Annotated in this window: 55 protein-coding genes and 2 pseudogenes (2 of these 57 running past the window's edge); 40 read left to right on the plus strand and 17 right to left on the minus strand. The window is 51.3% G+C overall.

Annotation, left to right across the window (positions count from 1 at the left end):
- The 18 genes from MKY58_RS08310 to spoVM all read left to right on the plus strand — a co-directional run.
- Positions 1-188: the end of a calcium-translocating P-type ATPase, SERCA-type gene (locus tag MKY58_RS08310; protein ID WP_339324175.1), read on the plus strand. It extends 2,599 nt beyond the left edge of the window; 188 of the gene's 2,787 nt are visible here — the last part of the coding sequence; the start codon falls outside the window, past its left edge; the stop codon is at positions 186-188.
- A gap of 79 nt (positions 189-267) precedes the next feature.
- Positions 268-1,104 carry a diaminopimelate epimerase gene (gene dapF, locus MKY58_RS08315; RefSeq protein ID WP_339324176.1) on the plus strand — a complete coding sequence of 279 codons (837 nt, stop codon included), beginning with the start codon at positions 268-270 and terminating at the stop codon, positions 1,102-1,104.
- Positions 1,105-1,316: 212 nt separating this feature from the next.
- Entirely contained in the window at positions 1,317-3,188 is a 1,872-nt protein-coding gene (locus MKY58_RS08320) for a bifunctional homocysteine S-methyltransferase/methylenetetrahydrofolate reductase (protein ID WP_339324177.1), read from the plus strand.
- A 38-nt stretch (positions 3,189-3,226) separates the two neighbouring features.
- Positions 3,227-4,123: a YicC/YloC family endoribonuclease gene (locus MKY58_RS08325; RefSeq protein WP_036707681.1), complete on the plus strand. Its 897-nt coding sequence runs from the start codon at positions 3,227-3,229 to the stop codon at positions 4,121-4,123.
- A gap of 58 nt (positions 4,124-4,181) precedes the next feature.
- Complete coding sequence (locus tag MKY58_RS08330; protein ID WP_036707683.1) at positions 4,182-4,442, plus strand: DUF370 domain-containing protein; 261 nt, start codon at positions 4,182-4,184, stop codon at positions 4,440-4,442.
- 16 nt (positions 4,443-4,458) lie between these two features.
- Positions 4,459-5,031, plus strand: a complete 573-nt coding sequence (gmk, locus tag MKY58_RS08335; protein WP_036707686.1) for a guanylate kinase — start codon at positions 4,459-4,461, stop codon at positions 5,029-5,031.
- 53 nt (positions 5,032-5,084) lie between these two features.
- A complete protein-coding gene (rpoZ, locus tag MKY58_RS08340) occupies positions 5,085-5,312 on the plus strand; it encodes a DNA-directed RNA polymerase subunit omega (RefSeq protein ID WP_036707689.1) in 228 nt (75 codons plus the stop codon).
- A gap of 274 nt (positions 5,313-5,586) precedes the next feature.
- A complete protein-coding gene (coaBC, locus tag MKY58_RS08345) occupies positions 5,587-6,810 on the plus strand; it encodes a bifunctional phosphopantothenoylcysteine decarboxylase/phosphopantothenate--cysteine ligase CoaBC (protein ID WP_339324178.1) in 1,224 nt (407 codons plus the stop codon).
- Positions 6,807-9,350: a primosomal protein N' gene (priA, locus tag MKY58_RS08350; protein WP_339324179.1), complete on the plus strand. Its 2,544-nt coding sequence runs from the start codon at positions 6,807-6,809 to the stop codon at positions 9,348-9,350. The genes coaBC and priA overlap by 4 nt, the downstream gene beginning before the upstream one ends.
- 84 nt (positions 9,351-9,434) lie before the next feature.
- A complete protein-coding gene (gene def / locus MKY58_RS08355) occupies positions 9,435-9,917 on the plus strand; it encodes a peptide deformylase (protein ID WP_339324180.1) in 483 nt (160 codons plus the stop codon).
- A 6-nt stretch (positions 9,918-9,923) separates the two neighbouring features.
- On the plus strand, positions 9,924-10,856 hold the full coding sequence (gene fmt, locus MKY58_RS08360; RefSeq protein ID WP_339324181.1) for a methionyl-tRNA formyltransferase: 933 nt from the start codon (positions 9,924-9,926) through the stop codon (positions 10,854-10,856).
- A complete protein-coding gene (rsmB, locus tag MKY58_RS08365) occupies positions 10,853-12,226 on the plus strand; it encodes a 16S rRNA (cytosine(967)-C(5))-methyltransferase RsmB (protein ID WP_339324182.1) in 1,374 nt (457 codons plus the stop codon). Before fmt ends, rsmB begins: the two co-directional genes overlap by 4 nt.
- 156 nt (positions 12,227-12,382) lie before the next feature.
- The gene (gene rlmN / locus MKY58_RS08370) at positions 12,383-13,423 is read left to right on the plus strand and encodes a 23S rRNA (adenine(2503)-C(2))-methyltransferase RlmN (protein WP_036707690.1); all 1,041 of its coding nucleotides are present in this window, start codon (positions 12,383-12,385) and stop codon (positions 13,421-13,423) included.
- A 7-nt stretch (positions 13,424-13,430) separates the two neighbouring features.
- Positions 13,431-14,210: a Stp1/IreP family PP2C-type Ser/Thr phosphatase gene (locus MKY58_RS08375; RefSeq protein ID WP_339324183.1), complete on the plus strand. Its 780-nt coding sequence runs from the start codon at positions 13,431-13,433 to the stop codon at positions 14,208-14,210.
- On the plus strand, positions 14,207-16,375 hold the full coding sequence (gene pknB / locus MKY58_RS08380; protein ID WP_339324184.1) for a Stk1 family PASTA domain-containing Ser/Thr kinase: 2,169 nt from the start codon (positions 14,207-14,209) through the stop codon (positions 16,373-16,375). The genes MKY58_RS08375 and pknB overlap by 4 nt, the downstream gene beginning before the upstream one ends.
- Positions 16,376-16,423: 48 nt before the next feature.
- A complete protein-coding gene (gene rsgA / locus MKY58_RS08385; protein ID WP_339324185.1) occupies positions 16,424-17,338 on the plus strand; it encodes a ribosome small subunit-dependent GTPase A in 915 nt (304 codons plus the stop codon).
- A gap of 5 nt (positions 17,339-17,343) precedes the next feature.
- Positions 17,344-18,006, plus strand: a complete 663-nt coding sequence (rpe, locus tag MKY58_RS08390; RefSeq protein WP_339324186.1) for a ribulose-phosphate 3-epimerase — start codon at positions 17,344-17,346, stop codon at positions 18,004-18,006.
- A gap of 171 nt (positions 18,007-18,177) precedes the next feature.
- A complete protein-coding gene (gene spoVM, locus MKY58_RS08395; protein WP_036707696.1) occupies positions 18,178-18,258 on the plus strand; it encodes a stage V sporulation protein SpoVM in 81 nt (26 codons plus the stop codon).
- 336 nt (positions 18,259-18,594) lie between these two features.
- On the opposite strand, the gene rpmB is transcribed toward spoVM, so the two are convergent.
- A complete protein-coding gene (rpmB, locus tag MKY58_RS08400) occupies positions 18,595-18,783 on the minus strand; it encodes a 50S ribosomal protein L28 (protein ID WP_081992147.1) in 189 nt (62 codons plus the stop codon).
- Between the two features lie 284 nt (positions 18,784-19,067).
- Between rpmB and MKY58_RS08405 the strand changes: the two genes are divergently transcribed.
- The 5 genes from MKY58_RS08405 (at position 19,068) to MKY58_RS08425 (ending at position 24,832) form a co-directional block, all read left to right on the plus strand.
- Positions 19,068-20,867, plus strand: coding sequence for a DAK2 domain-containing protein (locus tag MKY58_RS08405; RefSeq protein ID WP_212947034.1), 1,800 nt, complete (start codon positions 19,068-19,070; stop codon positions 20,865-20,867).
- A gap of 53 nt (positions 20,868-20,920) precedes the next feature.
- Complete coding sequence (locus tag MKY58_RS08410; protein WP_339324187.1) at positions 20,921-21,778, plus strand: DegV family protein; 858 nt, start codon at positions 20,921-20,923, stop codon at positions 21,776-21,778.
- Between the two features lie 15 nt (positions 21,779-21,793).
- Positions 21,794-23,845, plus strand: coding sequence for an ATP-dependent DNA helicase RecG (gene recG / locus MKY58_RS08415; RefSeq protein ID WP_212947029.1), 2,052 nt, complete (start codon positions 21,794-21,796; stop codon positions 23,843-23,845).
- A 66-nt stretch (positions 23,846-23,911) separates the two neighbouring features.
- Positions 23,912-24,199, plus strand: a complete 288-nt coding sequence (locus MKY58_RS08420; RefSeq protein ID WP_036707702.1) for a stage VI sporulation protein F — start codon at positions 23,912-23,914, stop codon at positions 24,197-24,199.
- A gap of 231 nt (positions 24,200-24,430) precedes the next feature.
- Positions 24,431-24,832: a cupredoxin domain-containing protein gene (locus MKY58_RS08425; RefSeq protein ID WP_212947027.1), complete on the plus strand. Its 402-nt coding sequence runs from the start codon at positions 24,431-24,433 to the stop codon at positions 24,830-24,832.
- A 105-nt stretch (positions 24,833-24,937) separates the two neighbouring features.
- Here the strand turns inward: MKY58_RS08425 and MKY58_RS08430 are convergent, their stop codons facing one another.
- The 3 genes from MKY58_RS08430 to MKY58_RS08440 all read right to left on the minus strand — a co-directional run bounded on the left by MKY58_RS08430 (position 24,938) and on the right by MKY58_RS08440 (position 26,492).
- Entirely contained in the window at positions 24,938-25,612 is a 675-nt protein-coding gene (locus MKY58_RS08430; protein WP_339324188.1) for an SOS response-associated peptidase, read from the minus strand.
- An 89-nt stretch (positions 25,613-25,701) separates the two neighbouring features.
- On the minus strand, positions 25,702-26,052 hold the full coding sequence (locus MKY58_RS08435) for a YolD-like family protein (protein WP_212947023.1): 351 nt from the start codon (positions 26,050-26,052) through the stop codon (positions 25,702-25,704).
- Positions 26,049-26,492: a hypothetical protein gene (locus MKY58_RS08440; RefSeq protein ID WP_339324189.1), complete on the minus strand. Its 444-nt coding sequence runs from the start codon at positions 26,490-26,492 to the stop codon at positions 26,049-26,051. The genes MKY58_RS08435 and MKY58_RS08440 overlap by 4 nt, the downstream gene beginning before the upstream one ends.
- A gap of 186 nt (positions 26,493-26,678) precedes the next feature.
- Here MKY58_RS08440 and MKY58_RS08445 point away from each other — a divergent pair, with 186 nt between their 5' ends.
- From MKY58_RS08445 to MKY58_RS08460, 4 genes are read left to right on the plus strand one after another with little or no spacing between them, the layout of a single operon-like run.
- The gene (locus MKY58_RS08445; RefSeq protein ID WP_339324190.1) at positions 26,679-27,938 is read left to right on the plus strand and encodes a hypothetical protein; all 1,260 of its coding nucleotides are present in this window, start codon (positions 26,679-26,681) and stop codon (positions 27,936-27,938) included.
- A 20-nt stretch (positions 27,939-27,958) separates the two neighbouring features.
- Positions 27,959-30,451, plus strand: a complete 2,493-nt coding sequence (locus tag MKY58_RS08450) for a helix-turn-helix domain-containing protein (protein WP_339324191.1) — start codon at positions 27,959-27,961, stop codon at positions 30,449-30,451.
- Complete coding sequence (locus MKY58_RS08455; RefSeq protein WP_339324192.1) at positions 30,451-32,082, plus strand: integrase; 1,632 nt, start codon at positions 30,451-30,453, stop codon at positions 32,080-32,082. The genes MKY58_RS08450 and MKY58_RS08455 overlap by 1 nt, the downstream gene beginning before the upstream one ends.
- Positions 32,079-32,663, plus strand: a complete 585-nt coding sequence (locus tag MKY58_RS08460; protein ID WP_339324193.1) for a hypothetical protein — start codon at positions 32,079-32,081, stop codon at positions 32,661-32,663. Before MKY58_RS08455 ends, MKY58_RS08460 begins: the two co-directional genes overlap by 4 nt.
- Positions 32,664-33,397: 734 nt before the next feature.
- Here the strand turns inward: MKY58_RS08460 and MKY58_RS08465 are convergent.
- Positions 33,398-33,667 carry a hypothetical protein gene (locus tag MKY58_RS08465; RefSeq protein WP_197186636.1) on the minus strand — a complete coding sequence of 90 codons (270 nt, stop codon included), beginning with the start codon at positions 33,665-33,667 and terminating at the stop codon, positions 33,398-33,400.
- Positions 33,668-33,959: 292 nt separating this feature from the next.
- Between MKY58_RS08465 and MKY58_RS08470 the strand changes: the two are divergent.
- The 3 genes and pseudogenes from MKY58_RS08470 to MKY58_RS08480 form a co-directional block, all read left to right on the plus strand.
- Positions 33,960-34,223: pseudogene (locus tag MKY58_RS08470) on the plus strand (transposase); the annotation flags it as partial.
- 75 nt (positions 34,224-34,298) lie between these two features.
- Positions 34,299-34,688, plus strand: coding sequence for a hypothetical protein (locus MKY58_RS08475; RefSeq protein WP_197186637.1), 390 nt, complete (start codon positions 34,299-34,301; stop codon positions 34,686-34,688).
- Between the two features lie 5 nt (positions 34,689-34,693).
- Positions 34,694-34,894 carry a hypothetical protein gene (locus MKY58_RS08480; RefSeq protein WP_019537540.1) on the plus strand — a complete coding sequence of 67 codons (201 nt, stop codon included), beginning with the start codon at positions 34,694-34,696 and terminating at the stop codon, positions 34,892-34,894.
- Positions 34,895-35,027: 133 nt separating this feature from the next.
- Here the strand turns inward: MKY58_RS08480 and MKY58_RS08485 are convergent, their stop codons facing one another.
- The 3 genes from MKY58_RS08485 to MKY58_RS08495 all read right to left on the minus strand — a co-directional run bounded on the left by MKY58_RS08485 (position 35,028) and on the right by MKY58_RS08495 (position 37,615).
- A complete protein-coding gene (locus tag MKY58_RS08485; RefSeq protein WP_197186638.1) occupies positions 35,028-35,822 on the minus strand; it encodes an arsenite methyltransferase in 795 nt (264 codons plus the stop codon).
- A gap of 224 nt (positions 35,823-36,046) precedes the next feature.
- Positions 36,047-37,111 carry an NAD(P)-binding domain-containing protein gene (locus tag MKY58_RS08490; RefSeq protein WP_197186639.1) on the minus strand — a complete coding sequence of 355 codons (1,065 nt, stop codon included), beginning with the start codon at positions 37,109-37,111 and terminating at the stop codon, positions 36,047-36,049.
- 51 nt (positions 37,112-37,162) lie between these two features.
- Positions 37,163-37,615, minus strand: coding sequence for a MarR family winged helix-turn-helix transcriptional regulator (locus tag MKY58_RS08495; protein WP_019537536.1), 453 nt, complete (start codon positions 37,613-37,615; stop codon positions 37,163-37,165).
- A 174-nt stretch (positions 37,616-37,789) separates the two neighbouring features.
- On the opposite strand from MKY58_RS08495, the gene MKY58_RS08500 reads away from it, so the two are divergent.
- The 3 genes from MKY58_RS08500 to arsC are packed head-to-tail and all read left to right on the plus strand — an operon-like array spanning position 37,790 to position 39,634.
- Entirely contained in the window at positions 37,790-38,113 is a 324-nt protein-coding gene (locus tag MKY58_RS08500; protein WP_197186700.1) for a metalloregulator ArsR/SmtB family transcription factor, read from the plus strand.
- A gap of 16 nt (positions 38,114-38,129) precedes the next feature.
- Complete coding sequence (gene arsB, locus MKY58_RS08505) at positions 38,130-39,185, plus strand: ACR3 family arsenite efflux transporter (RefSeq protein WP_197186640.1); 1,056 nt, start codon at positions 38,130-38,132, stop codon at positions 39,183-39,185.
- Between the two features lie 20 nt (positions 39,186-39,205).
- Complete coding sequence (gene arsC / locus MKY58_RS08510; protein ID WP_009225278.1) at positions 39,206-39,634, plus strand: arsenate reductase (thioredoxin); 429 nt, start codon at positions 39,206-39,208, stop codon at positions 39,632-39,634.
- Between the two features lie 317 nt (positions 39,635-39,951).
- Here arsC and MKY58_RS08515 read toward each other — a convergent pair whose 3' ends face one another.
- The 7 genes and pseudogenes from MKY58_RS08515 to MKY58_RS08545 all read right to left on the minus strand — a co-directional run.
- Positions 39,952-40,335: a class I SAM-dependent methyltransferase gene (locus MKY58_RS08515; RefSeq protein ID WP_309520839.1), complete on the minus strand. Its 384-nt coding sequence runs from the start codon at positions 40,333-40,335 to the stop codon at positions 39,952-39,954.
- Positions 40,336-40,431: 96 nt separating this feature from the next.
- The gene (locus MKY58_RS08520; protein WP_309479942.1) at positions 40,432-42,570 is read right to left on the minus strand and encodes a heavy metal translocating P-type ATPase; all 2,139 of its coding nucleotides are present in this window, start codon (positions 42,568-42,570) and stop codon (positions 40,432-40,434) included.
- On the minus strand, positions 42,560-42,937 hold the full coding sequence (locus MKY58_RS08525) for a metalloregulator ArsR/SmtB family transcription factor (protein WP_009225274.1): 378 nt from the start codon (positions 42,935-42,937) through the stop codon (positions 42,560-42,562). The genes MKY58_RS08520 and MKY58_RS08525 overlap by 11 nt, the downstream gene beginning before the upstream one ends.
- 245 nt (positions 42,938-43,182) lie before the next feature.
- Positions 43,183-43,518: a YolD-like family protein gene (locus MKY58_RS08530; RefSeq protein ID WP_309478738.1), complete on the minus strand. Its 336-nt coding sequence runs from the start codon at positions 43,516-43,518 to the stop codon at positions 43,183-43,185.
- Positions 43,515-44,759: a DNA polymerase IV gene (locus MKY58_RS08535; protein ID WP_339324194.1), complete on the minus strand. Its 1,245-nt coding sequence runs from the start codon at positions 44,757-44,759 to the stop codon at positions 43,515-43,517. The genes MKY58_RS08530 and MKY58_RS08535 overlap by 4 nt, the downstream gene beginning before the upstream one ends.
- A complete protein-coding gene (locus MKY58_RS08540) occupies positions 44,756-45,133 on the minus strand; it encodes a hypothetical protein (protein WP_339324195.1) in 378 nt (125 codons plus the stop codon). The genes MKY58_RS08535 and MKY58_RS08540 overlap by 4 nt, the downstream gene beginning before the upstream one ends.
- Positions 45,134-45,289: 156 nt before the next feature.
- A pseudogene (locus tag MKY58_RS08545) lies at positions 45,290-46,138 on the minus strand (DNA polymerase IV); the annotation flags it as partial.
- Between the two features lie 742 nt (positions 46,139-46,880).
- On the opposite strand from MKY58_RS08545, the gene MKY58_RS08550 reads away from it, so the two are divergent.
- The 6 genes from MKY58_RS08550 to MKY58_RS08575 all read left to right on the plus strand — a co-directional run bounded on the left by MKY58_RS08550 (position 46,881) and on the right by MKY58_RS08575 (position 55,025).
- Entirely contained in the window at positions 46,881-49,037 is a 2,157-nt protein-coding gene (locus tag MKY58_RS08550; protein WP_339325087.1) for a hypothetical protein, read from the plus strand.
- Positions 49,038-49,153: 116 nt separating this feature from the next.
- Positions 49,154-50,350, plus strand: coding sequence for a HEAT repeat domain-containing protein (locus MKY58_RS08555; protein WP_339324196.1), 1,197 nt, complete (start codon positions 49,154-49,156; stop codon positions 50,348-50,350).
- A 43-nt stretch (positions 50,351-50,393) separates the two neighbouring features.
- A complete protein-coding gene (locus MKY58_RS08560; protein ID WP_339325088.1) occupies positions 50,394-51,770 on the plus strand; it encodes a glycosyltransferase in 1,377 nt (458 codons plus the stop codon).
- A gap of 61 nt (positions 51,771-51,831) precedes the next feature.
- A complete protein-coding gene (locus MKY58_RS08565) occupies positions 51,832-52,635 on the plus strand; it encodes a response regulator (protein ID WP_339324197.1) in 804 nt (267 codons plus the stop codon).
- A 93-nt stretch (positions 52,636-52,728) separates the two neighbouring features.
- Positions 52,729-54,090, plus strand: a complete 1,362-nt coding sequence (locus MKY58_RS08570; protein ID WP_339324198.1) for a nucleotide sugar dehydrogenase — start codon at positions 52,729-52,731, stop codon at positions 54,088-54,090.
- Between the two features lie 17 nt (positions 54,091-54,107).
- Positions 54,108-55,025 carry a hypothetical protein gene (locus MKY58_RS08575; protein ID WP_339324199.1) on the plus strand — a complete coding sequence of 306 codons (918 nt, stop codon included), beginning with the start codon at positions 54,108-54,110 and terminating at the stop codon, positions 55,023-55,025.
- Between the two features lie 68 nt (positions 55,026-55,093).
- On the opposite strand, the gene MKY58_RS08580 is transcribed toward MKY58_RS08575, so the two are convergent.
- Positions 55,094-55,516 (minus strand): MarR family winged helix-turn-helix transcriptional regulator, encoded by a 423-nt coding sequence (locus tag MKY58_RS08580; protein ID WP_036707713.1) that lies wholly within the window; start codon positions 55,514-55,516, stop codon positions 55,094-55,096.
- Between the two features lie 147 nt (positions 55,517-55,663).
- Here MKY58_RS08580 and MKY58_RS08585 point away from each other — a divergent pair, with 147 nt between their 5' ends.
- Positions 55,664-57,133: an MFS transporter gene (locus MKY58_RS08585; protein WP_339324200.1), complete on the plus strand. Its 1,470-nt coding sequence runs from the start codon at positions 55,664-55,666 to the stop codon at positions 57,131-57,133.
- A 243-nt stretch (positions 57,134-57,376) separates the two neighbouring features.
- On the opposite strand, the gene MKY58_RS08590 is transcribed toward MKY58_RS08585, so the two are convergent.
- Positions 57,377-57,671 carry the 3' portion of a hypothetical protein gene (locus MKY58_RS08590; RefSeq protein WP_212947015.1) on the minus strand. It continues 89 nt past the right edge of the window, so 295 of the gene's 384 nt are visible here — the last part of the coding sequence; its start codon lies off the right edge, out of view; it ends in the stop codon at positions 57,377-57,379.

Below are 57,671 nucleotides of genomic sequence, written 5' to 3' on the forward strand. Positions count from 1 at the left end.
TCGGCGTCATGTACATCGAAGCGCTGCAGCCGATTTTCAAAACGGTTCCGCTCGGGTTCCGCGAATGGTCCATCTCGATCGTGGCCGCAGGCATCCCGACCTTCCTGATGGGCGCAGGCAGCGTATGGGGCGGCCGGCGCTCGAAACGCAGACGTTTCGTGGCGAAAAGTACAAATATTTCGGCATAAAGTTTATACAATTCCGCCATGCCTTAAGCTATGCTTAGGAGCAGTAAAACAAGCAAAACTTAAGGAGTGGCACCATCCGATGGAATTTACGAAAATGCATGGTCTTGGCAATGACTTTATTGTGATATACGGCGAGCAGGCTCTTCCGGGCAATGCGGCGGAGCTTGCCGTCAAGTGGTGCGACCGCTATTTCGGGATCGGAGCCGACGGGCTCGTCTACATCCTGCCGTCCGAGCGCGCCGATTACCGGATGAGAATCATCAATTCGGACGGAAGCGAGGCGGAGCAATGCGGCAACGCGATCCGCTGCGTGGCCAAATACGTGTACGACCACGGGTACGTCCAAAGGGAAGAAATTACGATCGAAACGCTCGGGGCGGGCGTGCAAAAGGTCGTCATCCAGGCGGAGAACGGCAAGGCCGCCACGGTAACCGTGGACATGGGCGAGCCGGTGCTGGCGGGGCTGCAGATCCCGACCACGATCGACTCGACGCCGGTGGTGGACGTGCCGCTGAAGGCGGACGGGGAGACCTTCCGGTTTACGGCCGTGTCGATGGGCAATCCGCACTGCGTGATTTACGTCGAGGATGCGGTCCGTTTCGATCTCCATGCCTGGGGGCCGAAGCTGGAAGTCCATCCGTATTTCCCGAAAAAAGTGAACGTCGAATTTGCGACCGTAGTGGACCGGAAAACGATCGACATGCGCGTTTGGGAGCGGGGAGCGGGTCCTACCCTTGCCTGCGGCACGGGAGCTTGCGCGACGCTCGTTTCTTCGGTGCTGAACGGGAAGACGGACCGCGAGGCGGAAGTGCGGTTGAAAGGCGGAAGCCTCTTCATCAAGTGGAATGAGGAGGACAACCGGATCTATATGACGGGTCCTGCCGCGTTCGTATTTACGGGCGAAGTCTCGGCCTGATGCCGAAAACGATAGCCGAAAGCTTGCCGGAGCCCCGGGATGGGAGCCGCCGGCAAGCTTTTTTCTTTTGAGGGCGCATCGATCGGATGCGAAAGCAGCTTGCGTCCCGGCTTCAAGCGCCGTCCTCTTTTTTTGAATTCCCTGCGAACCAGTGGGAATTTGAAGGCATTTGTGATACATTAGATGAAAAATACGGGTTGGGGGAATAGTTGATGAAGCCGGATTTGCGAGTGGCATTGGACGATAAGGTGCTTGTCGGGGATGGGGCGATGGGCACGTTTCTATATCAAATGGGTTTTCCTGTGGGGATTTCATACGAGGAGCTGAACTTAACCTCTCCGGAGGTGATCCGGGACGTTCACCGGCGCTACGCTCAGGCGGGCGCGCAGGTGTTGGAGTCCAATACGTTTTCGGCCAATTACGATAAACTGTCCAAATACGGCCTGGAATCGAAGGTCAGCGAAATCAACCGGGCGGGCGTGCGGATTGCGCGCGAAGCGGCCGGCCCGGGCGGCTACGTCGTCGGGGCCGTCGGATCCATCCGCGGCGGCAAGCGGACGAATATTTCAAGCGGCGAACTCAAAAAGTATTTCGAGCAGCAGCTGCAGGCGCTCCTCGCCGAAGGCGTGGACGGCGTCATGCTCGAAACGTTCTACGACGTGGAGGAATTGGTGCTTGCCTTATCCATCACGCGCCGTTTAACCGACGTTCCCGTCATTTGCCAGTTTGCGGTCGAGGACGTCGCCAGAACCTTGGACGGATACTCGATGCCCGACGCTTTCCGGATCGTGCAGTCGGAAGGCGCCGACATCATCGGCTTTAACTGCCGCACCGGGCCGAACGGGATTCTGAGCGCGATCAAGGCGCTTGACGGCCGGCTCCCGGCGCCGGTGTCGGTTTACCCGAATGCGGGCGTCGCCGATTACGTGGACGGGGAATACCGCTACGGGGCGGGACCGGAATATTTCGGCCAGATGGCCGTCCAGTTTGCCGATTTGGGCGCCCGCATCATCGGCGGATGCTGCGGCACGACGCCGGCCCATATCGAAGCGATCGCCAAGGCGCTCGCGGAATACGTGCCGCAGCCGGCCGTGTACGAGCCTATTCCCGAGCCGGAGGCCCCGCTGACCGTTCGCGAACCGGAACCGGAAACTCCTTCGGGCAGCCGGGAACCGAACCTGGTCGAATTGGCCAAGCAGCGCCACACGGTCATCGTCGAGCTTGATCCGCCGCGCGATCTGGACATTTCGAAATTCATGAAAGGCGCGCACCGGCTGAAAGAGGCCGGAGCCGATGCGCTTACGCTCGCGGACAATTCGCTTGCCGTGACGCGCATGAGCAACATGGCGCTCGGCCATCTCGTTCAGGTTGAAACCGGGCTGCGCCCGCTTGTCCACATCGCTTGCCGCGACCGCAACCTGATCGGAACCCAGTCGCACATGATGGGGTTCGACGCCCTTGGCATCGACCATGTCCTGGCCGTGACCGGAGACCCTGCCCGCTTCGGGGATTTGCCCGGCTCCAGTTCGGTATACGACTTAACGTCGTTCGAAATCATCCGGATGATCAAGCAGTTGAACGAAGGCATCGCCTTCTCCGGCAAACCGCTGAAGCAAAAAGCGAAGTTCGTCGTAGGCGCCGCGTTTAATCCGCACGGCAAGCATCTGGACAAAGCGGTGGCCCGGCTCGAACGGAAAATCGCCGCAGGCGCGGACTATATCATGACCCAGCCGGTGTACGATCCGGAGCTGATCCGGGCGGTAGGCGAAGCGACGAAACATCTGGATACGCCGATCTTTATGGGAATCATGCCGCTGGCGAGCGGAAGAAACGCGGAATATTTGCACAACGAAGTGCCCGGCATTCAGCTTTCGGACGATGTCCGCAGCCGGATGGCCGGACTTGAAGGGGAAGAAGGCAGGGCGATGGGCGTTCAAATCGCGAAGGAGCTTCTCGACGTCGCGATGGATCATTTCAACGGAATCTATTTGATGACTCCGTTCATGTTGTATGAAATGAGCGCCCAGCTGATCGAGCACGTATGGGCAAGATCCGGCCGCCAATTGTCCCCCTTGTTTCGTTGATCGTAATCAATTACAATAGTGTAATGGATGTGGTGCCGATGTCTTTTAGCATGACCGGATACGGTCGATCTGCCCTTCAGCATGGAGGGCATAAAGTGGTATTTGAAGTGAAGTCCGTCAATCACCGCTACTGCGAAGTCGTGCTTCGTCTGCCGCGTGAGTGGACTTGCTTCGAGGACGCTTTGCGGAGAACGGTGCAGCAATACGTCAAGCGCGGGCGCGTCGATGTGTTCGTCACGAAGGAAGAGGGCGACGATCATGCTCCGCATGCCTTGCTTAACGAACATGCCGTGAAGATGTACTTGAAGGCGGCGCAGGATCTTTCACAGCGTTACGGCCTCGACGGCGAACTGACTGTGAAGGATTTGTTGTCTCTGCCCGACGTTTGGATATCGCCCGAGCACGGAGCCTCGCCGGGAGAACCCGACGTGGACGAGTGGGGGCCGGTTCTCGAAAAGGGACTGCGGGCCGCTTTGGAAGGACTTGCGGCGATGCGAAGCATGGAAGGCAAACATTTGGCGGCGGACGTGGAGCAGCGCTTAAGCAAGCTTCAGGCCCTGCACGCCGAAATGCTGCAGCTGGCGCCTACAGTAGTCGAGGATTACCGCAATAAGCTCAAACAAAGGCTGTCTGATCTTAATGACGGTTCGTTTGCCTTTGATGAACATAAATTTGGCATGGAAATTGCAATTTTCGCAGACCGTTCCAATATAGACGAGGAATTGATACGTCTGCAGAGCCATTTTGAGCAATGCAAGGGTTTGCTTCGTGCGGATGAACCGGTCGGAAGAAAACTGGATTTTCTGATTCAGGAAATGAACAGGGAAGTCAATACGATTGGATCGAAGGCCAATCATCTGACTCTGGTAAACCGTGTTGTCGAAATGAAGGCGGAGCTGGAAAAAATTCGCGAACAATTGGCCAATATAGAATAAAAGGCGCTTTCGACATAAAACAGACAAGAGTCAAATGTATAGGGGGAAGAACCTGATTATGGCAATCAAACTCATTAACATCGGCTTCGGGAATATTGTATCGGCTAACCGAATCATTTCCATTGTAAGCCCTGAATCAGCACCCATTAAACGAATCATTCAGGAAGCGAGAGACCGTCATATGTTGATCGACGCGACATACGGACGCCGGACCCGTGCCGTAATCATTACGGACAGCGATCATGTCATCCTGTCCGCCGTACAGCCCGAAACGGTGGCTCACCGTCTGTCCAGCAAAGACGACGATCATGACGAATAACGAGTTGGGGAGTATTATGTCAAAAGGATTATTGTTTGTATTGTCCGGACCATCCGGAGTTGGAAAAGGAACCGTCTGTACCGCCTTGAGAGGCAAACTTCCGGAACTTGTGTACTCCGTTTCGGCCACGACCCGGAGCCCGCGGCTCGGCGAGGAAGACGGAGTGAATTATTTTTTCAAAACCCGCGAGCAGTTTATGAATATGATGCAAAACAACGAGCTGCTGGAATATGCTGAATACGTAGGGAACTATTACGGCACTCCGCGCGATTTCGTGGAAAAAACGCTCGAGAGCGGCAAGGACATTATTTTGGAGATCGAGGTGCAGGGCGCGCTGCAGGTGAAAGAGAAATTCCCCCAAGGCGTCTTTATTTTCCTGCTGCCGCCGTCCCTGGACGAGTTGAAAGACCGCATCGTGGGCCGCGGCACGGAGAACCAGGCGACGATCGACCACCGGATGTCGGTGGCGGTTGACGAAATCGGCCTGATGGAGCATTATGACTATGCCGTCGTCAATGACGAGATCGATTCCGCGTGCAAGCGAATAGAATCCATTATCGTAGCCGAACATTGTAAGGTGAAGCGGTAGGGACTAACGGCTTGCAACATATTTTACTTTGGACAAAAAGAGGTGGCAGTAACGTGTTGTATCCTTCGATTGATGAAATGATGAACAAGGTCGACAGCAAGTATTCGCTGGTGGTCGCTGCATCGAGACGCGCCAGACAGCTGCGCGAGGGAGAAAAAACCGAACTGAAAAACCCGCGCTCCCATAAGTTCGTGGGCGTGGCGCTTGAGGAAATCTACAACGACCTGATCAAGATCGTGCCTGAGCCCGAAGCCGAAAAGGACGAAATCAAAAAACCTTAAGGCCCAAGGGACGCATGGAACGAAGTCGGCCTTCAGCGGTTGCTTCAATTCAATCTATAACCGAAGGGGGAGACGGCATGTTCTCCTGACCTTCGCGTCCATAGACACGGGAACGAATACAACCGCAAGGTTGTATTTTTTTTAAGAACCCTCATGAGCGGTCTTCATACAACTGCAATTGGAACCCCGCAAAGGATAGGAACAAGATTGGCATACAGTCTCCGCTTTGTGGGGATGTTTTTTCTCTATTCCGAAGCGAAAGAAGGCGGTTAACATGTTAAACGGAAAAACGATCGTGCTGGGCGTTACCGGCGGGATTGCGGCTTATAAGGCGGCAAGCCTGTGCAGCAAGCTGGTCCAAAAAGGAGCGGACGTGCATGTCATCATGACATCCTCGGCCAAGCAATTCATCACGGAGCTGACGCTGCAAAGCTTGTCCAAAAACGCGGTGTTCAGCGATACGTTCGACGAAAGGGATCCGGCGGTCGTATCGCACATCCGTTTGGCGGATGCGGCCGATCTGGTGCTGATCGCACCGGCAACGGCCAACATGATCGGCAAGATGGCCCACGGTCTGGCGGACGACATGCTGTCGACGACGCTTCTCGCGACGACTGCACCGGTCATGCTTGCGCCGGCAATGAATGTACATATGTACGGGCATCCTGCCGTTCAGGAAAACATGAAAACGTTGGAGCGGCGGGGCGTCATGATGATCGAACCCGGGGAAGGGCTGCTTGCCTGCGGTTACGTGGGCAAAGGGCGGATGGAAGAGCCGGAAAGCATCGTGGCCGTGGTGGAGAAATATTTTGCGGACAAGGAGCAGGCCGGGCCCGGTCTTTTGCAGGGGAAAAAGGTCGTCGTGACTTCAGGGGGGACGATCGAACGCATTGACCCCGTCCGTTATATCACCAACGATTCCTCGGGAAAAATGGGATTTGCGATCGCCGAGGCCGCGCGCGCGATGGGAGCCGACGTGCGTTTGATCTACGGGCGGACCGACGTGGCGCCTCCGGCGGGGATCGATGCCGAGCACGTCCAGTCTGCGGAAGAGATGTACCAGGCCGTGCTGAAGCATTTTCCGGATAGCGACCTGATCATCAAAGCCGCCGCGGTGGCGGACTATCGTCCGGCGGTAGCGGCGAGCAGCAAAATCAAGAAAAAAGGCGACACGATGACGCTGGAGCTCGTTAAAACGGTAGACATTCTGGAAACGCTCGGCAAAAGCAAAACCCATCAGTTTTTGATCGGGTTTGCCGCGGAAACCCATGACGTCGAAGCGTATGCCAAGGATAAGCTGCGCCGGAAACATTGCGACCTGATCGTCGCCAATGACGTGACGGCGGAAGGGGCGGGCTTCCGTTCGGATACCAACATCGTGCAGGTGTTTGACGCGGACGGGTTGGTCGAAAAGATGCCCGTCATGACCAAAAACGAAGTGGCGCGGAGGCTGCTCGCGATTGCGGCCGAGCGGATGAGTGAAGCGGGGAACCGATGATGCTTCCGCAAGTGGCAAAAGTCATCGTCGATGTGCCGGTGAAGGATACGGACCGTCCGTTCGACTATTTGATTCCGGAATCGATGCGGTCGTGGCTTGAAATCGGGAGCCGGGTCGGGGTTCCGTTCGGCCACAGAACGGTTCAGGGGTTCGTGGTCGATCTGCAGGATCGGCCTTCGCCCGGCGGAATGCGCCTGAAAAACATCCAGGAGGTTCTGGACGTCGTGCCTCCGTTATCTCCCGAACTCGTCAAGCTTGCGGAATGGATGAGCCAAAAATACGCCTGCCGTTTCATTACCGCGCTTCAGGTCATGGTGCCGACGGCGCTGAAGGGCAAGGCGGAGCGGTACATCTCGCTCGGGGATCCGGAAGGGCAGCCGGAGGAAGAGGACGAGTATTCGCTGGTGCGTGTCGTCGCCGAACCGACGGAAGAAGCAAAAACGATCATGGCCTACGTCGCGCAAAAGGGAGAGGTGCCGGCCCAGCAGCTCAGCCGCATATTCCCGGGTAGCGCCGAAACGATCAAATCGCTGCTGCGAAAAGGAATTTTGCAGGAGAATCAGAGCATCAAGGACAAGCTGCAAAAGAAAATGCTCAAAGCGGTCGACCTCGCCGTCGATCCGGACGAGGCGTTGGCGGCGCTCCCGCAATTTCCGGCCAAGGCGCAGCGGCAGCGGGAAGTGCTGCAGTTTATTCTCGAGATGAAGGAACTGCTCCCCCTTCCGCTTAAAGAGGTGCTTAAGGCGCTTCAGGTCTCGGCGGCCACCGTCAAGGGGCTTGCGGACAAGGGGTTCGTTGCGATCGAGGAGATGGAGGTGTTCCGCGACCCGTATCGCGGACGCCGCTTCAAGCCGACGGAACCGCTTCGCCTGAACGACGAGCAGCAGCATGCGTATGACCGGATCGTCGACTCGCTGGATGCACGGCGCCATGGGGTTTTCCTTTTGCACGGCGTCACCGGCAGCGGCAAAACCGAAATTTATTTGCAGACGATCCAGCACTGCATCGAACAGGACCGGCAGGCCATCGTCCTTGTCCCCGAAATTTCGTTGACGCCCCAAATGGTGGAACGGTTCAAGGGGCGCTTCGGCGACCAGGTCGCAGTCATGCACAGCCGCCTCTCCGGCGGCGAGCGTTACGACGAGTGGCGGAAAATACGCGAGGGCAAAGTCAAGGTAGCGATCGGGGCGCGTTCCGCCATTTTTGCGCCGTTCGACCGGATCGGACTGATCATTATGGACGAAGAGCATGAGACGTCTTACAAGCAGGAGGAAAGCCCCAAATACCACGCGCGGGACGTCGCGGTCAAAAGGGCCCGGCAATATGGGGCGGCCGTCGTGTTGGGATCGGCGACGCCATCGCTTGAAAGTTATCATGCCGCCCGGTCCCAGGCGAACGACGAGTTTGCGCCCATGCTGCTGGAAATGAAGCGGCGGGCGCTCGGCAACGAACTGCCGGCGGTGCAAATCGTCGACATGCGGGAAGAGCTGAAGGAGGGCAACCGCTCCATGTTCAGCCGCTCCCTGCATCAGGCGATCGAAACCCGGCTCCAGCGCGGGGAGCAGATTGTGCTGCTCCTCAACCGGCGCGGCTATTCGACCTTCGTCATGTGCCGCAGCTGCGGTTACGTGGCGGGTTGTCCCGAATGCGACATATCCCTTACCTACCATCAAAAATCGAATAATCTCCGCTGCCATTACTGCGGTTACGCGGAGCCCGCGCCGTCCGTCTGCCCGGAATGCGGAAGCGAACACATCCGTTATTTCGGGACCGGCACGCAGCGGGTCGAAGAGGAACTGGCCAAACTGTTCCCCGGCATCCGGGTCATTCGGATGGACGTCGACACGACGACGGAAAAAGGATCGCACGAAAAGCTGCTGAAGCAGTTCCGCGACAAAAAAGCGGACGTCCTGCTCGGCACCCAAATGGTCGCGAAAGGGCTGGATTTTCCGGACGTGACGCTCGTTGGCGTCATTACCGCGGATTCGGCGCTCAACCTTCCCGATTTCCGGGCGGGGGAAAAAACGTTCCAGCTGCTGACGCAAGTCGCGGGAAGGGCGGGAAGGCATCAGCTGAAAGGGGAGGTGCTGATCCAGTCCTACACGCCGGACCATTATTCGATCATCCATGCCAGCGGCCATGATTATCTGGCTTTCGTCAGGGATGAGCTGAAGCACCGCCGCAACCTGCATTATCCGCCGTATTGCCGGCTGATCCTGATCACGCTGACGCATGAGCAGCTGCCGCTTTTGGTGCGCATGGCGGAAAACATGGTATCCGTGCTTCAGGGAAAAGCAAGGCAGCGCGGCTGGTTCGGCAGCTTGGACCGGCTGACCGCCGACGCGTTTGACGTGCTGGGACCGGTGGCTTCCCCCATTCCGAGGATAAAAAATAGATACAGGTTTCAATGTATGGTAAAATGGCGTGGGAATATCGATGCCGTCGGCCTCGTCCGCGAATCGGCCGAGCAGCTGGAAGAGACGGCGCATAACCAGCAGCTGCAGATCAGCATTGACGTAGACCCGCAAATGCTGATGTAATCTGCGCGGCATGCGTTGAAAGCGAAATGAAAACCATTAGGATTACAAGATCCGTACATGAATAAGCATAAGGAAGGTGTCATCATGGCAATCCGCATTATCGTAAAAGAACCCGATGCCGTACTCCATAAAACGGCAAAAGAAGTAAAAGAGATCACCCCGAACGTAAAAAAACTATTAAACGATATGGCCGATACGATGTACGACGCGGAAGGCGTAGGCCTTGCGGCGCCGCAGGTGGGCATTCTGAAACGCCTGATCGTCGTGGACGTGGGCGACGAACACGGTTTGATCAAGATGGTCAATCCGGTCATCGTCGAGAAGGAAGGCGAGCAATTCGGACCGGAGGGCTGCCTGAGCATTCCGGGCTACAACGGCGACGTTCGCCGCGCCGAGAAGGTAACGGTCAAAGGGCTGGACGAAAACGGCAACGAGATCACGATTACGGGCACGGGGCTTTTATCCCGCTGCTTCCAGCATGAGATCGACCATCTGGATGGCGTTTTGTTTACGGACATCGCTGAAAAAGTGTACGAATACGTGCCTGAACGTTCCGGAAGGGAGTAATGCTTCATGAATATCGTATTCATGGGGACGCCGGCTTTTGCCGTTCCCAGCCTGCGAATGCTGCTTAGCGAGGGATACAACGTCGTGGCCGTGGTCACCCAGCCGGATCGGCCCCAGGGGCGCAAAAAAGTGCTGACGCCTACGCCGGTCAAGGAAGTCGCTTTGGAACACGGCATTCCCGTGCTGCAGCCCCAGCGCATGCGCAGCCCCGAAGCGGTCGCGGAGCTTGCGGCCTACAAGCCGGATTTGATCGTTACGGCCGCGTACGGACAAATCCTCCCGAAAAGCGTGCTGGATCTTCCGGCGAACGGCTGCGTGAACGTGCACGGATCGCTTCTTCCCAAATACCGGGGAGGGGCTCCGATCCAGCGCTGCATCATCAACGGCGAAACCGAAACGGGAATCACGCTGATGTATATGGCCGAAGGCCTCGATACCGGGGACATGATTGCCCAGGTCAAAGTGGTGATCGACGAGGAGGACACGTCCGGAACGTTGTTCGAGAAGCTCAGCCTTGCGGGCGCGGAGCTGCTCAAAGAACAAATGCCGCGCCTCTCAAACGGCCGCGTCGAAGCCGAAAAGCAGGACGAGAGTCTCGCGACGTACGCGCCGAATTTGAAGCGCGAAGACGAAAAAATCGATTGGAGCGCCTCCACGCGCGATATATACAACCAAATCCGCGGGCTGGTGCCTTTTTCCGGCGGCTTTGCCTTGTGGAACGGCGAGGTGTTTAAGGTGTGGGCTTCCCGGAAGGCCGACAAGGCGTCGAAGGACGCCGCTCCGGGAACGGTTCTGCAGCTTGCCGAGCAGGGGATCGAGGTTAAAACCGGAGACGGCTCCCTGTGGCTGACCCGGGTGCAGCCAAGCGGCAAAAAGCAGATGGATGCGGCAGAATTCGCGCGCGGCAAAACGATGGCGCCGGGGACGGTGTTGACGTGAGTGCAGGAAAACGTCAGGGCAAGCCCGCCGCTTCGGCGCGGGAGGTTGCCCTCGATGTGCTGACGCGGGTCGAAGAAAACAAAGCCTACAGCAATTTGCAGCTGAATTCGGCCCTGCAGCGGGCTTCTTTGCCGCGCGAGGATGCAGGGCTGGCGACGGAGCTGGTCTACGGGACGATTTCCCGTCTGAATACGCTGGACTATTTTTTGGAACGGTTCGTCACGAAAGGCATCCAGAAGCTGCAGCCATGGGTCCGGAATTTGCTCCGGCTGAGCTTGTACCAGCTGATGTACCTGGACCGCATTCCTCCCCACGCCGCCGTTAACGAGGCGGTCAATTTGGCCAAGCGCCGGGGACATCAAGGAATATCCGGCATGGTGAACGGGGTGCTTCGCAGCGTCCTGCGCAGCAAAGACCAGCTGGTCCTGCCAAGCGGCCTGCCGCCGGCGGAGCGCATTGCGCTTGAACATTCCCATCCGCTGTGGCTGGTGGAACGTTGGATCGAAGAATACGGGGAAAGCGCCGCCGAAGCCATATGCCGCGCGAACAACGAACCGCCCGCGGTAAGCGTGCGGGTGAACACGACCATGGTCAGCCGCGAAGGCATGCTGGCCGAGCTGGAACAAGCGGGCGTAAAAGCCGCTCCATCGGCCCTTTCCCCGGAAGGCATCTTGGTCTACGGCGGCGGCAACATGGCCCTGACGGACTGGTACCGGGACGGCCAAATTTCGATCCAGGACGAAAGCTCGATGCTGGTCGCCGGCGCCGTCGCTCCCGAACCGGGGATGCGGGTGCTCGATTGCTGCGCCGCTCCGGGCGGAAAAACGGCCCATATGGCCGAGCTGATGAAGGACCGGGGCGAAATCGTGGCCAATGAGCTGCATGAGCATAAGCGGAAGCTGATCGAAGCCCAGGCGGAAAGGCTCGGTTTAGGAAGCATCCAGGCGGTGACGGGCGATGCGCTCGAGCTGGCCCGTCGTTATCCCGCGGATTCCTTCGACCGGATTTTGCTTGATGCCCCTTGCTCGGGACTTGGCGTCATCCGGCGCAAGCCCGATTTGAAGTGGACCAAAACCCCGGACGATATCGGCGAAATCGCCGCCCTGCAGCGGAAGCTGCTAGATTCGGTTTCCTCCCTGCTGCGCGTCGGAGGCATCATGGTATACAGCACCTGCACGATCGGACGGGAAGAGAACGAACAAGTGGTCCGCCATTTTTTGGACACCCATCCGGGGTTCGGGCTGCCGGAGGATTCCGGCGGGACTTGGGGCAAGCTGCATTCGGACGCCGAAGGGGCGGGCGTGCAGATCATGCCTCAGGATTACGGCAGCGACGGTTTTTATATCGCCAGAATCCGGAGATTCTTTTAAACCGTAAAATCGCAAGGTATAAAGAGATGGTACAGCCTATTGATCCCGCTCGGCCTAAGCTTGGCGGGTTTCTCTTTTACCGCTACTTTTATTTGTGTTAAAATAGGAAGAATGAGAAACAATATGCATATGAATGATAAAGACAGGTGTGGTGAAATGAAGCCTTTTATATACGATTTGAACCTGGACGACCTCCAGGAATGGGCCAAGGAAAACGGCGAACCCGCGTTTCGCGCCGGCCAGATTTTTGATTGGCTTTACGTGAAAAGGGTGAATAACTTTCAGGAAATGACCAATTTGTCCAAGGAGCTTCGCGCGAAGCTGGAGGATCAGTTCGAATTCGTGACGCTCAAGGAAATTACCAAGCTGGAGTCCAAGGACGGAACGGTCAAGTTCCTGTTCGGCCTTCACGACGACCATGCGATCGAGACGGTCATCATGAAGCATAACTACGGCAACAGCATTTGCGTGACGACCCAGGTCGGCTGCCGCATCGGCTGCACGTTTTGCGCTTCGACCTTGGGCGGTCTCAAGCGGAACCTGACGGCCGGCGAAATCGTCGCCCAGGTGGTTCAGGCCCAAAAAATACTGGACGAAAAAGGCGAACGCGTCAGCAGCATCGTCATTATGGGCTCCGGGGAGCCGTTCGAAAACTACGAGGCCACGATGAAGTTCCTTCGGATCATGATCCACGAAAAAGGGCTGAACATCGGCCAGCGCCATATCACGGTGTCGACGAGCGGCATCGTGCCGAACATTTACAAGTTCGCGAATGAGGATACCCAGATCAATCTGGCCATTTCCATCCATGCTCCGAACGACATGCTGCGCTCCAAGCTGATGCCGGTCAACCGCCGGTATCCTTTCGAGGACGTCATGGAGGCGCTGCGGTATTACCTCGCGAAGACCGGCCGCCGCATCACGTTCGAATACGCCCTGATCGGCGGCGTCAACGACCAGCCGGAGCATGCGGCCGAGCTGGCGAGCGTGCTGAAGGACATGCTGTGCCACGTGAACCTGATTCCGGTCAACCACGTGCCTGAACGCAAGTACGTCCGTACCTCGCGCAACGACATTTTCAAGTTTCAAAGAGTACTCGCGGAAAACGGGGTCAATGTAACGATCAGACGGGAGCAAGGCCACGATATCGCGGCTGCATGCGGACAACTGCGTGCGAAGCATATGGAGTTGAGGTGAGTGAAACTTGATTAAAACAGTTCATGCCAGTAACATAGGCCGCGTCCGATCGGTAAACGAGGACTCGGTCTGGATTGGCCACCTTTCGCAAGGGTATACGATCGGCATCGTCGCCGACGGGATGGGCGGGCATCAGGCCGGAGACACGGCAAGCCGCCTTGCCGTCGACACGATTGCGGAGGATTTGTCGACGCTGGAAAAAGGGATGTCTGAAGAAGGTTTGAGCGCGGCCGTCAGCGACGCGATCCTGCATGCCAACGACGTCATTTACAATGAAGCATCCAAAAATGAAAAATATCACAATATGGGTACGACCGTCGAGGTGCTGCTGCTCCAGGAGCGTTCCGGCGTCATCGGGCATATCGGCGACAGCAGAGCCTACAAAATTGTAAATGGCGAAGCCATTCAGATTACGGAAGACCATACGCTTGTCAATGAACTGTATAAAAGCGGCCAGATCAGCCTTGAGGAAATGAAAACCCATCCGCGCCGCAACGTCATCATGCGCGCTTTGGGCACCGATCCCGAGGTGTCCGTCGATCTGTATCCTGTCACGCTGTCTGCCGGAGAGGTGCTCCTTCTGTGCAGCGACGGGCTCAGCAGCCTGGTAAGCGGCGAACATATCGCCCAGATTTCAGGCATGCAGAACGTTTCGCTGGAAGAACGGGCGGACCGTCTCCTGCAGCTGGCACTTCTCGCCGGAGGCGATGACAACATTACCGTCGCCCTGTTTGAACTTCAACAAGATGAAGTCTCCGGGCAAAGCATAAAGGAGTGGGATTCATGATCGGACACGAATTGGGCGGCCGTTATGAAATTATTGAACGTATCGGCGGCGGCGGGATGGCCCTGGTCTACAAAGCCCATGATTTGCTATTGGGCCGCAACGTTGCCGTCAAAGTGTTGCGCCAGCAGTTTGTGCACGATGAGGAGTTTATCCGCCGGTTCCGCCGCGAGGCGCAGTCGGCCGCTTCCTTGTCCCATCCTAACGTGGTCAGCATTTACGACGTGGGGCAGGAAAACGAAATCCATTACATTGTCATGGAATACGTCGAAGGCCATAATCTCAACGAAATCATCAAGGAACGCGCGCCTTTGCAGGTGGAAGAGGCCGTCCGGATTGCGTCCCAAATTTGCGATGCGCTGGATCATGCCCACCAGAACCAGATCATTCACCGGGACATCAAACCGCATAACATCTTGATCGGCCGGAACGGCAGGGTCAAAGTGACGGATTTCGGGATCGCCCGCGCGGTCACGTCGACGACGATTACCCAAACCGGTTCGGTCGTCGGTTCCGTGCATTATTTCTCACCGGAGCATGCCAAAGGCGTGACGACGGGAGAGAAATCGGATTTATACTCTTTAGGCATCGTACTTTATCAAATGCTGACGGCTCGGCTTCCGTTTCTGGGAGAAAGCCCGATCAGCGTGGCGCTTAAACATTTGCAGGAGGAGTTCGAGGAGCCGCGCGAAGTGAATCCCCTCATTCCGCAAAGCGTCGAAAACATCATTCTCAAATCGATGCGCAAAAATCCGCAGGAGCGGTACCAGAGCGCCAAGGAAATGCTGCATGACCTGGATACCTGCCTCTCCCCGGAGCGCAGGAACGAGGAAAAGCTCGACTTTTCGGACGTGGACGACGAGGATCGTACCCGCGTCATTCCGGCGATCAAACCGCAGCATATCGGTCCGACCCCGGTGAGGTCGAGGCAGGTTCCTTCCGAAGACCGGGAGGAGCGCCATGAGCCCTCCGCCCCGGCCGGCAAACGAAAAAAATCAAAAAAGCCGATTCTTTGGATTAGTTTGACGCTGTTGCTTCTGATTGCCATGGCGGCCGTCGTGTTTTACGTGAATCATAAATTGGTCGTACCGAATGTGACCGTGCCGAAAGTCATTGGCCTGAAGGAAGAAGATGCCCGCATAAAGCTCAATCAACAGGGAATCGAAGTCGATCCGAACGTCATTCGCGCATATAAGCCGGGAGTGGATGAAGGCATCGTATATAATCAGAGCCGAAGAGAGGGGACAGAGGTCAAAAAAGGGTCGCTCGTTCAAATTTCGGTCGGAAGCGCCAAACCTTTGAAAAAGATGCCTGACCTCAAGACGTTACCGGTTGATGATGCGTTAAAGAAACTGTTCGATCAAGGGTTCAAAGAGGATAATATCGACACCAAAGAGGAAAACAGCGATAAGCCGGCTGGCACCGTCATTTCCCAGGCGCCGGGCGCCAACGCCGATGTCGATCCCGATAAAGATCACGTCACCCTGACGGTCAGCAAAGGACCGAAGCAGGTGCAGATGCCGGACCTGATCGGCAAAAAGCAGGACAAAGCGGCGAAGATGCTGGAATCGGCGGGGCTCAAGCTGGACCCGAACATCCAGCAGGAAGCAAGCTACACGGTACCGAAAGGCACGGTCATTGCCCAATGGCCGTACGATCCGGGCCAGCTGGCCGATCCGGATGAGAAAATTCAGATTACCGTAAGCTCGGGGTATCCGGCCGACGCGATCAAATACACCTATAACGTCCCTGTCCTCCCTGAGGAGGAAGGCAAAAATACCAAGGTCCGCATCGAATACGCGGATGCTTCCACCAACGGGGAAACGAAAGAATGGGGAACCAAAAACATCAACTCGATGCAGGTATTCCCGGTCGAGGTGGTGGTCGGGCCGTCCAAAGACGCCACCGTCAGGGTCGTCCGCAACGGCCAGCTTTTCGACACCTATACCGTGTACTACACGGATGTGAAGAACGGTACGGTTCCTGATATCGATATCGTCCTTCCGAACAATACCGGGGATGAACAGGACATTCCGGAGAATCCCGCGGATGAAAACAAAGGCGGGGACGAAACGACCGGGATGACGCCTCCGGGCTGGAAGCACGGCAACCCGGGCAAGGGCAATAAAAAGAAAAACGAAAACGTAATTTATCAACAAAACCATTAAGGCCGCCCTCAGCGGCGGTCCTTACGGAGAAAGTGAGGCCTTTCATGTATGCCTGAAGGAGTTATCGTGAAGGCGTTAAGCGGATATTATTATGTCAAACCACTCGAAAACGGAATGGCGGCTTCGGGAGGCGGGGATGCGATCCAATGCAGGGCGCGCGGCATTTTTAAGAAAAAGGGCGTGACCCCGCTGGTAGGGGACCATATCCGGTATTCCCATACGGAAAACGGAGAAGGCATGGTGGATGAAATTTTGCCGCGCCGCTCCGAGCTGATCCGTCCCCCGGTCGCCAACGTGGATTTGGCTGTTCTGGTATTTTCGGTGCGCGAGCCGGATTTGAACCTCCAGCTGCTGGACAAGTTTCTGGTTCATATCGAGCACGCCGGTCTTGATACGGTCATCTGCTTGACCAAACAGGATCTTCTGGCCGAAGCGAAAGGGGAGGACCCGGTCGCTTTGGTCCAATCGCTGTACGAAAATATCGGATATCAAGTCATCGTATCGAGCTCACGCTTAGGGCTGGGAACGGAACTGCTGACGGAACGATTGAAGGGGCAAATCAGCGTGTTTTCGGGGCAGTCGGGAGTAGGCAAATCGTCTTTGCTGAACCGGCTCGTTCCCGGACTCGAGCTGGAAACGAGCGCGATCAGCATGAAGCTTGGACGGGGGAAACATACGACCCGCCATGTGGAGCTGATCGAGCTTCCAGGCGGCGGCTTTGTGGCGGATACGCCGGGCTTTAGCCAGCTGGACTTTTTGGAACTGGGCGTCGAAGAGCTCTCGACCTGTTTTAGGGAGTTTGCCTCTTTGGCCGAGGGATGCAAATTCCGCGGCTGCAGCCATACCCATGAGCCGGGCTGCAAAGTTCGGGAGGCCGTGGAAAATGGAAACGTCGCAGCGAGCCGCTATGAGCATTATGTGCAGTTCTTAACGGAAATGAAAGATAAAAAGCGGAGGTATTAACGGAAATGATTAAAATAGCGCCATCGATATTGTCAGCAGATTTTGCCCGGTTGGGGCCGGAGGTAGCGGCTGCGGAAGCGGGAGGAGCGGACTGGATCCACGTGGATGTCATGGACGGGCATTTCGTTCCGAACATCACGCTCGGGCCGGCCATCGTCAGCGCCATCAAGCCGCATACGAGCCTGCCTCTCGACGTTCATTTAATGATCGAGCGTCCGGAGGCATACATCGCTGATTTCGTCAAAGCCGGCGCAGACGTAATTACCGTTCATGCCGAGGCTTGCACGCATTTGCATCGGGTCATCCATATGATCAAGGAACACGGAATCAAAGCCGGGGTTGCCATCAACCCGGCCACTCCGGCTTCGGCCATCCAGGAAGTGCTGGAGGACGTGGACTTGGTGCTTGTCATGACCGTTAACCCGGGTTTCGGAGGACAAGCCTTCATTCCGCGTACGGTCCATAAAATCCGCCAGATTCGCCAATGGCTGAACGAAGCTTCGCGTTTTGACGTTCATATCGAAGTCGACGGCGGCATTACGAGCGAAACGGCGCCTCTGGTTGCGGAGGCCGGCGCGGATGTGTTGGTCGCAGGCAGCGCCGTTTACGGCAAAGAGGACCGCGAGGCGGCCATTCGGGCCATCCGTTCCAGCGCGCAAAAGGGATAAACGGATCTGGGCGGTTTCACTTGTCTGCCTGTGTCATAGGTCATGCTTTTGGTGCATACATTGGTTACATGAGCAGGGTTCTCATGTAACCTTTTTTTTGTTCGTTTCTGCAGTGAACGCGCTAAAGGCATACCATACGCGATAAACATGAGAATATGGGGAGGGTGGAATATGAAATTTTATACGTTTAAGCTGCCAAAGTTTTTGGGAGGATTCGTAAAAGCTCTTTTAAACACATTTCATAAAAGCTGAAGACTCCTTATGGTATGCCGCTGATGCAAAAAAACCTCTGACGCAAGGCGGCATGATTCACACCGAATAGGGCCAAAGGCATTAAAAAAGCACCTGCTGTTAAACAAGGTGCTTTTTGCTTATATGCTATTCTTAAGGTCTAAGAAAGTGTAAATCGTCCGGAGGCTTGTCTAAAGTTATAGATTCCGCCTCCTGTAAGCGGTTCGTCTTCGGTAAAAAGACGTTTTCTTAAGAATACAGAATGCAGGGCCTCAAGCTGCGCAGCATGCGACGATTCTGTATTCGCAAGAAAAACCCCCGCGCAGGGCGCGACTTTCATAACGTAAGTACGACGAATTACACGCGGGTAACTTTACCGGATTTGAGCGCACGAGTGCTCACATAAACGCGCTTAGGTTTGCCGTCAACAAGAATACGAACTTTTTGCACGTTCACGCCCCAAGAACGACGGTTACGGTTGTTAGCGTGAGATACATGGTTACCGCTTCCTGGCTTCTTGCCAGTCACATAACATTTGCGAGACATAGATTACACCTCCTTGTTCCAAACACCTGCATAAAACAATACTTGTATATCATATCACAGCAAAAAATGCTTCGTCAACCGCCAGCCAAAAACATTTATTTCTGGTGTCTCTTATAGTACAATGATGAATAGCCCATAATGGTTTAATATGGGACGCTTCATTATATATGCATTATCGGGAATTTTGTAAAATCATGAACGAAATTGGCGAAACGAAAACGCGGATACGACGTATGTATAAGGACGCCATTAGCTAGGGATCAAGCTAGGAAGGGGATTTATCATTGAGTAAGCGTTCTTTGAATGGGACAGATTTTACCGCAATGGTATTGGCCGGAGCGGAGCAGCTGCAGCAGCATGCAGAGCATGTCAATTCTCTTAATGTATTTCCGGTGCCGGACGGCGACACGGGAACGAACATGAATCTGACGATGAGCGCAGGTGTGACTGAGTTAAAAAGAAATCATTCCGACTCGATCGGACACAGTGCGGGGGTTTTGTCCAAAGGACTGCTGATGGGTGCGCGCGGAAACTCCGGCGTTATCACATCCCAGCTTTTCCGGGGGTTTGGCCGCTATGCCGCGCCTTACGATGAACTGAATGCAATGCAGTTTGCAGCGGCCCTGCAAACGGGCGTGGACGCTGCGTATAAAGCCGTCGTGAAGCCTGTGGAAGGCACGATTTTGACCGTTGCCAAGGAGGCTGCCAAACATGCCGTATTTTGCGCGCGGCGGACGAACGACGTTACCGAGCTGATGGAGCAGGTGCTTCTCAAGGCGCAGGAGACGTTATCCCAGACGCCGGAGATGCTGCCTGTACTGAAGCAGGTCGGCGTCGTGGATTCGGGGGGACAAGGTCTTGTATATATTTATGAAGGCTTCCTCCGTTACCTGAAGGGAATCCAGGGGAATGCCGAGTTTGCGGGCGCCGCGATCGCAAGACAAGCACCGGCGGCTGCGAAGCCGGAGGCGGCATCGGCGGTTTTGAACTCCGCTGCGCACGCGTTTGCGGAACGGCCGGAGCTGGCCCAATCCAAAATCGAAACCGAAGACATCGAATATTTATACGATATGGAGTTTTTCATCAACCGTCAGCTTGGCGGCCAAGCGGCATCATTCGACGAGGATGAATTCCGGAAAGCGTTGTCAATAAATGGGGATTCCATCATTATCATTGCGGACGACGAACTGATCAAGGTTCATGTCCATTCCAAAGCGCCGGGCGACGTGCTGAATTTGGCGCTTCGTTACGGCGAAATTACGCAAATCCATATTTTGAATATGCGTGAGCAGCACCGGGACCTGTTGACGACGGGCCTCGATATTGCGCCTATGCCCGAGTTGTTCGCCGGCTTGCCGGCCGATCCTGTCGAACATTCGCGCGAGCAGGCACCTGCGACGCCTCCGGCGGATGAACTGGCGCCTTATGGCTTTATCGCCGTCGCTTCAGGCCAAGGCATCGCCGATATTTTCAAGAGCCTCGGCGTCGATGTCGTGCTGTCCGGCGGACAAACGATGAACCCGAGCACGGAGGATTTCGTCAAAGCGATCCGCTCGATTTCGGCGCAGCATGTTTATATTTTGCCGAACAATTCCAATATCGTGCTTGCCGCGGAACAGGCACGGGAGCTGCTTGAGGACGAGCGCAGCGTCACGGTCATTCCGAGCAAGAGCATTCCGCAGGGAATTTCGGCCGCGTTTGCGTTTTCCGAAGAAGAAACTTCGGATACGAACACCGGCAGCATGATGGATGCGATCGCGCGGGTCAAATCCGGGCAGGTCACCCATGCGGTGCGCGATACCGCAATCGACGACATCAACATCAAGGCCGGGCAATATATCGGCATCGAGAACTCGAAGATCGTAACGGCTGCCGACAGCATTTTGGCTGCATGCCAGGAGCTTTTATCCAAAATGCTGATCAACGGCGACGAAATCGTGACGGTACTCGCGGGAGAACAAACGGATTCCAGCCTGACCGCGGAGCTTGCGGACTGGATCGGCGAGAATTATCCGGACGCGGAGGTCGAGGTTCATCAAGGCGGACAGCCGGTGTATTATTATCTTTTCTCCGTCGAACCCTAATTAAGTTTTACACAGGTAAGGTTTAGAATAAACCTCTAAAGGAGGCCACACGCATGGCTCATCCGGTCATTGTGACGGACAGCACCGCTGACATACCGGAGGAACTGGTCAATAAATACGACATTCACGTCGTTCCGCTTCGCCTTATGTTCGGCGAGGAAACTTTTGAGGACGGCGTCGACATTTCGGCCGAAGTGTTTTATAAAAGGCTTGTGCAATCGGAGCAGCTGCCTACGACATCGCAGGCTTCTCCCGCCGATTATATCGAAGCTTACCAAAATTTGATGAACATGTTTCCGGACAGCCCGATCATTTCTTTTCACATTTCGTCAGGGCTCAGCGGGACGTACCAGTCGGCGCTGCTGGCCAAGTCGATGCTCGATGATCCGCCTTCCATTTATGTCGTGGATTCCAAATCGGCTTCTTACGGCTTTGGGCTTCTTGTCGTTCATGCGGCCCGGCTTGCCGCCGAAGGGAAAACCGCGGCGGAGATTCTGGATGCGGTGGAACAGGTTCGCCGACAGCGCAAGCTGTATTTTCTCGTCGATACGCTCGAATATTTGCAAAAGGGCGGGCGGATCGGCAAAGCGGCTGCCGTCATCGGCAACCTGCTGAACATCAAACCGATTCTCTCCATCGATGAAGAAGGGATCATTTATGCGGTGGAAAAGGTCAGGGGCCGCAAAAAAGCGATATCCCGCATGATCGAACGTTTTCAGGCAGATTTGGGCGGGATCCGAAACATTAACGTGGCCGTAGGCCATACGGCGGACCCGGCTTCGGCCGATCCGGTGCTCGAGGAACTGTCGCGGCATTACAACCTTGGTGAGGTCGTGCTGACCAATGTTGGTCCGGTTGTCGGCACCCATGTCGGTCCCGGAACGCTGGCCGTGTTTATCTGGCCGAATTAAAATGAGGGATGGGAAATGAGTCTTAGTTTGGATCAAATTTCAATCCGTCAGGTGCGCGGCGTGAGTGCTCTCAAAGAAGGAGAGCTTCACGCCTTTGGCATCTTTACGGTAAAAGATTTGCTTGAATATTATCCTTTTCGTTACGAGGATTACCGCCTGCGCTCGCTCAGCGAAGTGAAGGACGGCGACAAAATCACCATTCAAGCCAAAATTATGGGCGTTCCGGTGCTGCAGCGCTACGGGCGGAAATCGAGGCTCACGTGCAAAGTGATGGCCGAGCAGTGGATGTTTACCGCCGTTTGGTTCAACCGGCATTTTTTGCGCGACCAGCTGACGAGCGGACGGGAAATCGTGCTTGTGGGCAAATGGGACCAGAAGCGCATGCAGCTTACCGTGTCGGAATCGGAATTTCCGGATCAAGGGGCCTGGCGCAGCGGAACGCTGCAGCCGGTCTATTCGGTCGGCGGGAAGATCACGCAAGCGTGGATGCGCAAAACGATCGGACAAGCGTTAACCCAATACGGGGACATGATTCCGGAAATCCTTCCTCCTGCCATCATGCAAAAATACGATTTTATGCCGCGAAAAAGGGCGATCGCCACGATCCATCAACCGCAGGATTCGCGGGAAGGGCAGCAGGGCCGGGAACGCATGGTTTACGAGGAGTTGTTTTTGTTCCAACTGAAAATGCATGCTTACCGGGCGCTGAACCGGCGCAGGATGGACGGCATCGTGCATACCGTGGACAATAAAACGATGCGCGAATTCGTGCGGAGCCTGCCGTTTGAGCTGACGGACGCTCAGAAGAAGGTGGAGCTGGAGATTTTGCAGGATATGCGTTCCCCGTACTGCATGAATCGGCTGCTGCAGGGCGACGTCGGTTCGGGCAAAACCGTCATTGCCGCGATCGCTTTATACGGGGCGGTCCGTTCCGGGTTTCAAGGTGCGCTGATGGTGCCGACCGAAATTTTGGCCGAGCAGCATATGCGTTCCCTGCAAAAGCTGTTTGAACCGTTTGGCATTACGGTAGGTCTCCTGACCGGCAGCGTGACCGGACGCAAGCGCAAAGATCTGCTGGCTTCGCTGCAAATGGGCATGACCGATATCGTGGTGGGCACGCATGCGCTGATCCAGGAGGATGTGTTTTTTCGTCAGCTTGGCCTGGTCGTCACGGATGAACAGCACCGGTTCGGGGTCAATCAGCGCAGCATTTTGCGGCGAAAAGGCTACAACCCCGACGTGCTGACGATGACCGCCACGCCGATTCCGCGGACGCTGGCGATTACCGCTTTCGGCGACATGGACGTTTCGACGTTATCGGAGCGGCCTAAAGGCCGGATTCCGATCACCACCTACTGGGTGAAACATGACATGATGGACCGCGTGCTTAAGTTTATTTCCAAGGAAATAGACCAAGGCCGGCAGGCCTATCTCATTTGCCCTTTGATCGAGGAGTCCGAAAAATTGGATGTGCAAAATGCGATCGACCTGCATATCCAAATGCAGCAGGCATTCCCGAATACCCGAGTCGGTTTGCTTCACGGCCGGATGACGCCGGCCGAAAAAGAAGAAGTGATGCGGTCCTTTAACGCAAACGAAGTTCAGCTGCTGGTCTCCACGACGGTCGTGGAAGTAGGGGTGGACGTGCCGAATGCCACGCTGATGGTCATCATGGACGCCGACCGTTTCGGCCTGTCCCAGCTTCACCAGCTGCGCGGCAGAGTCGGCCGCGGTCAGCACGCCTCCTACTGCATCCTGATTGCCGATCCGAAGTCCGAAGTCGGGCAGGAACGGATGAACGTCATGACGGAAACGGACGACGGTTTTGAGGTGTCGCGCCGGGATTTGGATCTGAGAGGCCCGGGCGATTTTTTCGGAACGAAGCAGAGCGGTTTGCCGGAATTCCGGCTTGCCGACATGGTCAGCGATTTCGCGGTGCTCGAAAAGGCGCGGGACGATGCGTCCCGGCTCGTGGCGGACAGCGAGTTTTGGACGTCCCCGGCGTATGCCGGACTCCGGGACTATCTGCAGCAGGAACAGATATTTCAGGGAGATTTGGTAGATTAGGCACATGGGACTGGCCCCCCGTCATATACTTAGTTGAATTGGAATTTGACGGGAGGTGCCAATGTTTTGGGTTATCAGCAGTATGGAATCAGTCCTGCATTAGTGGCAAGAGTCAAGCAAAAAATGAAAAATCCGGCGACCAAAGAGCGGATCAAAGGCATTCTGGAAGGCGTCAGCAAGTTCGACCTGCAGGATCCGGCAAAGGTTCAGCGTCTTGTGAAATCGGCGTCGGGAATACTTAAGGAACCTTTATCTTCTGCTGAAGAGCAGCAAATCATACGGTTTGTGCTGGCGCAGCGGATTGATCCGAATAACACCTTCCATTTGATCAAGCTTTGGGGCATGTTCCGTTGATGGGAGTCGAAACGCCAAAAAAGGCCTATAAGGGGATACCGCGTGCTGGTATTTTCCTCATAGGTCTTTTTGTTTGCATAGTTGGTCCTGCCGCGGTCAAAAATAATGACGTGGAAGGCAGCCATTGTTCAGGTTTTCGCGACATTCGCGCATGCGAAGAAGCCTGACTGACATGATGCATTAGCAATTCGTGTTCGATTCATCATTATTTATACCCAGGAGGTCAAAGGCATGAAGAAATGGATGACATTGGGACTTACCCTGCTGCTCGTTTTTGCACTCAGCGCCTGCGGCAGCAAAACGAATAACAACACCGCGGGCAACAACAACGCAGGTACCGCGGGGGGAACAACGGGAGGCGCAGCAGGGGGAGCTCAGGACATTAAAGTGACGGCAACCAACTTCCAATTTGAGCCTGCGGAAATCCGGGTCAAAAAGGGAGACAAAGTGAAAATTACGCTCGTCAATAAAGAAGGCGCCCACGGCCTGGAAATTCCCGACTTTAAAGTCAACCTGCAAAAGGACGGCTCCGCCGAATTTACGGCCGATAAACCGGGAGAACACGAATTCCACTGCTCCGTGATGTGCGGCGCGGGCCATGACAACATGGTTGGCAAAATCATCGTCGAATAAATCGGCGTCATAGCCAAAAGAAAAAGACCGTCGGGCAGCCTTTCTCAGGCTGAGGGACGGTCTTTTTGGTTTGGGCGGCCCTGTAACTGGGGCCGCTTTTACGCGTCACGAGCTTTTTTCGATGCAGAGCGGCGAATCGTTTTTGACCGAATTAACGGCCGTGCTGACGGGATAGGCTTCCATTTCGTCCGCCGGATACGGCACGAGCAGCTGCTGAAGCTCCCTCGGATCGGCCTGGCCCCTTTGCACCCAGCGCAGCTCGTCTTCCGGCCGCAAAATGACGGGCATCCGGTCGTGAATCGGCTCCATCAGCTCGTTGGGTTTCGTCGTGATGATGGTACAGGTCGCGATTTTCGTTCCGTCCTCCTGCACCCAAATATCGTATAGTCCGGCCATGCTGAACAAGTCGCTGCTTTTGAGCTTGATCCGGTAAGGCTGTTTGCCGCCGGCCGTTTTCTGCCACTCGTAAAAGCCGTCGGCCGGAATCAGGCATCTCTTTCGCTCAAAAGGGATACGATAAGCGGGCTTGTCCAACAGCGTTTCGCCGCGGGCATTGATCATCCGGCTTCCTATCCCGGGGTCTTTGGCCCAGGACGGCACCAAACCCCATTTCAGCTCGCCGAGCCGAAGGCGGGTCCCGTCGTGGATAATGGATAATACCATTTGCGTCGGCGCAATATTATACTGCGGCCGGTGATAAGGCACGGCATATCCGGGATCGAGCTCATACCTGAGCAGCAGCTCCTCCAGCGATACGACCAGCGTAAATCGTCCGCACATACGGCATCTCTCCTCATTTACGCCGGCCCCCCTTCGGTGCTGCCGAAAGCAGAGGGAGGGGGACCGGCAACCTTTCCTTTAGTTTACCGCTACACGTCCGATTCCGCCACCGCACCGATGATTTGGTCCAAAGGAATCCATTGGGGGTAATCGTCTTCGTGTTCTTTGATCCGGATTTGCCGCCGGACGGGATCGATCCGAAGCACCCGGCCCGTAAGCCGGATATCTTGCGGATCGCCAAAAAGCGTAATCGTCACGCGTGAACCGCCGTATAACGCCCCCGTCAACACCGCGGCCATTTCCTCGGCGGCCTGCGGGTCGATCAGCGGGGGCGTGCGGCGCACGAGCCGCTGCTGGTGCCGGATATACGCTTCCCGGTGTTCCGGCAGCATCATCCGGGACGACTCGAATAAGCCGTTGCCTTGAAGTTTTTTGCTCATTTGTAATGTCCTCCAATCCGAAGCGAGCGATCCTGCGCCTGGCCGGCCGCTTGAAGCGAGGAGGCGCGGAGGATCGCGGTTTCGCCGAACCTGCTTTTGATCCCGTCCGTCGCGCGTTCCAAATTCCGCTTCCGGTCCCGGTCTCCGAACAGCGTCAGCTGGATCAGGGAGTCCGGGCGAAGATCGGTTAAAGAGATCCCGATTTTGCGGACGGGAAGGCCGTTCCAGTGGCGTTGGAACAGCAGGCAGGCGGCATCGTAAATTTCGTCGGTAATGTTCGTCGGGTCCGAAAGCTTCATCTGCCTTGAAAAACCGGTGGGACGGTCAAAATCGGCCCCCTGACAGCCCACGTTGACGACAAAACCCATCAGCCCTTTTTCCCGGCAGCGCCGGCCGACCGCTTCGCATAACTCGAGCAGTATCTGTAAAACTATGAGCATAATTTTATGTGTGCATTAATAAACAGTATAAACCCTTGATTTATCTAGGGTTTATGCTGTTTTTTCGTATTTTCTTTATGAGCATTATTGATGTCTTAACACGATAACATGGATATGGTAACATTTTTACAGTCACGATAATCTATGAGCATAATTGTAAGCTGAAATAGATTCGGGGGTTATAAAATGGACCATAGTGGTTCAATCGTGCCTTTCTCAAGAAGAATTGATGAGTTGCGTTTTGGTGTGCAGAGTGTAGGAATTGAGTTGTGGAAAAGGCATCGTGATAGTGAGCCTGTCGTTAACAGGCATGCTGTGATCGTTTTGCAAAATAAAATGAACGGCAGACTATCTGTTCATCCTCTTACGGAATTTATTTTTCATTATTGGAAATACAGAGCTTACAATTCTCAGAGACTACATGCTAATTACCTCTGCGCTTTCTTAAATTACATACTTATTGAAAATCGTATGAAATACAAACTTACTTCATTAAAAGAACTACGCTTTTCTCATGCCACAGAGTTCTTGAACAATTTGACGAGAAAAGAAAAATCAAGAATGACGGTTAGAAAGGCGGAAAGAACCTTAACTCTATTCTTTGAGTTCTTAGCGAAGAAAAAACTGTTGGAGCATGTTGACGAAAGTGCCTTTAAAAAGAAGATCCTTTACGGTAAATCGAATCAAAAATATACGGTTTCCCCATTCAAAGGTGTCATTATGCCGAGAAATAGGCAAGGCCATATAGCTCATGATTTACCTGAACGATATATTTTGCCTTTGATCGAGTTGGCTGTGAAGATCGCGAATCCCATTGCTTTGGGGATTTATATGCAGTGCTTTGGTGGAATTAGACAAGGTGAGCTTGTGAACATTCGAAGATCCGATGTAAATTCTATCGGTTCTTTCGGAGAGTTTGGTTTAGTGGTTCGCCTACAAAAAAGAAACTTGAGAACAGATATTAAAGATAGTGCCGGTGCAAGTGGCGTTAAAAAACCAAGAAGACAAATCGTTTTTCCAATTCAAGACTGGCTACAACAGTTGTATCGAAACCACATTGAAAATTATACTCCTGTGGATGGATCTGATGCGTTATTTGTAAATCGGGATGGCAAAGCCATGTCGGGACAAAGCTACAGGGCATACTTCAGTAAATTAAAAAGAGAGTTTTTGAAGCAACTAAGGAATTCTTCAAATCCGGATGATCTGATTTACGCTATCAAATTGGAAGAATATAAATGGTCCACTCATCTAGGCAGAGGCATATTTACAAATCTATTAGCAGAAGAAGCTGATAACCCATACGATATTGCTTTGCCAAGAGGTGACTCCAATCTTGCATCATCTCTTGTTTATCAAGGAAATACGGAACGAATGAGAAAAAAACTTGAGGACCGCATGCAACATTTATATAAGGATTACTTACCAAATTTAATTAAAAAATGAATTTTTGGAGAATAAGAAACATGTCGTATTTGAATCCAGCCGAAGCTGCAGAAAAATTAGAAATAGGCTATAAAAGCTTACTACGCTTGTTGAAAAGGGGGGTGCTTACCGGCGCAATAAAAGTACATCGTTCGTGGCAAATCCCTCTCAAAGCCATAGAGGAATACAAGGCATCGTTAAACATTCCTGAGGGATATCTAACTATTGCTGAAATAGCCGAACAACTTAATCTTACCGAACTCTGGGTTGGCAGACTAATTAAGAGAGGGACATTTGCTGGAGCAAAGAAACATAGAGGTTCTTGGATAGTGCCTTCCATCTCTGTAGAGGAGTATATTCAGTCTTCCTCCTCCCCTGAAGGATTCCTTTCCTTCCGGGAAGCCGCTGAATATTTATCCATAGGTGAGTCATGGATCAGAAAATTAGTGTTAAGAGAAATTTTATCGGGCGTGGAAGTCATCAATGGCGTCCGTTACATCCGAAAGGAGTGCATAGACGAATATTTAAAATCGATATCGCCGCCAGAAGGATACGTCTCCGCTGCTCAAGCTGCACAAGAACTATCTCTTAGCAAAACAGCCGTTAATTCCTTGGCAAAAGAAGGGGCATTTCCCGGTGCAAAAAAACAAAAAATACCGTATCATCACGCAGGATGGGTTATTCCAGTTGAGTCTTTAAGGGAATATAAGGAGTCTCGTTCCTTTCCGAGCAATTATATTTCTGGAACAGATATTGCTGCGCAGTTAGAGGTTAGCAAAGCCTGGATTACTAAATTAATCCGAACAGGCGTGATACCTAAAGGTATAAAACACAACAACGAGTGGATTGTTCCAACCGATGAGGCGAACAGGTTTATTGAAAGAGAACGAAAAAGACAACAATCGACACCGCTTGAGTTATTTGAATTTCGGTTGGCTGAACTGGATGTACCGGATACTTTACAAAAAACAGTTGCGCTCTACCGTGAATTTGTAACGTTAAAAATCAATAGCAGCCAAGGCAACAGCCATACGATTCACAATCAAGCCTTAGAGTATATCAGCACATTAAAGCGATTATTCCGTTTGCTAAATACAGAAGTATTCTTAATGGATGCAGATCAATTAGAAATTATCTTTCGAAGTGCAGAAATGGGGATTCGGGATAAACGTAATTTCATTTACTTTTTGGAGTTTTGCACTGGCAAAGGGTTATGTTCATACTCGAAAAGTTATGCAGTCACTCCCCTTCCTGTTGAAGAAAGGGAGATGTACAGTCCGGAACAATTTTTAGCTTATTACAATTATGTTCGGGATGTCGACATTCACATTGAGCAGGCCATCCAAAGTAGGGATTATGCTGTAACATGGCTATATGTCTTAATGCATGTCATTGATGCATGGAGACCATCAGACATTGTTAAGATGCCGAATATTGCGCTGGAGGCCTGCAATTTGCAGACTTTTGACCAACTCAGGGAAACGAAAATCACTCAAGAGCAAGCGCAAGCAGTCATTAATCATCTGTATAAACGGGTGGAACGAATGTATATTAACAAGACCGGTGCTCTGGGGCATTTCCTCGTCAATCAGGATATGATTGTCCCCACTGCTACCGTTCTTGTGATCACGGAAATTCATCGTAGAATTGAAAATGATAAGCAACTAGTCAGACTTGGACGAAGAAGATTCACCCATTTTGAAAAAGAAATCCATTTTCGGTTATTTTTCGATAAGCGTCCGGATCTTGTTGATTTCCAAAGTCGGAAAATGAATAGGACTCTCTTAACTTATTTCTTTTACAGTGTCGTAGAGGGAAAAGGGAATGCCGATATCGCTTACGAACTGTCTCAACGGATTAGAGGACATACCGATAAAAATTCGACTGCAACATACATTCAAGCAGTAAACAAAGATGGTTCTATAGAACGTGTAAGTCTGAATTTGTTTAACCGGGGGCATTTTGGATGGCTATATCATCTTCTTATTCGTCTCTCTATGCCAAACACGCCGCAGCTAGAGTTAGAGCAAAGCACCGTGTTGATCGAACAATTTCGAAATGATTTTAGTCCTTACCAACTGGAACAACTTAGCTATTTCCTAATCCGGCAGCAACAAAGCAAACAATCTTTGGCTTTGCGACTATCCAATCTTACGGAAAAAGACTTGAACACATTGTTATTTAAAATTTATAAGGGTGAGATGCCCGCCAAGTTGCAGCATGTACAATGCTTGACATACCCAAATTGCACTTCCCCAACTGCTATAAGTTGCCTACATTGTGAAAACGCGATACCAAAAGTTTATATCCTGATTTCGATCCAACATGAACTTGAGCGTTTAATTTCATCGATTCAAAATACCAAATATCCCGCTGTACGTGTCAGGGACCGCAAGTTTTTGTTTCAAATTCTGGATCTGTTAAGTCAGGCAATGCAGCAATTTGGCAGATCCTATGTTCAAACTTTTATTGATCTTAACAATCTAAAGGAAAAGATGATTGCTATTCAAAATTTACTTAGTGAGGAAATTTAATGGCTAAATTCCACTCGGCATTACACAGAAGAAAAACCATAGAGGAACTAAGTGATCGAACTATCTTGGAAAGTATTGAGCTGATCACCTTTAGTCGAAATGATCTTCACGAATACAAAGAAATGTTTAGAGAGTTGCAACAGAAAGGAGTTATTGTTACAGGAGCTTTTGAAGGCGACTTATGGTCCACCCAAGGTGAATCTAGCAAAATTCTTTTCCGCTTTGATTGCGAACTCTATGGCGAGGTCAACTTGGCTTTAAAATGCTATACAGTACAAAAAATATATAATGGCATTAAAGCACAAACCGTTCGGCTAAATGTAGCAAAAATAAAAGAAGCCATACGAATTACCCGGGGGTTTCGACCGGATTATTTATCACATTTAGAAGATGCGTTCAACCGTTTCGGGATGCATAAACAGTTTACCATGGCCACCAGTATAAGGGAATTTCTTGCTTATTATAATCACCCATATTCGGATGCGTATAGCGATTTGTGTTCAATTTTTAATACGAAAGTCTCGAATGTACGCGAATTGCCCAATTTTCATGATATCCTGCTTTTCGATCATGCTTTAGATGAATATTTTAATACCTGTACTACTGACGAAGAAAAATTGAAATTTTATCCACTCTTGTTATGGTGGAGAATCACCCGTATCATTCCCATGCGCCCCGTCGAATTTTATTCATTACGCCGGGATTGCACGTTCAAAGATAATGAGGATAGATATTGGATGGTTTTGCCGAGAAAAAAGAAGAAATCTACCCTTCCGGGAAAACTCGAGATAACGGATACTGTCCAGATAAATCAAGAAGTCTTTGAATTTATTGAGGATTATAAACAACTTACATCAGCTTACGATTCTGAATCCTACTATTTGATCTCGTATAAGGCATATCGGAAATACGTAAAAATAAAAACGAAGGAAAAAGCGCGAGAGAAAATGGGCGCTTTCCAATTTATCAATATCATTGATCGATTTTACGATGAAATCGTTACTCCGAAGTACGGTGATTTAGAAAGAATAAAGCCTGGCGATACCAGGCACTTTGCCTTTTGCAACATGATGTTGCAAGGGTTTAATATGCTAACTATTGCCCGTATAGGCGGGCATAACCAACTGGAAACCCAATTGCATTATCATAAACATTTGGATCACTTCGCTTCATCTTTCGTCCATCACGCGGCGCAGATGCTTCGAATGAACCGTAAGAAATTAATGCGGTCAAATTGGGATGTTGGCACTCAAGCTATAATTGCTAAAAGTAAAATCTACCGACTTGATGATTTTCAAGAGACATACAAAGTGGAAAACGGCTATTGTACGGATCACCCATCGCGTTGTCAGGTCGGGGATTGCCGCTTTTGCGAATATTATCTTTTCTCGCCAGATGACGAACAAAAGGGATTGGCATGGCTGAAAGATTGTTCTAATTTGCTGGAAACCAGAATTAAGGAACAATTGGAGCTCATTCGATATGTCACAAAATCAATGAATTACGATTGTACAACGTTGACTTATCAGCAAACGGGCCAAGAAAAGCTATCCTCAGCCTGCAATGAACTGAGGAGATTGATGGATCAAAAAGCAATGGTCGATTCTCACCTTCTGGAGGATGAATTGTGAAAAAGGGAGCACCGCCAAAATATACAGATAAGCAATTAAAAGACATCCTATTAAAATATATCTCAAAGAATCCAGGGAAGAAGATTAATCCTTCCATCTTGGAAAGAGAGACCGGGATAAATCGATTTATTTGGACACGAAGAATGTCAGAGCAAATAGCGAAGCTCAACGAGCCAGTGCAGCAGGAGGTTGAAGGAACTGATGGTGCACTTCCCTTACCAAATGTTGTTGAGCTTGTTGAAACATACTGGAACAATAAAACGGGTTTGATTAACGCATTAGCTCACTATAATGAGATGCTCAATGCCTTGCATCAAAAGGCTAAGAAATATGACACAATTCTTCAGGAAAACCAAGACTTAGTTGCTAAATTGTCGTTAAAAGAAGGGCGGATTAAAACGCTCAAGAACGAGATTAAATTACTAAAAAAACAGTATCTCGAAGTAGCGGTCAAAAGCACATATAAGACCTTCCAAGAGGAAGAAGGGCTTGAAAAAATCATATCCATAAATAAAAAAACTGAGGATCGAGCCTTAAAAGCGGATATTGTGAAGATGTATCCCGAATTATTTGATAATTGATGTGAGGCCAGCATATTCTGCCCTCTGCGGTATTCAACAACTTATGATATAATTGATATTGTGACTAAGCGTGGTCACTGGACAAGCGATCCTCGAGACGGCGGTCAAACCTTTATCTCGACGGATCGCTTGTTTTGTTATAACTGGTGGATTGCGCTGTTTGGGATATTCAATACTCTTCACTGTAGACAACGGTCTACTCGAAATATTGATGGTCTACCGTGGTTTTTATGGTTGACCAAAGTTGACCCAGTTGAGGCAGACCCGCGCCGCGTTTCCTTTCGGCGTATAGACTCGATGATTCATGAATCTGAATTATGATGATTCTTTTTGAAAATTTCTCATAGATGGTCGTTTCTCAGAGAAATAGCTGAAGATTAGAGACTGTAGATCTAAGATATTTGATGATAAATGAAATAATAGCCCGGCAATATGCCTTAATAGATACCTGCATCGGGCAATCAGAACAAGTTTTCTTTTCTGCATTCATGTTTTGCCATCACCAAAATAATGTCCTTTCACCCCCGATATGTGTTACCAGTATCCCGGCGTTCTTTACAAACTTTATGTTTTTCATCTGGGGACATTTTAAATATGTTGCTCAGGGTATCCAACCTTATCGATTTCCTAAGAGCTTCGTAAAAACCGTTCGTTACTTACCATAGTTCTAAACTCGTGATATAACACACTCGTTATGTGCAGTCATTTCATTCAGTCACATCGTCTTGATTCCATCATTTTTTCCTTTTCAATTGATCACGTAAATGTCCGACATAAATTGAATTTGGATCGTTCGGATTATACTTGCGATTCATTGCACGTTCAAACTCATCGATTAACATTGCAAAATCATGTACATTCGGTTCAAGCCCAAAGGTACGCTTCATATCACGGTAATGACGAAAAAAAACGTCCGTTGCATGTTCACCTGAATAACCTAATCGCTGAAGCTCACAAATCACCGCTTGAGCATAACGTCTATTCATCTCGCGACGGCTCGCCATCCCACATCCTCCCTTCTCCGCCACTTAACCCAATTATAAACCAAAAGAGCGATCCATCGAGTAAGGTTGACACCTTCTCGAAGATCGCTCTTTTGGTAAGGTTCGCTTGTTTCACTCGAAACATCCATATTATAGCAGGTCATTTTATAAAATACTCCTATTATAATCCCATACGGATGAAAAAAAGCCGTGTATTAGAGCAACTGAAATGTTATAGTCCATAGTAGTGGTGTAAAAATCCTCAGAGCTTCTTGACAAGGAAAGCCACGGTATGAATTCTACTAAGTGAAGTGACGTACTGGCCTACATGGTTTTTTCTGGGGAGCATTGGCGTCAAATTCATTTTACCAGCCCATTAGAGCGTTTAAATCCGTCGACGTTCAGACGCAACAGGAATCTCTCCAAAATGGGAATCTGTTATCCGACTGATTGGTGCCATCTTAATCGAGAAGCAAGATGAATGGACCGTCGCACGTCGTTCAGTCTCGAATCCATGGCGAAAATCGTCAAATGGGAGCAACTTCCGCTTACATCCACCACGCTTTTGCAGAAGTAAATCCGGGTCATGCAGCAGAATTTACACCACTTGACGGGACACTGCCAAATATTAAGGTAACGGGGGCGAATAAACATGTCATTATTAAATGACGGTGAGAAAGTCGCTTTTTTAATTGATATTTTAAATCGCCATATTCAAAAGCTCCCATGTGGAGATACCTTTAGAAATTATCTTGAATCCATATGTGGCATTTTAAAGCATGATGATTCGTTTCTCCAGAAAGCTGCGTTTGCTAATAGTGAATTGTTTATAGACGCTCTTTCTAATATTTTGAGCAACCAGATTACTATTAAACACGCGACAGGTGCGTTAATAGCTGCATTCGATAAGGTTGGATATGTTGATTCAATGGACGCAGCAGCGATCATTCTTGAGTTTGAACAGCTTCTGAATCAAATGTCCATAGAAGAAGCTGAAAATCTATATAATGAACGTTGGGCAATAGATAAGTATCGGGGTTGAAAGATATGGAAGAAGAACAATCATTTTTTCACCTTATAGAATATTTAGAATCATACTTGTTGGAACTAGGTTTGGAACTTCAGCGTGATCCTGATGATCTCTTTCTTCAAGGGAAAATAAAGGGTATTCAGCATGCCTTAAAATATATAAGAATGCATGAGCATGCACGAAAAGGTGGCCATTATATCGATATTGAAATTGATTGATCCTAGATGTGTTTCCTTAAATAGAATGATCAGGCATGCAGGGAGCACGAACAAAGCAGCTCCGGACATGTTTGCTAGAGCTGCTTTGACCGATTCACTTTGATTATTCAAAGGTGGAACGTTTATACATTCATTACGGTTTGATTGCTTTGATTACGGCAGAGGCAATATAGTCCTCTACCTTCGATCCAGGAACCCAATCTTTGATAAACGCCCTGGATTCCTCTTTCGGCTCGACCACTACATCCTTAAATCCACTTTGCGTAAGCATCGTTTTCAGCTCGTCAACGGACGAGGCCCCGGATATACACCCAGAATATAAAACATCCAAGTCGTTTTTGATTTCCGCAGGAAGCTCTGCCGTCGTTACGACATCGGAAATGGCCAAACGCCCGCCGGAGCGCAGAACGCGGAATGCTTCATCAAACACTTGCTGTTTATCCGGCGAAAGATTGATGACGCAGTTGGAAATGATAACATCCACCGTTTGATCCGGGACCGGCAAATGCTCGATTTCTCCCAGCCTAAAATCCGTGTTCGTGAACCCGCCTTTCGCGGCGTTGTTGCGCGCGCGGCTCACCATTTCCGGCGTCATATCGACCCCGATCACATAGCCGGTTTCCCCGACTTGCCGAGCCGCCAGAAAACAATCGAAACCGCCGCCGCTGCCTAGGTCCAATACCACTTCACCCGGCTTAAGCTCCGCAATGGCTTGCGGATTACCGCAACCAAGACCAAGGTTTGCACCGTCCGGAACAGCCGTTAATTCTTCGGTTGAATAGCCCAACTGCGAAGAAATGTCATTGGCCGTTCCGCAGCAGCTTGAAGCTGGCGAGCAACACGAACCCGGCTCCACTTCTTGCAAGGCGATTTCCTTATAACGACTGCGTACATTTTGACGAATTTGATCATTCTTTACTTGGTTCATGGATCATCTCTCCTTCAACTTTTTTATCAAATCAGCAGCAGCTAGGGGTACAACAAGCTGCTTTGTTTGCTATCGTGAGTTGCCGTCTCCTAAGGAAGCGGCTCGATAACTCCGTGGGATTTTGCCATTTCCAAGCTTCCCGTGTCGAGCGTTCTATTTCACGCTGCTCCTGTTTCATAAGGTATTCCGCGGCGAACCAATTCAGTTCATGGGAACTAGCCTCCCTAAAGGTGATTTTTCAGGTAACGCAGTAGCTTGCGAACAACATATTTCGCGTCCGGCCCCACCCCCCTTAATGTGGCGGAAGCAAAGGAACGCTGTCCTTCCAAACCGACATAATACAGTCCCGGAACGGAAAGACTGATTCCTGCTGTCTGCAACGGTTTCCCTTCGGCATCAAGCGCCCCGATGGGCTGAAGGTATGTCAGATTGGGACGATACCCGGTCGCAAAGATGACGGTTTGTACCGGTTCTTCCGTTCCGTCTGGCCACACGACGCCCTTGGAGTAAAAAGAGGTAAACATAGCCCGTTGATCCGGCTTCCCAGCCTTTAATCTTGCTCGGTAATCGTTCAAATCCGCAACAGAGCTCGAACTTGGAGGCTTTTTGCCAAATCGCCAGAATGGAAAGGTATCGAAGCCGACGGCTCTGATCCAAAAATGCAGATCAATTCCGAGTACTTTTGTTTTCGTAAACTGAACAGGCCGAAGCACGGCAAGCGATGTATGGCTGCTGTCGGCAAGCTCTACCGCAATTTGAACTGCAGAATTTCCGCGCCCGACGACCACCACTCGTTGCCCCCGGTAACGATCCGGATTTCGATACGATGAAGAGTGGAGGACTTCCCCTTGAAAGGCCTCCCTTCCGCTTATGTCTGGCATATAAGGATTATGAAAGGAGCCAGTCGCATTGATGATCGTTCTCGTCTGATATTCGTCTCCAGCTGCCGTTCTGATCGAAAAACCGTTATCGCTTTTCTCCACGGCAATAACCTTCTGGTTGGTGCGAATCGGCAAGTCAAAACGCTGGGCATACGCCTTTAGATACTGGATCACCTCGTTTCGCAATGGGTAGTGGGTTGCAACTCCGGGTATCTTCATGCCCGGCAATGATGATAAACGAGCTGGCGAAAACAGCTTCAGACTATCGTAATAATGTGGCCAAGAACCGGTTGCCTGCTCGCTTGCTTCCAGGATCAAAAATTGCAGCTCGTTCTTCTTCAAGTAATATCCGGAAGCAAGACCGGCTTGCCCACCCCCGATAACGATTGCATCGAAAATCGCTGACATTCCAATTCCCCCTCAAATAACTTGCAAATTGCAAGTAATTTAGAAAAAAGATCACCCGCAAGAAGGGGTTGAACAGCATTGGCCGGATTTCGCCATCGCTTCGTTTAATAGCTTGATCGAGCGAATGACGGTATCTTTTTCAAAATCGTTCATGTGCGAAAAGATTTCGTTTAAATAGTCGTTCATTTGTTGGTCAATCGACGCCGCAACATACTTGCCTTCCGTCGTTAGGGAAAGCAGATTTACCCTCCGGTCGTCTGGATCGGGCGTTTTCTTCACTAATTTCATCTTGATTAACGATTGGACTTGTCGGCTGAATGTCGTTATATCTGTCCCTAATGCCTCTGCTACTTTCTGGATGGACGGCTTATGCTGGCGATCAATTTCGTAAAGGATATGGCTTTGAATTAAGGAGATGTCGCAGCCACCGGCAGAACAGCAGTTTTTATTTAGAAAGCCAAAGCGTCGAGTCATGATTTGAAATAGTTCACGTACATTTTCCACGGTGCTTCACCTCATGAAACAGTTATAAAACATTTGATTGCAATTTGCAAGTATTGATTTACTTGTATCCGGAAAATGAGCTGTGAAAGGATGTACAAATTTCAATATTGACTTTTCACCATGAATAAATAACAATATGGTTATATGGTTTTATGTGAGGTGATCATCATGACAATGGAATTTGAAAAGATAGCGGATATTCTAAAAGCTCTTGCCGATCCGACAAGGCTGAAAATCCTTTCTTTGCTCCGGATTCGCGATTGCTGTGTATGTGAACTGGTTCCTATCTTTAACATTTCTCAGCCAGCCATTTCTAAACATCTAAACCGTCTGAAAACGGCTGAACTGGTCCGCGAAACGCGAAAGGGGCAATGGGTGTTCTATTCGATTAATGAAAAGCGGTTAGAGGAAATTCGTTATGCTTTGTCCCATTTGCCTGATCTATCCGAGGAGCTGCGGGAATTGGAGCAACAAGGACTAACGGTTATATGCGAGTAAAGGGGGTGTACAGCAAGTGAGTAAACAAGAGAAAAAGCGACTTTCATTTCTGGATCGCTATTTGACGTTATGGATTTTTGTTGCGATGGCGATAGGAATTGGCTTGGGTTACGTATTTCCTAACTTTGTCGCCGGATTGAATGAGTTTCAAGTTGGAACCACATCGATACCGATTGCGCTTGGCCTTATTTTAATGATGTATCCGCCGCTGGCGAAAGTACGATACGAAGAAATCGGCCGTGTCTTTCGAAATGGCAAAGTGTTAACCATTTCATTGATTCAAAACTGGCTTATCGGTCCGATCTTAATGTTTTTCTTGGCTATTATTTTTCTCCAAGGCTATCCGGAATATATGGTCGGCCTGATTATGATCGGTTTAGCCCGTTGTATTGCAATGGTTATCGTTTGGAACGATTTGTGCAGAGGGGATGCCGAGTACGCGGCGGGACTCGTTGCTTTCAACTCGATCTTTCAAGTTTTGTTTTACTCTGTCTACACCTATATCTTTGTTACGATTTTGCCGGGATGGTTCGGGTTGGAGGGCGTCGTTGTTGATATTACGATGGCCGAAGTCGCCAAGAGCGTGTTTATTTATTTAGGGATACCGTTTTTGGCCGGGATGATTTCGCGCTATTCGCTTGTGAAGGCAAAAGGGCGATCCTGGTACGAAACGGTCTTTATTCCGAAAATCAGTCCCATTACACTTATCGCATTGCTGTTTACGATTATCGTCATGTTCTCGCTGAAAGGCGAGATGATCATCCAATTGCCTTTGGATGTCGTGAGGATCGCGATTCCGCTATTGATTTACTTTGTCGTTATGTTCCTGATTTCGTTCTTCATGGGCAAAAAAGCCGGAGCTGATTATCCGGTGACTTCTACACTGGCATTTACCGCCTCGGGGAATAACTTTGAGCTGGCAATCGCTGTTGCCGTTGGGGTCTTTGGAATTCATTCCGGCGCTGCATTTGCGGCCGTGATCGGACCTCTTGTAGAAGTCCCTGTGATGATTGCCTTGGTCAACGTCGCGCTCCGATTTCAGCGAAAGTATTTTTCGAAGGAAGCAGCTTAACATAAACAGGAGGAATCATCATGTCAGATAACAAAAAACTCGTTTATTTTCTTTGTACGGGAAACTCTTGCCGCAGCCAAATGGCGGATGGTTGGTTGAAGGCGCTCGGTAATGATCGGTACGAAGTAAAAAGCGCCGGGTTGGAGGCACATGGGCTGAATCCGCGTGCCGTCCAGGTGATGAAGGAAGCTGGCGTCGATATTAGCGGTCATACATCGGATGTTATCGATCCGGAGATTTTGAATCGGGCTGACTATGTGATTACGTTATGTGGCCATGCAGACGAACATTGTCCGGTGATTTCGAATAAAAACGTCGTGAAATGGCATTGGGGCTTCGATGATCCAGCCAAGGCAACCGGCACCGAGGAAGAAATCATGAGCCAATTTCGAGCGGTTCGGGACGCGATTAAGTCGCGTGTCGAAAAGTTTCTTGCCGAAGGTTGCTAAAATTACAGAAAAGGCGTGCAGCGTTATGGCACGCTTTTTTGTTTGGCGATCATCAGCCTTCGGAACGACGAAGCCAAGGCGGAGTCCTCGAAGAGCAGAAAATGATTCCCTTTATATATATCTACTTTGCGGGTAGTATCAACTTCGCTGGTACTACCCCAACCCCTGGCGGTACTGGTAACTCTATACTTTTTGTAATATAATTTTTCGATACATTCCGTTAAACAATGCTGATGCATCTTCCTCCACTCGAATATGTTTCTCATACGGCATGATGATTTGTTCGAAATGTCGTCCGATGTCCGTACCCATCGTTGCTACGATGGGACGAAGGATTTTTTTATTACCGGCAAATCCTGCGAGGGAGGGGCAAATTTATCGAAAATGATTATTCGCCCCCCAGCTCGCGTAACCCGAATCATTTCTTGAAAACATCGATTCGGCTCGGGGACAACGGATAAGATCAGATTTGCAATAACCATATCGAACGATTCCGGTGAAAAGGTCAATTCTTGCGCATCCATTTCTATGAACTTAAAATTGGGGGAGTCATATTTATTCCTAGCTCGATCAAGCATTTCGGATGATAAGTCAATTGCAGATACAGAAATATTTTTGTCCATAATGAACTGCAAATCTGCTCCTGTCCCGACGCCTACAAAAAGAACTTTTGCTTTTAGGCTTAATGTCGAGGTTCTCAAAGATCTTTTTCCGTGCCTTTAAAAAAGGACCGGAATTGAAAAGAGAATCATAAAAGGGTGCCCATAACCGATAAATCACTTTATTCCAACGGTTATTCATATCCGATTATTACCTCTGACTTTTAACAGACGAAGGCTATTCAATGTAACAATAAGCGTGGCCCCCATATCTGCGAAAATGGCCAACCATAACGTCAACCATCCAGGGACAATTAGAGCCAAAGCTAAGAGCTTAATACCAAGTGAAAACGTAATGTTCTGCTTGATGATTGCAAGGGTTTTTCGGCTTAGTCGAATCGTATAGGGTAATTTGCTTAAATCGTCAGCCATCAAAGCAATATCTGCGGTTTCGAGGGCAGTATCCGTACCCGCGCCGCCCATAGCGATACCAACCGTTGAAGCCGCGAGCGCAGGCGCGTCGTTAACGCCGTCGCCAATCATCGCAACTTTACCATAGTCTTTACGAAGCTGCTTGATGTAATCTAATTTATCTTGGGGCATTAGATCAGCTTTAACGTCTGTAACATTCAAACGCCGCCCGATTGCTTCGGCGGTTGCTTGATTATCACCCGTAAGCATAATCGTTTTCTTGATTCCAATTTCGTGTAATTGCTTAATTACGACTGTACTGGAATCACGCACTTCATCAGCGACTGCTATTAAGGCAAGAATCTGTTGTTCTGTGCCTAATACCATAACCGTTTTCCCTTGTTTTTGTAATTCTTCAATGCGCTGATTCGTTTCAACGCTGATGTCGGAATGAAGTTCAGCAAAGAGTTTCGGACTACCGACGTAATACAATTCCCCGTTTACATTGGCTTTAACACCTTTCCCGGTGATCGATTGGAAATCCTCAACGACTAGGGTTAGGTCTTCTCCGAGGTTTTCCGCTTTACGAACAATCGCGGATGCGAGCGGATGTTGCGAACCTTTTTCGATAACTGCCGCGATTGAAAGCAATTCATTTTCGTTTTTCGTTCCGAAAGTAACGACATCTGTTACTTCTGGAACCCCCTTCGTCAGAGTACCTGTTTTATCAAACGCAATTGCGGATAGTCTGCCGGCTTCCTCAAGGTGAATGCCGCCTTTGATAAGAACGCCATTTTTCGCCGCGTTGCCGATGGCTGTAACAATCGAAACAGGTGTCGAAATGACCAATGCGCAAGGACAGCCGACGACGAGCAACGCTAATCCTCGATATACCCAATCGCCCCAATCTGCACCGACGAACAGAGGTGGAACAACCGCAATACCTAATGCCAAAATCATAATCGCAGGTGTATAGTATTTCGCGAATCGGTCAACAAACGCTTGAGATGGCGCTCTTTCAGCTTGAGCTTCTTCAACAAGGTGAATAATTTTAGAAATCGTTGTATCCTCGACGCGCTTCGTTACTTTGACTTCAAGCAAACCTTCTTCGTTCAATGTACCAGCGAACACTTCATCGTCAATTGTTTTCGTCACGGGAACCGATTCGCCAGTAATCGCGGCTTGGTTAATGGTTGATGTTCCTTTAATAACAACACCATCCATTGCAAGTTTTTGACCTGGCTTTACAATCATGACATCGCCAACCTGTATATCATCGACGTTTACCGTAATTTCTTCGGAACCGCGTCGGATCAGAGCTTCCTTCGGTGCAATATCCATCAGGGAACGAATGGATTGACGCGCTTTTTCCATGGAGTAACGTTCCAAAACTTCACTGATCGCAAACAAGATAACGACAGTCGCGCCTTCGCCCCATTCTCCGATCGCCGCGGCACCGATGATGGCGACCGTCATTAGGGTGTTCATATCGAACTGAAGCCGGAAAAGATTTTTGATTCCTTTTTTAAATAATTCATAACCGCCGATAATAATAGAAGCCGCGTAAGAAATAGCGGATAAGATGCTTTCCTCACCGTACTGCTCACCTAATAAGTACCCTGCGACAAGCAAGATAGCCGAAAGCAGTACGTTCCAATGTTCTTTCCAGAAAGGCTTTTTCTTTTCAATAGATCGTTGCTTTTCAGGTGTAACTTTCAGGTTTTCAAACGCGCCGGCCTTTTCCAATTCCTCAACTGTAGTCCTTCCATAAACGGTGATTTTAGATGCTCCAAAATTGACTTGCGCGTCTTTTACGCCCGGCAAATTTTTTACATTTTTCTCGAAAATGCCTGCGCAATTCGTACAGGTAAAGCCTTGAACCCTGTAGACGTTTTTATCTTCGGTGTTTTCAATTTTATTTTCCATTGATGATCAACTCCCTCGAATGAGTAGAAGCTAGCTGCACCAGTTGACGAACATGGTCATCTTCCAGCGAATAAAAAACTAATTTACCATCCTTGCGGTATTTGGCTAGGCCAAGCTGTTTTAAGGTGCGAAGGTGGTGTGAGGCTGTGGCCATTGAAGAGCCGATGATGTTAGCCACATCACAAACACATAATTCATCCTCTTCGCACAGGGCAAAGGCGATTTTCATTCTTGTTTCGTCAGCTAAAACCTTGAACATCTTAATCATGCCTTGAATATTTTGTCTTTCGAGCGCATTTTGTACCTTTCGGACTTTAGGTTCGTCGTAACAGTAAATTTCACATGAATCCTTTTCTTTCCTGTTCATATCCTCACCTCAACAATCAAATCAATATTTGATTATCATCATACAATAAATCCATCGATTATTCAAATACTCATTTGATTATTTCCCAAGGGCATCTAAAATATTCAGGTTCGAGATCCACTAATTGTTCCTCTGTATCTATTGGCTCCTTTCAGACCTTTGCATATTTCAGTAAAAAAGAGCTATACCGGAAGCCATCTGCGATGACTTTTAAGGATAGCTCTTCAAGTTTTCCTTATTACAAATCATTTCCACATACCGTCAATAATGTCCGATACCTTTATCCAACGAAAATCATTGCCATGGGTGAATTTGATGTTTTTTTGTTGTAGATCAATTTTTGTCACGACTCCTGTTATTTCCGTTACATTAAATTCACCGAATAATACTAAAATTACCTCTTTCCTGAGCTGCATTGATTCAGCAATGAGCATGGATATCCGTTCCATTTCTTGATCATCTAATTGTGGCGGCGGACTCTTTCGCAAGTTCTGCTGGTGCAGGATGTAAGCCTCCCTGTGTTCCGGAAGCATCATTCTGGACGATTCGAACAGACCATTTCCTTGCAGTTTTTTACTCATTTATAATGTCCTCCAATTTTTTGCGCTCGATCCCGCGCTTGGCCCGAAGCTTTTAAAGAAGAGGCCCTCATGATCGCGGTGCTTCCGTATTTCTCTTTAATACGGTCAGTGGTTCTTTCCAACGCTAACTTTACTTCGCGGTTATTGAATAAAGTAAGCTGATATTCCTGATCGCTTACCAATTGACTTAAAGTGACCCCAATTTTTCGAATGGGCAACCCATCCCAATGTCGTTTAAATAGTTTTTTCGCTGCATGGAAAACCTCATCCGTGAGATTCGTCGGGTCGGGTAATTTCATTTGTCTGTAGAAGCCGGAAGGGTGATCAAAATCGGCTCCTTGACAACCTACCGAGACTACCGAGCCCATATAGCCTTTCGTTCGGGTTCGTTGACATACTAACTCCGAGAGTTCTAACAGGGGAACCATGATGTCGTCAAACTCCCGATAATCGAATGGAAGGGTCATCTGATGGCCGATTGCTTTTTGCAAATCGTGTGTACTTGGAGTTACCGGGGAATTATCCTTGCCGTTGGCAATAAGCCACAGAACTTCGCCATTCACTCCCCACTTGGATCTTAATTTTGCCAGGGGAGTCTGAGCCAACTGGCCAATTGTATATATCCCCATGCTCGTTAAATGCCGGCACATCCGGGAGCCCACCATAAACATCTGATGAATCGGCAAAGGCCAAAGCACTTCTTGCAGATCTTCCACAGGCAAGTGGAAAATACCCGAAGAATTACGTTTGGCGAAATTATCGCATGCCATTTTGGAGAGTACCTTATTTTCACTAATTCCAATGCGTACACGAACGCCCGTTTCTTTCATGACTTTATCCTGAATGCTCTTAGCAATCTCATGAGGATCGCCAAAAAGCTGTAAACTTCCCGTGACATCCAAATACTGTTCATCTATGCTGTACGGTTCTACCAAGTCAGTGTAAGATTGATAAATTTCCGTAATTTGCAAGGATACCTTGATGTATTCCTCCATGCGTGGGCGAATGACCACTAGATCGGGACATTTTGCAAGTGCCTCTCCTAGCCGTTCTGCGGTAGTAATACCATGTTGCTTGGCAAGGGGACACGCGGCAAGGATAATTCCGGATCGACGGGCCGGATCTCCTGCAACAACGACAGGTTGATCTGCGTACTCAGGGTGGGCGGCTTTTTCAACACTTGCGTAAAATGACTGACAATCGGCCAACATCACGATTCGACCTTTGTTATCGCTTTTCATAGGCTACTCCTTAAGTCGACGTTCAGATATTTACTTAAGTATTTGTAAAGCTCCGCTTTCACCAAACCCCAAAGCATAGAGAACCTATGTTGATACCCCCTGCACAAATAACGGGCCTCGATGCACAACTCGGTGCGCCGCTGCTCATACACTTTTATTCCTCTGCCGCGCATTTTTTTTCGAAGCAACGTAACGTCTGCAGTGATTAGATCTTGCGCAGATCTTAAGGCTTTTACATATACAACGTCCATCTTTAGCTTTACTGTCCCTAATGCTTTAATATCCCTTTCCAACACATCCAAAAGAATAGGGAGTAAAATGTATTCTTTGACCAATTGGAGGTCTCCTTCAGTCTCCAAGGGCGCTTGTGTCATACAATCAGCCTCCCGCCTAACTCCTCATTCGACACCTTCCCGCAAAATTGAGCATAAATAGACAGAATTATGCTCAATATTTATTTATGCTCAATATTAAACTGCCCGAAAAACACTGTTTTTCCAAGCGATTAAAGGCTTTTTAGTTTTATGCACACATATTTTAATGTTGATACCCAAAAGCACCACCCGAAGCTCCTTCCAGTCCGTGTAATCGCGCGGAAGCGTCATTTGATGCCCGACGCCCTTTTGCTGCTGCAGCTGGCTGTGGGGCGTGACCGGGGAAGAATCCATGCCGCGCGCGATGCGCCACAGCACTTCGCCGTTGACGCCCCAACGTTTCGTAAGCCGGGGCAAAGGCGTTTGGGCCAGATCCCCGATCGTATGGATGCCCATTTTGTACAAATGGCGGGTCATCCGCGAGCCGACCATGAACATTTCGTGCACCGGTTTGGGCCACAGCGTTTCGGACAGTTCCTCGCGTTTCAGCGTGAAGATGCCTCCCGGTTTCTTTTTGGCGAACAGATCGCAGGCCATTTTGCTGAGCACCTTGCAATCGCTGATGCCGACCCGTACGTACACCCCGGTTTCCTGCATCACCTGGTTTTGGATCCGCTGGGCAATCTGCTCGGGGCTGCCGAACAGCCGGAGGCTGCCGGTCACGTCCAAATGCTGTTCATCGATGCTGTAGGGCTCCACCAGATCGGTAAAAGCTTGATAAATCTCCGTAATGTGCAGGGAAACGCGGATATATTCCGCCATGCGCGGGCGAACGACGACGAGATCCGGGCATTTTCGAAGCGCGTCCCCGAGCCGCTCGGCGGTCGTGACGCCGTATTTCTTGGCAAGCGGGCAGGCGGCAAGGATAATGCCGGACCTGCGGGCCGGGTCCCCGGATACGACCAAAGGCTTGTCTTTGTATTCGGGATGGGCCGCTTTTTCGACACTTGCGTAAAAGGACTGGCAGTCGGCCAGCATAATGACGCGTTTTTTGGACTCGTTCATGGGACTCGCTCCTTATTCTTTGGGACTACACAGGAACACATGTTCTTATTTTATAACAATAACGGAGAATTATGCGCTTTTCAACCGGAATTATTTGCAAAAATCTTCTTCGCTTTCATTACATTTCAACTTCACCCCCTCATGTTTTCCTAGTCAAAAAGAAGCGAAAACGCGGCTTCGGCATCCCCAAAAATACCCGGATAGTCATACCAGTTATTTCCTTTATTATCCATTTTAAAGACGCATTGGGACCACCAGTCCCGCCCGGGACTCGTTTCTTATTTTCAAAAATACGCTGTTTTCCAAAAATGTTGTCGTGGCGCGGGTTTGCGGCCGACGCTTTATCGGACTAAGGTATCAATTTTGTAATCTTTATGGATAAAGATGTTAAAACGACCACAACTTTAGCAATTTTTCAACGTATACATAACCACTCGCCGCTTGGAGCCGGGAATCCTGCAGCCGCTTCGCGATCGAATGGCGTACCGCCGTAACCGATCGGCAGCCGCGGAATTTTTTGCCCGGCCGTAAGGCGGGATAGGTCGTCAGGTTCTGAAAATTCCTTCCAGCAGCCTAGTTTACAGATGGGAAAACTTCGTTAAGAATTGAATTATGACAAAAATTGAGAATGCCGGGCCAAGAAAAAGGTCAAAGAAATCGAGGTGGGAACTTTCAGGCGATGATCACACGCAGAACGCTATTCATCTGGATCACGGCAGCCGCCGTTCTCATTGCCGGAGGAATGGTTGCCGGATTTGCGGCCACCAAAACGCCGGCCATGGCATACAAGGATCAGGATGGAACCCGATTCACGTTTAAAACCGACGGCGACCGTTTTATGCGATATGAAAAGGATGGCAGCTGGAAGGAAATGTTCGTGAAAGGCGTCAATCTGGGCGCGACCGTCCCGGGCCATTTTCCGGGAGAGCTTCCGGCCACGGAGGAAGATTACCTTCGCTGGTTCAAGCAGATCGACGAGATGGGAGCCAACGTCATCCGCATCTATACGGTGCACCAGCCCGTGTTTTATTCGGCGCTTGTGAAATACAACAAAGACAAAGGCAGCGATCCTTTGTATTTCATCCAGGGGATCTGGTCCCCGGAAGAACAGCTGATCGAACGGCAGGACGCCTACGCGGACGATATCGGAAAACAGTTCAAGGACGAGATCAAAAAGGCGGTGGCAGCCGTATACGGCGACGTGGCCGTTTCGCCCAAGTACGGAGCATCCAGCGGGGAGTATACCGCGAACGCCGGCAAATATTTGATGGCCTGGCATGTCGGAACCGAATGGGACCCGGGAATGGTCAAAAACACCAACGCAAAGCACGGCGGCGTCCCGGTGTACCAAGGCAGCTATTTTGCCGGAACGAAAGACGCCTCGCCTTTTGAAAGCTGGCTGGCGGAACTGCTTGACTATACCGCCGAGCAGGAAAAGCAGTATGGATGGGAGCATCCGGTGACGTTCACCAACTGGGTCACGACCGATGTGCTCAGCCATCCGGGGGAACCTCTTTTCGAAGAGGACATGGTGAGCGTGGACGCGAGACACATTCAGCCTACCGGATGGAAAGGCGGCTATTTTGCCGCATATCACGCTTACCCGTATTACCCGGATTTTTTCCGGACCGATGCCTCGCTGCAGACGATCAAAGACCAGCAGGGGAACTTCAATACGTACAAAGCTTATTTGCGTAAGCTGAAGGCCCAATTCAAGGACATGCCGGTCATGATTACCGAATACGGGGTGCCGTCGTCGGTAGGGGTGTCCCATTTCGGGGCCGGCGGCCGGGACCAGGGAGGACATAACGAGCGGGAGCAGGGAGAAATCGACGCTTCGCTCACCCGGGATATTTACGACGAAGGTTATGCCGGAGCCATTTTGTTTATGTGGCAGGACGAATGGTTTAAAAAAACGTGGAATACGATGCCTTTCGAAATTCCGGCCGACCGGCGCGCGTATTGGATCAACGTGCTGACGAACGAAAAAATGTTCGGCTTGCTGGGCATGCTTCCGGGCAAGGAGAAACAAATCGTGATCGACGGCAGCTTAAGCGACTGGGACGGGCTCCCGCAAGGCGAAGTAAAGCATTGGCAGGGCAAGATGGAAGGAATCCGGGACATGCGGATCACGCATGACGAAGGCTATCTTTATCTTGGCATCCGGCTGGACAAAAACTTCGATCCGGCAACAACCAAACTTTATATCGGCTCGGATACGATCGCGGGCGGAAACGAACCTTCCGCAGCGCAGCTTCCCGGCAAAAAGCTGGAGGGAGGCGCGCCGGAAACGCTGATCGAAATCGGAAAAGACGGCGAGTCGCAGGTGGAGATCGCGGCCGACTATGATTTTCATGCCAGGCTGTACGGCAAGGAGGGCTACTGGATGCTGCCGGAGACGAAACCCGGACAGGACAAGCCGTTCCATCCATGGAAGCTTGCGATCAGCCTCCAGATGAATCCGCCGGATACGCGGTTTGCGCATCCGTTCATCGACCAGACCATCGGATTGCTGCGAAGGGGGACGACGGACCGGAGCAAGGCCGAGTTCGATTCGTTGACTTCGTGGCAGTACCGCGGTAATGAGATAGAGATGCGTATCCCTTGGATGCTCCTCGGCTTCGCCGACCCAAGCTCCCTGCAGGTAATCGACTACCGTCCGCTTAAAGACAGACGCGCCTTCAGCACCGTCAAAACGGAAGGCATCCGGCTGATTCCGTGGCTCGTAGAGCAGGGCGGGAGCAAGGTCAGCTGGCCGGGCGGCGCGGAGAAGACGCTGAACGTCCAGGACATCGCCCCATATACCTGGAAGCCTTGGGACACGGTGCATTACAGCGAGCAGCTGAAGCAAAGCTACGACGCGATGAAAAAAGTATACGCCGAGCTTGGCGGCAAATGAGCGAGGCGCGGAAGGAGCGTTTACTTAGAGAAAAGCCGCACGGAGAAGCTGTCTTGCCAACCATGCGGCGGCAAATGGGATAGGATGAAATCAATGGAGGAGGAGGACCCCTAAACATGTTCTCGCATTTATTCGTCGCATATGTGTTTATCTACGTATGCCTCGGGCTGATCGGCCTCGGAATCATGCTGCTGGTTCAGATGAAAATCTCCCATAACAGGGAACAGCAGCGAAGGGAATATTACGAGCAAAAACATCACGATTATTTCGTCTACGTCCAGGCCCATCTTGGGGACGATGCGGAATTGAAGCTGCCTCCTGGCAAGTTGAAGCCGCTGGAGAGGAGAGTGATCCAGGACAAGTTCATCGAATGGATCGAGCAGTTCAAAGGCGATTACCGGTCCCGGCTCATCCGGCTTTGCAGGGAAGCCGGGTTCGTCGAAGCGGATCTGAAGGCGCTCGGCAGCTTCCGGTACGGCCGCAGGCTTGCGGCGGCATACCGCCTCGGAGGCATGCGTGCCGAAGAAGCGGTGCCGGGACTGCTGAAAATGTTGAAAAAGGGCAAATACAACTCGATTTCGATCATCATCGCGCGTTCGATCGCCAAAGCCGCCAACCGGCCGGAGGACCTGCTGGACATGCTGCGCAGCCTGCTTTCCCACGGCAAGCCGATTCACCACTTGGCCGCCGACATCATGCTGGAAACGGGACTCGATGCCGGCAGCATCCTGCTGAAGCTGCTCGACGATCCCGACCCGGCGCTTGTGAAGGTCGGACTGGTCGCGATGTGGGGACAGGCGGTTCCCGAAGTCATGCCGGTGCTCGGCAGGCTGGTCGGCGCCAAGGAAAAGGATGTGCGCGCCGAAGCCGTCAAGCTGTATCTCAGCACGAATCCTGCGCTGAAGGATGAAACGATCGTGCAGCTGATGACGGACCGGGATTGGGAAGTCCGGGCGGAAGCGGCCAAGGCGCTGGGGCAGCTGCATGCGGCGGGCAGCATCCCGCTGCTGGTCAAAGCGCTCCAGGATGCCAGCTGGAAGGTGCGGCACAACAGCGCGGAAAGCCTTGCGGCTCTGGGCGAAGCCGGATTCGAAGCGCTTTGCCAGGCGGCCGTCACCGGAACCGGAATCCAGCGCGAGGCCGCGCTGCACCGGATCGGGCTGGTGATGGAAGCCGAGCAGAAACACGGCGCGATCGAGCAGATGGTGGCGTACAACAAGAAGCGGCTCATCCACGACCGTTACTTCGGCGTGAAGAAGCCGGTCAAACGAATGACGGGCGTAGCCGCGGTAGGAGGGGATTACACTGCTTAGAGATACGTTGCTGGTCTACGGCACGGTAGCGATTTATTATGTCATGTTCGTCAATATTTTGTACTTCGCGATCATGGGTTTATCCTACCGGAGCATCGGAACGGTCGCCAGAAGGGCCAAATATTCGAGTTACCAAACGCTTTCCGGCTCCGAGCTGGTGCCGTCGGTATCGCTGCTCGTTCCGGCCTATAACGAAGAGCTGACGATCATCGAAAACGTGTACTGCCTCATGACGCTGAATTATCCGACGTACGAGGTCATCGTCATCAACGACGGATCGAGCGACGACACGCTGTCGGTCCTGATCAAGGAATTCAAGCTCGAAAAGATGCATAATCCGGAGATCCGGGGGACGATCGAAACGCAAAACGTGAGAGGCATTTACCATAATCCCGATTATCCGCATCTCTTTATTATAGATAAGGAGAACGGGGGCAAAGCCGACTCGCTCAACGCCGGCATCAACTTTTCGCATTATCCGCTTATTTCTTCGATCGACGCCGATTCGCTGCTCGAAAAGGACGCCTTGATCCGGATGGCGCGCATGTACATGGAAAATCCGGAGGAGACGGTGGCCATCGGCGGCGACGTTCGCATCGCCAACGGCTGCCTGATCGAAAACGGAGCGGTAAAAAGAGTGTCGCTGCCGCGAAAAATATGGCCGATGTTCCAATCCATCGAATATTTGAAGGCATTCCTCGGCGGACGGATCGGCTGGAGCCGGATGAACGGATTGATCATCGTCTCCGGCGCGTTCGGCCTGTTCCGCAAGGACTATGTCATCGCCGTCGGCGGCTACCGGGGCGGTTATCCGGGCGAAGACATGAACATCATCATCAAGCTTCACCGGTACATGCTAAGCCACAAAATCCCTTACAAAGTGGCTTTTTGCCCCGAGGCGGTCTGCTGGACGCAGGCGCCGGACACGTACAAAATCATCTCCAACCAGCGCATGCGCTGGGGACGGGGAAATCTCAAAAACATGATCGAAAACCGCGGGATGTTTTTGAACCCGAAGTACAAAATCATGGGTCTCATCACGGTTCCTTATAACGTGTTGTTCGAAACCCTGAACCCTTATTTCAGAATCACGGGCCTGTTGGCTCTTGCGGGATATACGCTTTTGGACATGACGCATTGGCGCATACTGCTGACTTTCATGCTTTTGAACTTTCTGAGCGGGTATTTGCTGAGCGTAGGGGCCATCATTTTGGAGGAAATAGCCTTCCGCCGTTACAAGAAGCTTTCCGACCTGTGGAAAATGCTCCTGTTTTCGGCCCTCAAATTTGTCGGCTACCATCAGCTTGGCGTGCTGTGGCGCGTTCAGGGGCATATCCAGTACCTCCGGAAAAACAATTCCTGGGGCACGATGACAAGGCAAAGCTGGAAGGAAGAAAGCGAAACGGCCTCAACCGCGTGATTCGGGCAATACCAAAACGCTTCCGTTTTTCTCAAATGATTAAGAAAGGTGGTCATCGATAATGCCGGAGTCCGTAACATTAGAACGAAAACAGCAAGAGGGTCTGTATCACAACCTCGAAGAGCGCCTCAAAAAAACTTCCCCGGAGCTGTGCGGCGTGATGTTCCTGTATTGCCCAGGTTCTCCGCAGCCGGAGAGTTTGGTGCGTGAATTTTTGCGGCAGGAGACGGGAAGCGACATCGAAGTGCTGAAAGACGCCTCCACGTCCACGCTGGCGGTGTTGCTGCCGGGATCGACCCTGGATCAGGCCCATTATCAGGCGCTGCTGCTTAAGCGGCATTTGGAGGAAACGGTGCCGGAGGCGGATCCGAGGATCACGCTTACCGTGTTTCCGGGGCAGGTAGACCCGACGCCGGGCGTGCTCAAGCAGATGGCCGAGTCCGCAAGGCTCAGCGCATCGGCCGACATTCATATTTTCACGAAAGAGGAAGCCGCTTCGGAGCCCGGGCGCATTCTCATCGTCGATAACGACGATACCATCCGCGAGTTTCTGACGATTCGCCTCAACATGCAGGGGTACGAAACGCTGGAGGCGCTCGACGGCACGTCGGCGCTGGAGCTGATCGAAAAATGGGAGCCGGATCTCGTGCTGACGGAGCTGAACCTCTACGGCATCGACGGCCTGCCCTTCATTAACCAAATCCAGAAGCTGCCTGTGGAAAACACGCCGAAAATCGTCGTGCTGACAGAGCAGCGCGTGGAACGGACGATCAGCCAATGTTTCCAGCATGGAGTCGACGATTACATTACCAAGCCATTTTCCCCGGTCGAGCTCGATGCCCGCATACACCGGTGTTTTCAATAAATGGGGGACGATGACAAGGACAAGCCGTTTTTGCATCGTTCAATAAAGATTTTAAGCATGACGAAAATTACATCATATGGAGGTTGAATGCTAGTGAATCAGGAATATGAGCAACTGTTGAACGCGATCGAAAACAAAAAGGCCGTGCTTGGCGTCGTCGGTCTGGGTTATGTCGGGCTTCCGCTCGCCGTCGAAATGGTCAAGCAAGGGTTTACGGTCATCGGCATCGACGTCGACCCGTCCAAAATCGAAAAGATCTACCACGGGGAATCCTACATTACCGACATCTCCTCGGAAGATTTGAAGGCATGCGTCGCCAGCGGCCGCTTCAAGCCGACGACCGATTACAGCATGATCACGGTGATCGATGCGCTCAGCATTTGCGTTCCGACGCCGCTCAGCGAAAATCAGGATCCGGATACGTCCTACATTACGAGCGTGGTCGACCAGATCAAGCTGCATATGAAAAAAGGATTGCTGATTACGCTGGAAAGCACGACCTACCCGGGAACGACCGAAGAGCTGATCCAATACGAAATCGAAGCGCTCGGCTATCGCGTGGGCGAGGACTTTTTCCTCTGCTTCTCGCCGGAACGCGTCGATCCGTCCAATACGCGCTTTAACACGTTTAATACGCCAAAAGTCATCGGCGGAACGACCGAGGCCTGCCTGACGCTCGGCACCGCCCTGTATTCCAAATACGTGCAGCAGGTCGTGCCGGTCTCGACGCCGAAGGTGGCGGAGATGTCCAAGCTGCTCGAAAACACCTTCCGCAGCGTCAACATCGCGTTTATCAACGAAATGGCGATGATGTGCGACCGGATGGGCATCGACATTTGGGAAGTCATCGACGCGGCCGCGACCAAGCCGTTCGGATTCATGCCGTTTTATCCGGGTCCGGGCATCGGCGGCCACTGCATCCCGCTGGACCCGATGTACCTGTCCTGGAAAGCGAAAGGCTTCCGGTTCTACAGCAAATTCATCGAGCTGGCGCAATCCACGAACGACAACATGCCGTATTACGTCATCAGCAAAACGTCGACCATCCTGAACGAATACGCCAAGTCGATCAAAAAATCGAACATCCTGGTGCTCGGCATGGCCTACAAGCCGGACATCAGCGACCTGCGCGAATCGCCGGGACTCGAGGTGTACGAGCTGTACAAGGAAAGCGGGGCCAACGTCGAATATTACGATCCGTTTGCGACCAGCTTCCGCGACAAGCACGGAGAGACGGTCCAGAGCGTCGCGTACGATCTCGAGAAATTCAAAAGTTATGACTGCATCGTGCTGATCACGAACCACAGCGGCTTGAATTACGGCGACATCGCGTCCCTGGGCGTGCCGATTCTCGATACCCGCAACGCGTTCAAAAACTTCAGCGAACCTCATATCTACAAAATCGGACATTCCGTCCAGCATGTCCAAGAGCCGGATATGGCTTTGATCGGGTAATGACAAAGGAGGGAAGGATGGGAGAACAGTTCCATGCAAAAGCGAAACCTCGGATCGTCCTGGTCGTCTGCTTCTTGCTGCTCCTGCCCTTCCTGTTTACGTCGTCAGCGATGGAAGAACAAAAAGCAACCTGGTTGTGGGACGCGTCATTGATCGAACATCCGGAGCCGATCCTGGACTTCTGCCGGGAGCAGGGAGTCGGCGTGATCTTTTTGCAGATCCAAAAAAACGTGGAGGATGAGCGGTACGGCCGTTTTATCGCCGCTGCCCGCGAGGCCGATATTTCGGTGCATGCCTTGGACGGCAGGCCGGAGTGGGCCTACGAAAAGCAGGGCGGGGAAGCGGAAAAATTCATTGACTGGGTTCTCGACTACAACCGCCATGCTCCGGCGGAAGAACGGTTCGCGGGCATTCAATTCGACGTGGAGCCGTATCAACTGAAGCGCTGGGAGCGGGATCAGGCCGGCGTAGTGGAAGAGTGGAGCCGAAACATGCAGGAATGGACGGACAAAGCACGCGAAGGCGGGCTTTACATGAGCGCGGCGGTGCCGTTTTGGCTCGGGAAAATCGAGACGGAGGACGGCAGGGGGTTAAGCCGGTGGATGCTGGAGCGTTTTGACGCCTTGGCCGTGATGTCCTACCGCGACAGCGGCACCCAAATGGTGGATCTTTCCCGCGGGATGCTGAACGAGGCCGACAGGCTCGGGAAATCCGTCTGGATCGGCATGGAGCTGGGAGAGACGAAAGAAGGGGATCACGTAAGTTTTTTCCGGAAGCCGGTGACGGTCATGGAGGAAGAAATGAAAAACGCCTACCGTCTCAGCGAAGTCCATACCTCGTTTGCGGGACTGGCCATTCATCACTACGAAGCTTGGATCGAAAAAATCGCCGCGGCGAACCCGAAGCGGGAGCCGGGCAGCAGCATGGGCAATTGACATCAGGACAACAGGAAAAAGCGTATTCTATGGCATGTCCATAGGATACGCTTTTTTGCATGTTGCGTTTATTCGTCGGGATGCTCCCGGCTTATTTTTTGCAGAAGATGGACGAGCTGATCTTCTTCTTCCGGGGTCAGATGATAGGCGATCTTCCGGTTGTGTTCATCCAAAATGGATTGGAGCACGGGCAGCAGCTCCTTCGCTTTGGCTGTCGGGAACAGGAAATGCGAGCGCCGGTCTTTAGGATCGGGCTGGCGCGTAATATATCCGGACTGTTCCAATTGCTTAATGGAGCGGGCCGTCGTGGCTTTATCGAATTTCAGCTGATGGGTCAGCTGGTCCTGGGTGATGCCGGGATGATGCAGAATCGACTTGAGGAAGCTGTGCTGCCCGCCGCTGCCGATGCCGTACGGAGCCAGCTCCTTGGCAAGCCTTTTCTGGTTTTGCCGGTAAAGGTATGAAATTAGCTTGCCGATCGGTTCTTTCATAAGCGGCACCTCTTCCTGATGAGTTCCATTCCTGAAAGTTAGTGTATCAAAGACCTGTTGCGCACGCAACTAATATGGGGTACACTGTTACTGTCAATTAGTTGCGTGCGCAATTAATTGGCGCAGATGACGACCAGGAGGGCGCATATGGGTTCATTGGAACGTACGTACCAAGAGGATGCGAACATCCAGAAGAGACGCTGGATCATCCTTATTGTTCTTAATTTGTTTACTTTTATGTCCACGCTGGACGGGAGCATCGTGAACATTGCGCTGCCCGTCCTCTCGAAGGAGATGGGTCTGCCGATCGCCCAGATCGAATGGGTAACGACGGGTTACCTGATGGCGATTTGCTGCTTCATCCTCTTTTTCGGAAAACTGGGGGATATCGCCGGCAAAATCCGTATATTTAAAATCGGAACGATCATATTTATCGTCGGGTCGTTGTTATGCGGACTGAGCCATACGCTGCCGTTACTGATTATTTCACGGGTCGTTCAGGCTTTGGGCGCTTCCATGACGATGGCGAACAGCCAAGGCATACTGACCGATATTTTTCCGGCGAAGGAGCGGGGCAGGGCGCTCGGACTCATCGGTACCTTCGTGTCCCTCGGAAGCATTGCGGGACCAAGCCTCGGGGGCATTATCATTTCCTCTTTAGGCTGGGAATATATTTTTTGGGTGAACGTGCCGGTCGGGCTCGTCGCGATCGGGATGGGATGGAAGGTGCTTCCGGCCGATTTGATCCGGGTCAAAGCGAAAATCGACGCACCCGGCAGCTCGTTGTTCGCCGTGTTTATTATCACGCTGTTTGCAGGCCTTTTGCTCGGGCAACAGGCGGGGTACGGCAATTTGTGGATCATCGTTTTGCTTGCAGCCGCGCTGATCGCATTGGTGTGGTTTATACGGGCCGAGCTGAATCGCCAGAACGGGCTGGTGGATCTGTCATTGTTCAAAAATCCGCTGTTCTCGGTCAGCATTTTATGCGGATTCCTCGTATTTACGGCGAATTTCTGTTTTAATATCATCGCGCCGTTTTATACCCAGAACATGCTGAATCTATCGCCTTCTTCGGCGGGATTCATGATGATGTTGTTCCCGATATGCATGGTGATCGTGGCGCCTCTCAGCGGCGCCTTATCCGACAAAATCGGCTCCGAGCTGCTGACCTTTGCCGGCCTGGTCGTGATGGTCGCGGCCCAGTTCGGGCTCGCCTGGCTTCACGAAGGCAGCTCGCTTGTCATTGTCGGCGTTTGGATCGCCATGCTTGGCATCGGCAGCGGTTTGTTCCAATCGCCAAACAATTCCCTGATCATGTCCCAGGTGCCGCGCACCCAGCTCGGCTCTGCAGGGAGCGTCAACTCCCTGGTCCGGAACGTGGGCATGGTCGTCGGCATTACGGTAGCGACGACGATATTGTTCCATGTCATGAGCGCCAAGGCCGGGCATCGCGTGACCGGGCTTGTTCCCGGGCGTCCGGACATTTTCCTCCGCGGAATGCACGCCGTGTTTATCACTTCAGCTAGTATTTGTCTCGTTGCCGCCGTATTGACCGGCTGGCGAATGTTCCAGGCGAAAACGGCCAAACAGGCGGAACAACCGGCTTCCAAGCATTAAATCGGAAGCGGCGCTTCCGGCGATGCGGATTTCGGGACGCTGCCGCGGGTGGAACGGGCGTCCAGCGGAACTTGCGTGCAACTTATGCTAAATGGGTCGAGTCCCACCGGATTAACTTAAAAGCCCCTGCGGTTGCAGGAGCTTTTTTTCTTTCGCCTGAACAAATCTTTTCCCCTCGGCGGTCGAGAAACCGGTTGGCCTGTCCGGCTCCGAAGCCGTAATTTCCGGAGGATGATCCTGCCGTCACCCGGGCTCCGGGCCGATCCCCAAATAAACGCATAGCTCGCAAGCCGTTTCCGCTTTGACGTAAGACCACAGCATAAAAAAGCGCCGCTGGTATCCCCGGCACAAATAGAGGGCTTCCATCCCTTTTTCGTTCCGGGTTTCCTCGTATACCCGAATGCCGCGGGCCCGCATCGCCTTGCGGATCTCCGCCAGCCGTCGCACCGCTTTTTGCTGAACGCCCGACAAACCGCGGATATACACCTCCGGCAGCTTAAGGGCGAGCGTCTTCAGCGTCCGGATGTCCCGTTCCAGC

The sequence above is a fragment of the Paenibacillus sp. FSL W8-0194 genome, assembly GCF_037969745.1.
Taxonomy (GTDB): Bacteria; Bacillota; Bacilli; order Paenibacillales; family Paenibacillaceae; genus Paenibacillus_AQ; species Paenibacillus_AQ cookii.

What these genes read in the sequence shown, in the direction of transcription:
- rpe (WP_339324186.1), top strand. Translation starts at nt 17,344, where the DNA reads ATGATTAAAATAGCGCCATCGATATTGTCAGCAGATTTTGCCCGGTTG.
- MKY58_RS08520 (WP_309479942.1), bottom strand. Translation starts at nt 42,570, where the DNA reads ATGGAAAATAAAATTGAAAACACCGAAGATAAAAACGTCTACAGGGTT.
- coaBC (WP_339324178.1), top strand. Translation starts at nt 5,587, where the DNA reads ATGTTAAACGGAAAAACGATCGTGCTGGGCGTTACCGGCGGGATTGCG.
- MKY58_RS08430 (WP_339324188.1), bottom strand. Translation starts at nt 25,612, where the DNA reads ATGTGCGGACGATTTACGCTGGTCGTATCGCTGGAGGAGCTGCTGCTC.
- MKY58_RS08465 (WP_197186636.1), bottom strand. Translation starts at nt 33,667, where the DNA reads ATGGCGAGCCGTCGCGAGATGAATAGACGTTATGCTCAAGCGGTGATT.
- dapF (WP_339324176.1), top strand. Translation starts at nt 268, where the DNA reads ATGGAATTTACGAAAATGCATGGTCTTGGCAATGACTTTATTGTGATA.
- MKY58_RS08560 (WP_339325088.1), top strand. Translation starts at nt 50,394, where the DNA reads ATGTTCGTCAATATTTTGTACTTCGCGATCATGGGTTTATCCTACCGG.
- rpmB (WP_081992147.1), bottom strand. Translation starts at nt 18,783, where the DNA reads ATGTCTCGCAAATGTTATGTGACTGGCAAGAAGCCAGGAAGCGGTAAC.
- MKY58_RS08325 (WP_036707681.1), top strand. Translation starts at nt 3,227, where the DNA reads ATGTCTTTTAGCATGACCGGATACGGTCGATCTGCCCTTCAGCATGGA.
- MKY58_RS08555 (WP_339324196.1), top strand. Translation starts at nt 49,154, where the DNA reads ATGTTCTCGCATTTATTCGTCGCATATGTGTTTATCTACGTATGCCTC.
- MKY58_RS08450 (WP_339324191.1), top strand. Translation starts at nt 27,959, where the DNA reads ATGTCGTATTTGAATCCAGCCGAAGCTGCAGAAAAATTAGAAATAGGC.
- MKY58_RS08525 (WP_009225274.1), bottom strand. Translation starts at nt 42,937, where the DNA reads ATGAACAGGAAAGAAAAGGATTCATGTGAAATTTACTGTTACGACGAA.
- priA (WP_339324179.1), top strand. Translation starts at nt 6,807, where the DNA reads ATGATGCTTCCGCAAGTGGCAAAAGTCATCGTCGATGTGCCGGTGAAG.
- fmt (WP_339324181.1), top strand. Translation starts at nt 9,924, where the DNA reads ATGAATATCGTATTCATGGGGACGCCGGCTTTTGCCGTTCCCAGCCTG.
- MKY58_RS08440 (WP_339324189.1), bottom strand. Translation starts at nt 26,492, where the DNA reads ATGCTCATAGTTTTACAGATACTGCTCGAGTTATGCGAAGCGGTCGGC.
- MKY58_RS08485 (WP_197186638.1), bottom strand. Translation starts at nt 35,822, where the DNA reads ATGAACCAAGTAAAGAATGATCAAATTCGTCAAAATGTACGCAGTCGT.
- MKY58_RS08530 (WP_309478738.1), bottom strand. Translation starts at nt 43,518, where the DNA reads ATGAGTAAAAAACTGCAAGGAAATGGTCTGTTCGAATCGTCCAGAATG.
- MKY58_RS08540 (WP_339324195.1), bottom strand. Translation starts at nt 45,133, where the DNA reads ATGACACAAGCGCCCTTGGAGACTGAAGGAGACCTCCAATTGGTCAAA.
- pknB (WP_339324184.1), top strand. Translation starts at nt 14,207, where the DNA reads ATGATCGGACACGAATTGGGCGGCCGTTATGAAATTATTGAACGTATC.
- def (WP_339324180.1), top strand. Translation starts at nt 9,435, where the DNA reads ATGGCAATCCGCATTATCGTAAAAGAACCCGATGCCGTACTCCATAAA.
- recG (WP_212947029.1), top strand. Translation starts at nt 21,794, where the DNA reads ATGAGTCTTAGTTTGGATCAAATTTCAATCCGTCAGGTGCGCGGCGTG.
- MKY58_RS08435 (WP_212947023.1), bottom strand. Translation starts at nt 26,052, where the DNA reads ATGAGCAAAAAACTTCAAGGCAACGGCTTATTCGAGTCGTCCCGGATG.
- MKY58_RS08585 (WP_339324200.1), top strand. Translation starts at nt 55,664, where the DNA reads ATGGGTTCATTGGAACGTACGTACCAAGAGGATGCGAACATCCAGAAG.
- MKY58_RS08330 (WP_036707683.1), top strand. Translation starts at nt 4,182, where the DNA reads ATGGCAATCAAACTCATTAACATCGGCTTCGGGAATATTGTATCGGCT.
- MKY58_RS08445 (WP_339324190.1), top strand. Translation starts at nt 26,679, where the DNA reads ATGGACCATAGTGGTTCAATCGTGCCTTTCTCAAGAAGAATTGATGAG.
- rlmN (WP_036707690.1), top strand. Translation starts at nt 12,383, where the DNA reads ATGAAGCCTTTTATATACGATTTGAACCTGGACGACCTCCAGGAATGG.
- MKY58_RS08535 (WP_339324194.1), bottom strand. Translation starts at nt 44,759, where the DNA reads ATGAAAAGCGATAACAAAGGTCGAATCGTGATGTTGGCCGATTGTCAG.
- MKY58_RS08490 (WP_197186639.1), bottom strand. Translation starts at nt 37,111, where the DNA reads ATGTCAGCGATTTTCGATGCAATCGTTATCGGGGGTGGGCAAGCCGGT.
- gmk (WP_036707686.1), top strand. Translation starts at nt 4,459, where the DNA reads ATGTCAAAAGGATTATTGTTTGTATTGTCCGGACCATCCGGAGTTGGA.
- MKY58_RS08455 (WP_339324192.1), top strand. Translation starts at nt 30,451, where the DNA reads ATGGCTAAATTCCACTCGGCATTACACAGAAGAAAAACCATAGAGGAA.
- MKY58_RS08410 (WP_339324187.1), top strand. Translation starts at nt 20,921, where the DNA reads ATGGCTCATCCGGTCATTGTGACGGACAGCACCGCTGACATACCGGAG.
- spoVM (WP_036707696.1), top strand. Translation starts at nt 18,178, where the DNA reads ATGAAATTTTATACGTTTAAGCTGCCAAAGTTTTTGGGAGGATTCGTA.
- MKY58_RS08480 (WP_019537540.1), top strand. Translation starts at nt 34,694, where the DNA reads ATGGAAGAAGAACAATCATTTTTTCACCTTATAGAATATTTAGAATCA.
- MKY58_RS08425 (WP_212947027.1), top strand. Translation starts at nt 24,431, where the DNA reads ATGAAGAAATGGATGACATTGGGACTTACCCTGCTGCTCGTTTTTGCA.
- MKY58_RS08580 (WP_036707713.1), bottom strand. Translation starts at nt 55,516, where the DNA reads ATGAAAGAACCGATCGGCAAGCTAATTTCATACCTTTACCGGCAAAAC.
- arsC (WP_009225278.1), top strand. Translation starts at nt 39,206, where the DNA reads ATGTCAGATAACAAAAAACTCGTTTATTTTCTTTGTACGGGAAACTCT.
- MKY58_RS08550 (WP_339325087.1), top strand. Translation starts at nt 46,881, where the DNA reads ATGGTTGCCGGATTTGCGGCCACCAAAACGCCGGCCATGGCATACAAG.
- MKY58_RS08320 (WP_339324177.1), top strand. Translation starts at nt 1,317, where the DNA reads ATGAAGCCGGATTTGCGAGTGGCATTGGACGATAAGGTGCTTGTCGGG.
- MKY58_RS08475 (WP_197186637.1), top strand. Translation starts at nt 34,299, where the DNA reads ATGTCATTATTAAATGACGGTGAGAAAGTCGCTTTTTTAATTGATATT.
- MKY58_RS08565 (WP_339324197.1), top strand. Translation starts at nt 51,832, where the DNA reads ATGCCGGAGTCCGTAACATTAGAACGAAAACAGCAAGAGGGTCTGTAT.
- MKY58_RS08575 (WP_339324199.1), top strand. Translation starts at nt 54,108, where the DNA reads ATGGGAGAACAGTTCCATGCAAAAGCGAAACCTCGGATCGTCCTGGTC.
- rsgA (WP_339324185.1), top strand. Translation starts at nt 16,424, where the DNA reads ATGCCTGAAGGAGTTATCGTGAAGGCGTTAAGCGGATATTATTATGTC.
- MKY58_RS08500 (WP_197186700.1), top strand. Translation starts at nt 37,790, where the DNA reads ATGGAATTTGAAAAGATAGCGGATATTCTAAAAGCTCTTGCCGATCCG.